Annotated in this window: 31 protein-coding genes and 1 pseudogene (1 of these 32 running past the window's edge); 4 read left to right on the top strand and 28 right to left on the bottom strand. The window is 43.3% G+C overall.

The annotated features are described in order from the left end of the window. The 3 genes from QUA23_RS19165 to QUA23_RS19155 all read right to left on the bottom strand — a co-directional run. Positions 1–67, bottom strand: the beginning of a protein-coding gene (locus tag QUA23_RS19165; protein WP_333078358.1) for a hypothetical protein. It extends 161 nt beyond the left edge of the window; only the first 67 of its 228 coding nucleotides appear in the window; it begins with the start codon at positions 65–67; its stop codon lies off the left edge, out of view. Further along, positions 64–399 carry an HNH endonuclease gene (locus QUA23_RS19160; protein ID WP_333078360.1) on the bottom strand — a complete coding sequence of 112 codons (336 nt, stop codon included), beginning with the start codon at positions 397–399 and terminating at the stop codon, positions 64–66. The genes QUA23_RS19165 and QUA23_RS19160 overlap by 4 nt, the downstream gene beginning before the upstream one ends. Before the next feature lie 102 nt (positions 400–501). Then, the gene (locus QUA23_RS19155) at positions 502–6,237 is read right to left on the bottom strand and encodes an alpha-2-macroglobulin (RefSeq protein WP_333078362.1); all 5,736 of its coding nucleotides are present in this window, start codon (positions 6,235–6,237) and stop codon (positions 502–504) included. A gap of 552 nt (positions 6,238–6,789) precedes the next feature. Between QUA23_RS19155 and pbpC the strand changes: the two genes are divergently transcribed. After that, positions 6,790–9,123, top strand: a complete 2,334-nt coding sequence (gene pbpC, locus QUA23_RS19150) for a penicillin-binding protein 1C (protein WP_333078363.1) — start codon at positions 6,790–6,792, stop codon at positions 9,121–9,123. Positions 9,124–9,294: 171 nt separating this feature from the next. Continuing rightward, a complete protein-coding gene (locus QUA23_RS19145; RefSeq protein ID WP_333078364.1) occupies positions 9,295–9,879 on the top strand; it encodes a hypothetical protein in 585 nt (194 codons plus the stop codon). A 624-nt stretch (positions 9,880–10,503) separates the two neighbouring features. Here QUA23_RS19145 and QUA23_RS19140 read toward each other — a convergent pair. The 3 genes from QUA23_RS19140 to QUA23_RS19130 form a co-directional block, all read right to left on the bottom strand. Next, positions 10,504–10,986 (bottom strand): Hsp20/alpha crystallin family protein, encoded by a 483-nt coding sequence (locus QUA23_RS19140; RefSeq protein WP_333078365.1) that lies wholly within the window; start codon positions 10,984–10,986, stop codon positions 10,504–10,506. 101 nt (positions 10,987–11,087) lie between these two features. After that, positions 11,088–11,384, bottom strand: coding sequence for a hypothetical protein (locus QUA23_RS19135; RefSeq protein WP_333078367.1), 297 nt, complete (start codon positions 11,382–11,384; stop codon positions 11,088–11,090). 66 nt (positions 11,385–11,450) lie between these two features. Further along, entirely contained in the window at positions 11,451–11,801 is a 351-nt protein-coding gene (locus tag QUA23_RS19130; RefSeq protein WP_333078368.1) for a hypothetical protein, read from the bottom strand. A 63-nt stretch (positions 11,802–11,864) separates the two neighbouring features. Between QUA23_RS19130 and QUA23_RS19125 the strand changes: the two genes are divergently transcribed. Further along, on the top strand, positions 11,865–12,302 hold the full coding sequence (locus QUA23_RS19125; protein WP_333078370.1) for a hypothetical protein: 438 nt from the start codon (positions 11,865–11,867) through the stop codon (positions 12,300–12,302). A gap of 127 nt (positions 12,303–12,429) precedes the next feature. Here the strand turns inward: QUA23_RS19125 and QUA23_RS19120 are convergent, their stop codons facing one another. From QUA23_RS19120 to QUA23_RS19015, 22 genes are all read right to left on the bottom strand, one after another. Then, positions 12,430–14,361, bottom strand: a complete 1,932-nt coding sequence (locus QUA23_RS19120) for a hypothetical protein (RefSeq protein ID WP_333078372.1) — start codon at positions 14,359–14,361, stop codon at positions 12,430–12,432. After that, on the bottom strand, positions 14,339–19,471 hold the full coding sequence (locus QUA23_RS19115) for an AAA domain-containing protein (RefSeq protein WP_333078373.1): 5,133 nt from the start codon (positions 19,469–19,471) through the stop codon (positions 14,339–14,341). Before QUA23_RS19115 ends, QUA23_RS19120 begins: the two co-directional genes overlap by 23 nt. Before the next feature lie 520 nt (positions 19,472–19,991). Further along, positions 19,992–21,059 (bottom strand): GIY-YIG nuclease family protein, encoded by a 1,068-nt coding sequence (locus tag QUA23_RS19110; protein ID WP_333078374.1) that lies wholly within the window; start codon positions 21,057–21,059, stop codon positions 19,992–19,994. A gap of 37 nt (positions 21,060–21,096) precedes the next feature. After that, positions 21,097–21,801 (bottom strand): tyrosine-type recombinase/integrase, encoded by a 705-nt coding sequence (locus QUA23_RS19105; protein WP_333110460.1) that lies wholly within the window; start codon positions 21,799–21,801, stop codon positions 21,097–21,099. Positions 21,802–22,016: 215 nt separating this feature from the next. Beyond that, the gene (locus QUA23_RS19100) at positions 22,017–22,358 is read right to left on the bottom strand and encodes a hypothetical protein (RefSeq protein WP_333078948.1); all 342 of its coding nucleotides are present in this window, start codon (positions 22,356–22,358) and stop codon (positions 22,017–22,019) included. Between the two features lie 80 nt (positions 22,359–22,438). Beyond that, positions 22,439–22,669 (bottom strand): hypothetical protein, encoded by a 231-nt coding sequence (locus QUA23_RS19095; RefSeq protein ID WP_333078947.1) that lies wholly within the window; start codon positions 22,667–22,669, stop codon positions 22,439–22,441. 10 nt (positions 22,670–22,679) lie between these two features. Then, positions 22,680–25,601, bottom strand: coding sequence for a CHAT domain-containing protein (locus QUA23_RS19090; protein WP_333078946.1), 2,922 nt, complete (start codon positions 25,599–25,601; stop codon positions 22,680–22,682). A gap of 2 nt (positions 25,602–25,603) precedes the next feature. Then, positions 25,604–26,818: a hypothetical protein gene (locus tag QUA23_RS19085; protein ID WP_333078945.1), complete on the bottom strand. Its 1,215-nt coding sequence runs from the start codon at positions 26,816–26,818 to the stop codon at positions 25,604–25,606. Beyond that, positions 26,815–27,735 carry a MoxR family ATPase gene (locus QUA23_RS19080; RefSeq protein WP_333078944.1) on the bottom strand — a complete coding sequence of 307 codons (921 nt, stop codon included), beginning with the start codon at positions 27,733–27,735 and terminating at the stop codon, positions 26,815–26,817. The genes QUA23_RS19085 and QUA23_RS19080 overlap by 4 nt, the downstream gene beginning before the upstream one ends. Continuing rightward, positions 27,720–28,712, bottom strand: a complete 993-nt coding sequence (locus tag QUA23_RS19075; RefSeq protein WP_333078943.1) for a hypothetical protein — start codon at positions 28,710–28,712, stop codon at positions 27,720–27,722. Before QUA23_RS19075 ends, QUA23_RS19080 begins: the two co-directional genes overlap by 16 nt. A 122-nt stretch (positions 28,713–28,834) precedes the next feature. Next, positions 28,835–29,914, bottom strand: a complete 1,080-nt coding sequence (locus tag QUA23_RS19070; RefSeq protein WP_333078942.1) for a hypothetical protein — start codon at positions 29,912–29,914, stop codon at positions 28,835–28,837. A gap of 3 nt (positions 29,915–29,917) precedes the next feature. Next, complete coding sequence (locus tag QUA23_RS19065) at positions 29,918–32,344, bottom strand: serine protease (RefSeq protein ID WP_333078941.1); 2,427 nt, start codon at positions 32,342–32,344, stop codon at positions 29,918–29,920. A 57-nt stretch (positions 32,345–32,401) separates the two neighbouring features. Then, entirely contained in the window at positions 32,402–34,954 is a 2,553-nt protein-coding gene (locus QUA23_RS19060; protein ID WP_333078939.1) for a CHAT domain-containing tetratricopeptide repeat protein, read from the bottom strand. A gap of 163 nt (positions 34,955–35,117) precedes the next feature. Continuing rightward, complete coding sequence (locus QUA23_RS19055; protein WP_333078938.1) at positions 35,118–38,054, bottom strand: CHAT domain-containing tetratricopeptide repeat protein; 2,937 nt, start codon at positions 38,052–38,054, stop codon at positions 35,118–35,120. Between the two features lie 26 nt (positions 38,055–38,080). Then, positions 38,081–41,221 carry a CHAT domain-containing tetratricopeptide repeat protein gene (locus QUA23_RS19050; protein WP_333078937.1) on the bottom strand — a complete coding sequence of 1,047 codons (3,141 nt, stop codon included), beginning with the start codon at positions 41,219–41,221 and terminating at the stop codon, positions 38,081–38,083. Further along, positions 41,218–44,445: a CHAT domain-containing protein gene (locus QUA23_RS19045; protein ID WP_333078936.1), complete on the bottom strand. Its 3,228-nt coding sequence runs from the start codon at positions 44,443–44,445 to the stop codon at positions 41,218–41,220. Before QUA23_RS19045 ends, QUA23_RS19050 begins: the two co-directional genes overlap by 4 nt. A gap of 2 nt (positions 44,446–44,447) precedes the next feature. Continuing rightward, positions 44,448–45,995, bottom strand: coding sequence for a CHAT domain-containing protein (locus QUA23_RS19040; RefSeq protein ID WP_333078935.1), 1,548 nt, complete (start codon positions 45,993–45,995; stop codon positions 44,448–44,450). Beyond that, a complete protein-coding gene (locus tag QUA23_RS19035; RefSeq protein ID WP_333078934.1) occupies positions 45,967–47,346 on the bottom strand; it encodes a tetratricopeptide repeat protein in 1,380 nt (459 codons plus the stop codon). The genes QUA23_RS19040 and QUA23_RS19035 overlap by 29 nt, the downstream gene beginning before the upstream one ends. Positions 47,347–47,642: 296 nt before the next feature. Further along, positions 47,643–48,056 (bottom strand): hypothetical protein, encoded by a 414-nt coding sequence (locus tag QUA23_RS19030; RefSeq protein ID WP_333078933.1) that lies wholly within the window; start codon positions 48,054–48,056, stop codon positions 47,643–47,645. Positions 48,057–48,964: 908 nt separating this feature from the next. Next, positions 48,965–52,249 carry an RNaseH domain-containing protein gene (locus QUA23_RS19025; RefSeq protein WP_333078932.1) on the bottom strand — a complete coding sequence of 1,095 codons (3,285 nt, stop codon included), beginning with the start codon at positions 52,247–52,249 and terminating at the stop codon, positions 48,965–48,967. Between the two features lie 2 nt (positions 52,250–52,251). Next, positions 52,252–55,665, bottom strand: coding sequence for a pPIWI_RE_Z domain-containing protein (locus QUA23_RS19020; RefSeq protein WP_333078931.1), 3,414 nt, complete (start codon positions 55,663–55,665; stop codon positions 52,252–52,254). After that, a complete protein-coding gene (locus QUA23_RS19015) occupies positions 55,655–57,163 on the bottom strand; it encodes a restriction endonuclease-related protein (protein WP_333078930.1) in 1,509 nt (502 codons plus the stop codon). Before QUA23_RS19015 ends, QUA23_RS19020 begins: the two co-directional genes overlap by 11 nt. 241 nt (positions 57,164–57,404) lie before the next feature. On the opposite strand from QUA23_RS19015, the pseudogene QUA23_RS19010 reads away from it, so the two are divergent. Beyond that, positions 57,405–57,590, top strand: a pseudogene (locus QUA23_RS19010) (DUF790 family protein); the annotation flags it as partial. Positions 57,591–57,671: the final 81 nt, after the last annotated feature.

The raw sequence follows: 57,671 nt of genomic DNA, 5'->3' as shown, positions 1-57,671 counted from the left end.
GCAAAAAATGCGGGAGTCTTATAGCTCCCTCAAACCCCCACATTATGATAAATTGTCCCGTACTCATGAACGATCACACTCCGCCATCTCCCAGTTCATTGCATCATCGGGGAACAGCGACAACTGCCCCGGCGATACGTTGGACTGACCGCGGTTGTGATACGAAAGGTGGCACGCGGTACACAGGGCGATTAAGTTTTCCGGGCGGTTGTCCTCCGGTATCCGGTTGCGGTGGTGCACTGCTAAAGTCAAGGCACAGCGTTCGGATTTAGTTAAGCCGCTTTGTTTGCCGGGTCTGAGGCACTGTTGGCGGCACTTAGCGCAGCGCCAAAGAGCGCTTTCTTTCACGGAGAGCGCAATCTGTTGCCAATTGTCGGGATACCTCTTTGGTTTAGCCATAGCGGTAAAAGCTCATCTTTCTAAAATATGGCGATCGCTTTTGTTGCCATTACTTAGAATACCGCCTCATCCGGGCATAAAAGCGATCGCGCAACGGCTGATTTACTTGTCCGACACAATCAAGGTAGAGGAAGCCGATCGCCCAAATTCTTCGGGAGCGTATTGTAAATGAGCTTCCGCACCCGGCCAGAGATAGGTTCCGGGGGTGACAGAACGGACGAGGTAGTGGAGGCTGTAGGCTCCGGGTTCGAGGCGATCGCTATAGGTGACAACGCGATCGCGATACATCGTTTTATACCCAATTTGCCAGCTATCACCTTGAGCTTCTACCGCCTTTGTAGAAGTTTGGAAACTGTTATCAATTGCCTCTAAACCAGCAGGTAGCTGGTCAGTAATTACCACATGATCTACAGGATGATCTGCGATAATTTTCAAACCGATATCAAACACTTGTCCAACTCCCAAAGTCAGCGGTTGAGGAATAGAAAGTTGCTGTTTTCCTAACACTTTGTCTTCCCCAGCAGGTCGGATTTCTCGCAATACTCGCAACCCATTTAAACGTCCCGGTTGATTACCCTGCAAACGATAACCATAATTGACGAGATAGTGCAGCGTACCTTGACCAGATTTTTGAATAATTAAATCACCATTTCGCGGCAACTGATCTGTTGCTATAGTGATAAACTGACTGGGATTGCGGTAGCCGTCAAACTGAATCGAATCTAACTGTTTACCAGCCAGTTTTACAGTAGCACTAAACTTAGGCGGTGTCGGCTGAGTCTTGCTGTAGTCAGCTAAAGCTGCGAGTGCTTCTGCGTTGTCATAAGTGCTTTGCCAAGTGCCATGTCGCCGCAGATTTAGGAGACTTTGCAATAAGCGATCGATATCTTCTGCCTTGCTTTTTTGAGCGATAAATAGTCGCAAGGCTTGAGATTGAATAGCGGTAGGAGATGCTATCCAGCTTACATTTTGAGGCAGATTAACCCTAGCTGTACGACCAGTGATATAGATGTTTTTTTGCAACTCGTTAGTCAGCACTTTAGACTCATCTTGCCAGTCTTTGAACTGCGATAGATAACGGGCTAGCTCAATTTGAGTGACTAGATTATATTCACTTCGCTGCTGATAGATATCTGCGAGAAAGTCATTGCGTTTTTCGCCTAATTCTGCTAAGGCAATCAGAGATGATAACCTTACCTGATTCTTGCAAATTTGCTTTTGACAAAACTCATATTGTCCGGGGTCAGCAAGAGTTTTCTTCAAGTAGTCTGTCAGGCGAGACAGCATCCCAGCATTGACTGTATTGGCAAAAGCCTTAGATGCAGAGGCTATCGCATTCGCTGCATAGGGAGCCACAAACGGGTCAGATTGTTCTTGTCCGGGATAGGAAGCAAAACCGCCATCGGGACGCTGAAGTTTTTGCAGTCGTTCAAGTGCCCTCGCAGCTTCTTTACTAGGATTAAAACCTTTCAAACTCTGAGCGTATTGTTGAGCAAGAGTTTGCAAATTGGCTGCAATTAATAACTGACTAGCGGCAGGTTCCAAAAATGGTAATTGTTCATCCTGCAAAACCTGCTTCGCCGGTGCCACAATTTCCGGTATCAATGTACTAGCTAGAGAAATCTCCAAACCGCCGACATCAGACACAACATTTTTATCAATCTTCAGCGAAATTTTTACCTGATTTGCAGTTGTTCCCGTTTCTACAACGTTGTCTGTAAGTTCTAAAGGTTTTACCTCTAAAGGCACTTCAAACGCATCCACGTTGCCATTTAATTGTGTAGCAAATTGAACTTTAGCATCACCAGCACTACCCGCCAAAATGGGAAAACGGTAAGCACGAGTACCCGACTCAGCCTGAGTTTTTAGATTTGCCGCTGCTGGATTATTGCCTTCAAATTTTACGGCACCGGCTACTTGACCGTTAATTGTCAGATTGCCTTTTTGCTGAGTATTGTTAGTCACAGATAAGCCAGCTTTAATGCGATCGTCTGGACGCGCAAACTGCGGTAAAATCGGATTAGAAATTAGAGATTTAGTCGAGATAAATGTTGCCTCCCCATTGCCGAAATCTAAATTGCCGTCAGTAGCAACAGCCATCACTCGCCAAGTTGTCAAATCATCAGGGAGTTTGAATTTCACACTCGCTTTCCCATTAGCATCTGTAATAACAGAGCCATTGTAATAAGCCAAAGCTTGAAAATCTTTGCGGACGCGAGTATTTGCTGCACCTGTTGAAAAGCCACCGCCATAACCCCAACCTTTTGCTAATGGCGAGGTCATATTTTCTAATACTACATTCGGTCGATTATCACTGAAGCGGGTAGAAATAGATTGCTCCGCATAGACAGTTTTCACCAAATCGGGCGGGCGATATCCAGTTAGTTGCAGCACGGCTTCATTGACAGCCATAACTGTGAATTGTCCCTTGATTGGTTTCCCCTGATTGTCCTGCAATTGCAATTGTACCGTTTCCTCTGCACCGGGTTGTAATTCTGTTTGTTGGGGAGTGACTTGGACTTTCAAATATTTAGCGTCCAAACTGGTTTGAAAAGGAGCAAAGCCAATTTTTACCAGATTTTCCAGACTTCCGGGTTCCAACTCTTTTAAACTCTTGCCTTGGCGGACTAGCACAACTTCTACCGCTGCATTTGGCAACATTGGTGGCGTTACTTGGAACTGGATTTGAGGAGCACCGCCCTTAACTTGAGTGACAGTTTGGTAGAGAGTTTTATCGCGGACAACTGCAAAGTATAACTCTGCTTCTGGATAAGGCGATTGAATTAAAGCTGTTGCCGTTTCACCTGGTTGATAGTTTTTCTTATCGAGTTTGACTTCCAGGCGATTATTATCGTATCTGTTACCCCAGCTTACGAGGTTTTCGCCTGTTGCCCAAATCTGCAAATCAGTGGCAGTTACTTCATTATTGCCATCAGCAAAATTAGCCTGAATGCGGTAAGAACCAGATTCAGGAGGATTGAGGGATACTGTTTGAGGATTGCTGCCAGATTGTACCTCTGTTTTTGCTACTGTTTTGTATTCGATTTGATTGAGAGGATTGCGACTACCTTCGACTACTTGCGTGACGCTGCTGTAGTTTATTTTTTGCAGTTCAACGCGGACTTTTTGACCTTTTAGTAGTTTTCCTGTAGGATCGGTAACGATGAGTTGAATGGGTAAAGCTTTGCCTGCATCGGCAACGAAATTAGTTTTTAAACCAATTAATCTAGCGCTTGGTAGGGCAGTAAATGTTTTAGAATCTGATACAGACAGATTCGAGACATCGGAGACTTCGATATCTACCCGATAATTCATCGGATAGGGCAAATCTTTGCCGACTGTAAATGTTTGATTGCCTTTACCGCTAGCATCTAATACTGAATTTTGTTGCAACACATCGGTGGGAACGTTCGGGCTTTCTTCAGGCCAAAACCACTGCCGCCCAAAGGCAAATTCTTCCCAACCTTTGGGGGTAAATTCTGCTTTGCGGCGAGTGACGTAATATTTGGCTTTTCCACCTTCTACTGGCGAACCAAACAGATAATTACTTTGAGTATTTGCCTCAATTTTATCGTCAATCAGTGCAATTTTTTTATTAAGGCTTAAATCTACCTTAAAACTTGGTGGTTTGAATTCAGCAATCCGAAATTGACCAGAAATTTCCGCTCCGCTTGTCCCTTTAGCTAGAATGGAATAATAGCCTAAAGGTTGATTGCTTTCGATGGGCAATTCTAGGGAAAATGTGCCGAATTCATTAGTTTTCTGAGTTCCTAAATCAGTTTCAGTACCGCTTGGAGTTTGCAGCTTAACTGTATAGCTAGCATTTTTATCTTGCTTGATAACTCCATTTTGAAGATAGTAGGCAGTTCCTGTAAACCAAGCTTTTTCCCCTGGTTGATAAAGTTGTCTGTCTGAGAAGATTGTACCGCGTGATTGCGGCTTATTACTGTTCCAAGTATCTCCCTCAATGCCGTAGCCATAAGCACCGCTATATTCTTCTGTTCTGGCAAATGCCCAGTCTTTATTTTCGCGGGCAATGACTAATAATTTTGGTGCTTTTTCAAATCCGCCCGATCGAGATTTAATACACTTCTGTAAATTCTCGCTGCTTAGTAGTAATGTACCGTTATTGTCAGTTTTACCTATTGCACAAGGGGTAGGTTGAGGGCGAGATTTTGCGTCTAATTGAGATTCATAAATCTCGACTGATGCTGCTACTGGAGAACCGTCATCGAGATGGTGTACTCGAATTAAACCTGATTCGGGAAACCACTGGGTAAATACTCCCAAATTAGTCAACTGAACCAAGCCGTAATTGACAGGTTCTCGCCATTGCTGTTTACCCTTTTCATCCGAGTAAATATTGGTGCGTGCTTGCACTCCATAGGCCAGCATTCCTGTTGCCGAACCTAGCTTTTCTCGCAAGGGAACTGTTATCTCATTTGTCTGATTTTTCTTACCTGAAATTCGGAAAGTTTGCCACTCCGAAGGATTAGAAAGTAAATCATTTCGCTCCCCGCTGGGATATGCGTCAGCATTATAAACTAAATCAGTGGGTTGAACGACTTTATAAGCTGCTTTGTACTGGGATTCTGGCAAATTTACTGTGGAAATATTCAGTTGTAAGTCTTTACCTGCGGGAAAAATATTTAACCCTGTTGGTGTCCAAATTTCGCCAGCAACATCGCCTGTTTCATACTGCAATGTGACTGGTTTACCCAAGGTTTGACCGAATTTATCTTTGAGGTTAGCACCAATAGTAACAGTATATTGTTGGGCTGGTTCTAAACTCCAAGGGTTGAGACTAATCAAGGGTTCATTGTCATAGGCTTGAACAAGTGTAGGAGATTTTTTAGGTGGGGGATTAACGGTGATATTTTCCTGCGCTGAATCGGCGATAAGACCGTTATTAAATTGTAACTGACCGCTGCCTTTTATGAACCGCCCATAAGCACCGCCAGCATCGGGCTGTCCGAAAAAGTTAATAGCTTTAAATGCCAAGGGCGAATAAGTTTCTACCTGGCTGACGAATGGTGTTTCGCTGGGTAGATTGCCGTGAAGTGGTAGCAAGCCAGAGTCAAATTGTAGGCGGTACTGAGTGGCTTTTTCTAGTGTTTGTTGGGGAACTATGGTATAATTAAAAGCGCGAACAGATGGATCGAAGTTTTCTTCTGGAGTTTGCCGTTTTTCTGATTTTCCCTCTGCTTTTTCTAACTCTACTTTAAGTGGCACAGTTTTTGTCTGTCCCTGTGGCATTAGTTTCAAATGCTCTTGCACTGAAGCTAAATCTAATTCTACATTTGATGTAAATTTCAGTGTAGGCTTTAACTCAATGGGTTGGAATTCTGAATTCTCTGGCTGAGAAGTTGGTAAATTTGACAGTTGGATGGGTTCTGTATTAAATGTCCAAGCTAAATCTTTGTCGAGGCGGTGATTTTTTAAATCGGTTAAACCTGCTTTGATGGCGATTTGAATGCGAGTAGCTTTGGGTAATGCTTGTTCGGGTTGAAATCCGACCATGCGCGGGGTTAAAAAACGAAATTTACCGGGGATAGCAGGTTGAATTTCAAATAGTTTTAGTTGACTTTGCTGTTCGGAATTATCAAGGCTTTCAACTGGAATTAATGCCTCTTTAAACCGAATGCGAATTTGGTTGAGAGGTTCAGCTTTTCTAGTAGGACTAATTTCTTCAATCCAGTCTACCAGTTGCGGAGCAATTAGGGGAGAAACTGAGGGAAGCGGCTCAATTTTTGAGAATTTATTCGTGACTCCACAGGTTGTTATTGCCAGCGCGAGCGTGAAGACAAGTATCGCACCGATCCATTTTTTTAATTTCATAATTGATATCTCTTTTACGGATACTTGATCTACAGTTGACGCGATCGAGTTTCCAGATAAATTTATTAATTTTTTAACTCAACCACAGCCAGGAGTCTAGCCTTTTTCACAAAAATGAGGTAGACGAGATTCTCTGAATATCGGGACTTTCAAGCCTTATTACATTAGTCCTGGACGCAATTGTCACAATTGGTAAGGTGCGTCAGTTCCCGAAACTCTGAATCATCGTTCAAAAAATGCACCTGACGCACCCTACAGTTTAACTTTCGTATGCCAGTTACGTAAGCCCTGTACAGACCTCATGTACCTGAGAAAGGCTATATCAATCATTAAAGCTAACAATTTTATAAGGGTAAGGATTTTGTATTGTTTCTTAATGAGGTGGTAACCCGGTAGTTTCTGGAAACAAGTATCTTGAGGTTGTAGTCTTTTGTGAATCCGGTAGATGCGTTTATAGATCGGAAATATAGCTTTTATTACTTATTAACGATGGCACATCATGTTACTGAGAAAGGCTATAGATTAAACCTTTGTTAGCTGAGGGATTAATTGATGAGTATATTGAGGCTGTGGCTGATTAAAATTATCCAAAAAGTTTGGCCCAAAAATAGAAACCCGAAATTTCGTCTATTTTTGGTGTTAGTATTAATTGGCCTAATCGTGCGATCGCATCCTTATCTTGCACCCATCCGTACTGCTGACATCGCCCAGGATCAGTCGGCGATCGAATTTAGCGATCGTAACGGGCTCCTCCTAGGCACTATTCTCACTCGCGACCAAGAACATACCGTCGCAGTACCCTTAAATCAAGTTTCTTCTCACTTTGTGCGAGCAATTATCGCCGCTGAGGACAGCCGATTTTATCAACATGGTGCTATGGATGTGAGAGCAATCGCGCGATCGCTCCTCGAAGCTGCACAAGCCAAACACGTAGTCAGCGGTGCTTCCACCATCACCATGCAGTTAGCACGGATGCTAGAGCCTGCTCCTCGCACATTGCCTCACAAAGTAAGAGAAATTTGGCTATCTTGGCGTATTTTTGCCGGCATGAATAGAGATGAAGTTCTCGAATCTTACATCAACAGATTACCCATGAGCGGCAATATTTACGGTGTAGAAGCCGCTTCTCGCACCTATTTTGGCATTTCCGCCGCCGATCTCAATCTTGCTCAAGCCAGCCTTTTAGCAGCCATTCCTAACGATCCAAATAATCTCAATCCTTACTACCGTTGGCAATCGTTAAAAAAACGGCAAACTTATGTACTCGATCGCATGGTCAAGGACAAATATATCACGCGCTCGCAGGCAGAACGAGCCTTAACTGAAGAAATTTTACTCGTACCAGTCAAGCAGGGAATTATTGCCGCACCTCATTTTTTATTCTGGCTATCCAATCAATTACCTAAGCAGCATCCGTCTCATATTCGTACCACTATCGATCGTTCTTTACAGCAGTTTGTTGAGGGACAAGTGCAGCAAGTTGTCAACACTTTATCTCCCCATAATGTCCACAATGCCGCAGCTTTAGTCATCAATAATCATACTGGGCAAATTTTAGCTTATGTCGGTTCTCCTGATTATTTTAATCAAACAGAAATAGGTCGGAATGACGGAGTGCAAGCCTTACGTCAGCCTGGTTCTACTCTTAAACCTTTCTTGTATGAATTAGCCTTAGAAAAACGTGCCATTAGAGCCAATACGATTTTGGCAGATGTACCGACTTATTATGCCATTCCTGGTGCCAAACTTTATAGCCCTACTAATTATAACGATCGCACCTTTTTAGGTCCAGTGAGGGTGCGAATTGCCTTAGCAAATTCCCTCAATATTCCAGCAGTAAGGGTATTAGAAAAGGTGGGAGTTCCTAGCTTCCTCAATCGGCTACATGAACTGGGTTTTGAGCATTTAAATCAACCTCCAGAATACTATGGCTTGGGGTTAGTTTTAGGTAGTGGTGAAGTCAGTTTGTTTGAGTTGGCTAGGGCTTATGTTACGTTGGCGAGACAAGGACAATTAACGCCTATTTTAACTACATTAAAAAATCCCGATACAATTCCTAATTCTCAACCTTTAATCGAGCGAAAAGCAGCGGCTTTAATTATTAATATGCTAAGCGATACTCACGCCCGCGCTCAAGAATTTGGGGTGGATTCGGTGTTAGCTTTACCCTTTTCTACGGCGGTGAAAACGGGAACTTCTTCGGATTTTCGGGATACTTGGACGGTGGGTTTTACTACTGATTATACTGTTGCTACTTGGGTCGGAAATTTTAATGGCGATCGCATGAAAAAAGTCTCTGGAGTTATGGGTGCTGCACCCCTCTGGAATCACATTATGCTACACTTACACGAACATCAAGAACCTGCGGCTTTTCCGACCTTGAAAGGGTTAGTACAGCGCCCTATTTGTGCTATTTCTGGGTGGCGACCTAACCCTGATTGTCCGTCAGTTGTGCAAGAATATTTTTCTCCTGAAGATATTAGTAAGTACGAAACTGAGTCAGGGAGTTTAAAGTTATCTGAAGAGTATAACGGCTGGTTAGCAAAGCAGAGTAAATCTAGTTTGACTAACAGTAATTTCAAAATAGTCTTTCCTCAAAATAATGATTATTTTGTGATGAATTATAATGAGAATGCACGGCTAGAGTTTAAATTATCAGGAGTCAATAATACCCCTATCGAGTGGTCGTTGAATGGTAAGAAGCTAGCCACGCAGTCGTCTAATTCGCTATTCTGGCATTTGAAACCTGGAGAGTGGAATTTGCAAGCTAAATCAGGTAAAATGGTTGACACCGTGAGGTTTAATGTGCAGGTTGCCAACAATAAATCCCTGCGGAGTGGCTTTTCGTTTGTTGGCAATTCAACCTCTTTACCGACTGGCAAATAGAATTAAAAGGAGACTTTTACTTTAGTAGTTCGCAAAATAATCCTACCCAGTCGTTCGCTAAACTAGCCTAGTTGTAGGAGCGCTTGCATTTCTGCTCAGTTAATCCCTTGTCAATTGGCTAATTTTAGCTGAATCTGATTCGGATAGCCTATTGAATCGAAGAAACCAACGATGAAAAAGTTAATACCCTTACTATTGGGTGCCGTATTCCTGTGCAACACTGTTGCTTGTCATTCGTCAAGCGAGCAGATAGCCAACACTTCTGCTCCGGCTAATCAAAGCCCAAATCCTGTATCTAAGCTCTTCAGCTCTACGTCGGGCAAGCTTAAAAATCAGCCAGCGCGCGTCCCTGCTGGAACCAGTTTTGATACCATTCTCCAACAAGATTTGTCCGCGGGTAAAAACCGCGACAACGAGCGTTTTACTCTGCGAATCAAAGGAGGCAATAAAACTCTTAAAGATGCCGTGATTCAGGGACATCTGGAAGATGTCGTCAAAGCAGCTCAAGGCAAAAAATTGAGTTTGCATCTAGTTTTTGATGACATTCAACTCGCAGATGGCTCAGCTTATCCCATTGATGTTACTGAGCGTGAATACTCAGGTACAAACAAAAACCAAAGGCAAGTTTGTTCAGAATGCTGGCATTATTTTAGCTGGAGCAGCGGCCTGTCATTTCCTCGGCAATCAAGCGAAATTCAAGCATGGTGCTGTAGCTGGGGGTGCAGCAACAGCGGCTTATGTCAAGTCTTGTCCTAGTGGTGAAGTTGTCCTTAAGAAAGGAACCAATGTTAAGCTGAAACTTAAAACGCCTCTCGATACTAGCCCATAAGAAATTGTGCTTTTTTAGACTGCATGGATGCAGAAAACGGAGGCAATTGAGTATTAATCGAAGGATCTCGCTCGTACAGAATAATTTACCTCCGTTGAAGGTAACAGTAGAACAGATTTTACAGGAGTTGCTAGATACGTGAGTTCAGCACTATCAAACCTTCGCGTTCCTGGCAGCAGCGTTTTTCCCAAGAATTTCTGATGACCGTAAAAGCGCCCCGTGGTCGCTCCGTACTCCAAGCGTCTTTACTCGCCACAGAAGTGGGTGGAACGGAGGACTAAGGGATTTCAATGCCCCTGAGCTCCCAATTGGGTATTCTGCTCGTCGTCTTCTCTCCTGCATTTACTGGAAGCCTGCCTTATAAGCGTTGCTGAATTCACTGCGGGTTCAGGACAGTTGTAGGTAGCTTTTCGCTCGGCTTTCCCAAATAAAGAATACCGAGAGCAATGGTAGCTCCCGGTATCAGCTTTTCCAGTTCCGTTGTTGTTAAGTAAATCCAATTAGGCTCAATTTGGAGAAATTTGCCTCACTCGATTAAGCACAGCAGATCGTTATTGGTTAGCCTGTTCCAAAGCTGGATTCGTTGAAGCTCCAGCAATTTCGGCTAAATTAATCTTGACGACTTTATTGCGAGCTTCAGTCACTTTGGGCAGTGTTAGCGTTAGAATGCCATCTTTGCATTCAGCTTGCACAGAGTCGTTTTGAATGGGTGCGGGCAAGGGAAGCACCCGGTGGAATTTGCCATAGCGGAATTCAGAGCGGACGTACCCAGGTTTCTCGTCTGTGTTTTCGTAGCGGCGTTCGCCAGAGATGGAAATTGCTTCCGGAGTCACTTGAACGTCAATGTCTTTGGGGTCAATTCCAGGCAGTTGCGCTTTTAATACGAAGTTGTCCCCAGCATCAGCCAATTCCAGAGCGGGCATCCAAGTGGCTTCTGAGTTATCTCTCGTTGTTGCCAGTTGGTCAAAAACTTTATCGAGTTGCTGACGGATGGTTTCAATTTCCGTGAAGGGTTGCCAAGAGCGCATCAACATAATCTGTCACCTCAAAGATTGGTAAAGCTCTATAAGTTTGTTTTGGTTGAAGCTCATTGCTTACAGTTATTATGATGCCGCTTTATAAGTGGGAGGAATAGTCAGGAGAACCCAACCCAGTTGGTCGTATTTGCCAGAGTAATTGGTATTGAAGAAAACCGTACAAAACTATTCCTAGAAACCGTAAATGCTGTGGCCACGCCATGAGCTTGCCTTGCCCGTTCTGCTGGCGTGTGAGCGTCGGAGGAAGTATCGCTGGTGTTAACCGTACCAAAAGCACGGTGCGGGTGATGTGTAGCAGTGTAAGGAGGTGTACAGCGGGCAATTGCGGCTTTTCCATAGCCATTGCTGTATGAGGGCGATCGGATAATCCCAGTCTTAAAAACCCGATTGCCCAAGAGGTTATGTGTTGCTAGTTCAACAAGTAGTAAGAGCTCAAAGCGTTTCTCTAAACTGTGTAAGACTCAATGGCTGTACTTGAGAGCGATGGCTACGCCTTCTACGCACTTATCTAATTCGTTGACATCTGGGTTTTGACTCACATCATCTTCCATCTCGATCGCCTTTCGCATCCAACTCAACATCACGCTCGCACTTTGGGCTTCGTTTCGTACAAACCCCGCAACACGACCTTGATTGGGACACGCGAAATAATTAGTTAGTTTGCCTATGCAATAGGGGCTCGGGTTGCGTGCATAGAAAGTGTAGCGACCGCACTCTTCGATATTGGGGGCATGGGGGGCGTGTTGGGTTTGGTTCGGTTTCTCCCAAAATTGGGGTATTGGTGGCGATCGGCAACAAGTTTGGTAATACATTGGTCAGGGTGACAATAGAACTTGCCAGGCCTGACACTCCCCTTATTTCCGAATATGTTAACCGTGGATAAAAACTTGAAAACTTTGTCGGTTTTCCTACCGATTATAGCACTGGGCATGGCTGCCACACCTGCACGCGCAGGCCGAATTGAAGGAGCATCTGTTTCCTGTTGGTTGCTTCGCCAAGACAAGGTAGAACTTAAACAAACTTGTATCTATGAGTCGGTTTCTTGGGCTGGAGGCGGAGGAAGGACTTTGCGTTGGGAAGATGGCGGGCAAACAAAAATGACGTGGGGATTACAAGGGCGCGGAGAAAGACCTTGTGCCGAGGATAGCATGAGCATAGATGGTGTCTGCGGTGTGGTATATTTCCGCCATCCCACCACCTTACAACGGATTTCTGAAGAAGAAAGCTACAAGCGCGCCATAAACCGCCAACTGGCCGTGACCTGTGTCCAAGTACCAGATAAATCAATCTGCTGGCTATTTAAAGGAAATTAATTACAAACAGAAAGGTGTGAGTGTTAAAGTTACATTCGCAGAAGTACCAAAAATAGATGAAATCTCAATAGCAGCAGCTTTCATTTTTAGTGTCGGGCAGCAACTAATAATAAATGCTGTACCTGTTTCAACCTTGTTTACTTCTATATTTTTTACTAGATGCTTTTTTACCTGATGCTTTTTGAGGGCGATCGGGTTCTCTAACAACATATTTTAAAATAAAATCATCAGGCTTTACTAACGCCGAGTCTGCAATGTTCAGGCGACGGAATTGCGACCAATGTTCATTTAATAGCTTCAAAGCTTGGTGGCGATTTAAGGCGGAGATCGCACCCATAACTTGACGCAAACTCGACTGCAATAACTCAAGATTAGGGTCTGCCTCGGAAAATTGACTCACCATTGAAATTCCTGTTGCCAAATAAGGTGAATCCGGGGATATCTTTTTCGCTCTTAACCCCTGACGAACCACATTTAGCCATACCGGATAAAGTTCTAACCAATTAGCGAGTTGCAATTCGTTTAATGCCATTTCTTCCATTCCCAACGCTCCCCAAGTGCAAAGCGATGTTTCAGCTAAATTAGCATTCCGATTTTTTACCGCTAACTCCCATAATTTTCGAGCATAATCCTTAAACCGAACTGCTAGAAAATCATAAGCTTCCTCTACTTTATCAGTAGCCGTAACCTTATAAACCGTCTCACCGCGTGGTAGCTTATCGCCCCGATAAGATAGCCAATTGTGAGAACCGCACAAGTGAACTTCCCGATCTACAACAACTTCCTTCGCATGAGAATTTCCCAGCCAAAATACCTGCACTGCTGACAAACCTTCCCGCGTTTTAATTTCTCTTAGCTTTTGCTCAACTTGTGGCGGTATGGGTCTGGTTTCATTCTCTTGTCTCCGAGAAATACCGTGACCAATTAAAACCCATACTCCCCTATTAGCTAAATTTTGGAGTAATTGGATAAACTCATTATCTACTACTTCCTGGCTTACCCAAGGAGAATAAATTAAGACTTGATGACTCCCTCCTCTCAAAGTTTCTAAAAAAGATTGCCGAATTTGAATATCTCGCAGTAAAATTACCTGGTCTTTTTCCTGACTTCCCTTCGGCGGAACTTGTTTTCCAGTTTCCCTCAATTCTTTAACAGTTTCAATCGCCTGCTGTTCAATCTTCTTAATTCTGTCTTCAACTTCTTTATTTCGTTGATTGAGGAGCTGTTCACGCTCCGCAGCAATCGTTTCATCACTCAAATATAACAAAGTTTGTAAAGAAACTTTTCCTTCACTTTGGAAAATGTCAAGTAAATCAGAGGCATAGTGTAAAATTTGTTTTCCTCGTCTCACTTGCAACTTAATGGCATCTTCAAGCGCATCAAAAATAACAAAAATTGAAACAGATTGCCAGATAGTTTGGCTCTCCTTGGTGAAAAGAGCAGCAGTAATGATTTTCCCATCTTCAGGAACGTGCAAGCCTAAACCAGAACCCTGAATAATTCGTTGGAGTTCCTCAAGTCCTAACTCAGACATTTCTTGACACCGATTTTCCAGGGTGATAAAATCACCAAATTTGGGTAGGTCAATTTCTACTGCCTCTACAGGGGAAAATACAAAAAATAGATTTCCTTGCAAGGGGTCAGCGATCGCATAAATCTGCTTTGTTTGTGGTGGTTGCGGCACAGAACCTTCCAGATAAAATTGCCGACCTTGAGGGGTTAGAATAATTTTGGCATCCGATGTCCAAGCTAAAGTTTCTAAACTCCGTAGAGTCTTAGCAGTATTTTGCACAAATACGGGATCAAGACCTAATGCTGCTGCTAATTCATTTTCAGTGGGTATCAATTCACTCTCCATACCAGCGCGGAGAATAAATTCTTCCAGAATGTTAAATTTGCGGGGTTCGCTAATAGTAACTTCTACTGATATTTGCTCTAAAGGATAGCGGAATTGACGACCAGCCAGCACTGATATGCCAGCCGGACTTTGCTTTTCTATTTGTTGAACAAAATCCTGTAATTGGGGGTCAATTGGTTTAGGAGAGGATACTAGAAACATCAATCAGTCCTCCATTTCTGCGTACAATATTTGCTACTTCTGAATACATACTTCCAACTTGACCTTTGTGCTGTGTAAAAAGTGAATGGCATCCCACAACTACCAGCAATTCTTGAGCGCGGGAAAAGGCGACGTTTACCCGTTCTGGCTTTTTAGCAAAACCAATATCTCCATTAGGGTTGTTCCTCACCATGCTGACAATAACAATCTGCCGTTCCATACCCTGAAATCTGTCAACAGTCCCCGTTCTAATTGAAAGTGAAGGAAATTGGCGGTCACTAAGCATTTCTTCAATTCGCCTCAATTGAGCACCATAAAAAGTAATGATACCAATTTCTTTTTTGGGTTGTCCTTCGGCAACTTTTAGGCTCCAAACATCCTCCATTTGCTCGCAGAGAATGTCAATCGCATCGATTTCCTTAAGATTATACCTTGACGTTCCATCGACCTGCTCTTCAAAACTATGTTCTTGCGGCATTTTTACCCAGAGCAGGTGATGTTGTTCTCGGATGATGTCGCCAGCTAAATTGTGCGCCCGCTCCTTCTCAGGCTGAATAATGCCACAACGCAGGCTATGATCGTAAAATTGATTAATCGCTCCCATAATGTAGGGGTGCATCCGATACTGAATAGTTAACCGTCGCTTGATGCTTTCTGGTGCAGCTTCAAATTGTTTCTTAAATAAAGATTCTTCCAGAAACCTGATATCCTCTGGTTCGCTTCCCATTTCTGTTGCGATTTCTTCTAAACTATTTTCATGTAGCATAGGAGGTAATTGGCGGTAATCACCAATCAATACTAATTTTTTACCTTTGAGTGCAGGTATCAGAATTTCTGGAGGCGTACATTTGCTCACTTCGTCAATGATGACTACATCGAAATTAGTAAATTCTTTGAAACCGTAACCTGCTACTTGGCTGCAAGTAATACCGATGACGTTGGCATTGTCGATGTAAACTTGCCTCAATTCACTCTGATCTTGTTCGGAGGGGTTACGGAGTTTGGCTATCCAATCATGAGTTAGGTTCTCATAGCCTTTGAGCTGGGATTCTTCTTGGATTAGTTGTTGATGCCAAGTCTCGAATTGCGTTTTTACTATGCGTAAGAAGTTCAAATCAAATAATCCGTTAACAGGAATTGGCGGTTTAAGGCGATCGGGGATACTTTGCCATGCTAACTCCCACCATTTTCGTTCAGAATTTAAAGTTGGTGGTAGTTGTTGGGATTGTTGCAGTTGAACTTCCATGTGCTCAAGTTGCTTTTGACATTCTCGAAGCTGATTTAAGGCTTTACTAACCGCCTGTTGTAAGCTTGCTTGAATGCTTGTGAGAGTCTCTTTTGTTTCTTGTACTCCTAATAATGGATCGAGTGAGGAAATTAATTGTTCAAGCTGACTAATCTGATTTTCCCACAACAGGGCTATATTCGAGTTAGACCACTGAGTTACATTGCGTAAGCTATTATGGGGAATTGCTGGCAATTTGAGGAACTCATTCAATAGCTGTTTATATCTTTCTAATTTAGCTTCTGATTCACGCTCAAGAGCCTCTAATCCCTTTTTAGCAGTTCTTATTGCCTGTTGTTGTTGGGCTGCCTCTTGCTGAGGTTTTTTAAGCTGTTCTTTAAAATTTTGAAGTTGTTTTTCAGTTTCCGGTTGCTGCTGCTCCAGCCATTGAGATGCACTGACAGTAATGCCATCAATCAGCTCGGCTGCAATAGTATTTAATTCCACATCAAAGTTAGAAACTTGGACTTCACTTGGTTTGGCAATTAAATTAGCAATTTTCGAGCGACACCTATCCAGGTTAGAACGCCAAGGCTGAGGTTTTGCAGGGACACTAGCCAGCAACTCAGGGGGGAATTTAATCAGGTTATCTGTAAATTTTCGGTTCTCTTTGACACATTTTTTTAATTCCTCATACACGCTCTCATAAGCTGTAGATTCCCAGTTTTTTAAGGCTTTTAAAACAGAGTTCTTTCGGTTGTGTTCTAATTCCTGTTGTTGGTTCAGCCAGTTTCGCGCACTAACAGCAATACCGCTGATAACTTCTTTGGCTACAACGTCCAGTGGAGGCTCAACAAGAGAATTTTGCTTGGCTTCACTTTTGCTTAAATTAGCAAGTTTTGACTTGCACCTATCAAGATGCGATCGCCAAGGCGCAGGAGTAGCATTTACAAATGACAGCACATCTAGCGGTAGTTGAATCAGATTATCTGTAAAAGCTCGATTAGTTTCTACACATTGCTTCATCGCTACATAAACGCTATCATAAGCGGTGGATTTCCACTGGTATATTTTAGTTCTGAGTGCAACAATTCTTGATTGTCGGTTTTCCCAACTATTGAGGCTTTGTTGTAGGTTTTTCTGGTTGGTAAGACTTTGCTGATAGTTTGTTTCCAAAAGTTGAACGGCGGCTGACTTCTCACGGAACACTTGTGCAGCTTGATCGGCTTCTCTAAGGGATGACATCGCATCTCGGAAATGAGACAATGACATTTGAATTTGTGGAAGACCTTGATTCTTTAACCAAGCCGCTAAACGAAAATGATTAAGCCGTAAATCGTGAGGAATTTGAAGATTCATTTTTGCAGCGAGAGTAACCGCTCTTTCAACTTTTACCTTGAAGCTTTCTTCAGAAAGATACCCCAATGTAAGGTCTTTGGTACTGTCGCAGAGTTTTAGAGCTGCTGTCAATAAATTACTGACTGCTACATCTTCCCAATTAATTGAAGAGTGAGATATTAGCAATTCCAAACCAGGAAGGAGATATTCAACAATTTCGCGCTGTTTAGCTTCCGCTTTTTGATAGACACCTTCCTGCGTTCTACAGGTTTCCTCTAGCTCTACCTTATACCATCGCAACTCCTCTTGAATTTCTTGTAAGTTTTCCTCTTCTCGCAAATAACCATAAAATTGCTCCGAGCTTACTAATAATTCCCTGAAAAATTTTATATTTTCTCGCTGTTTTACTAAGCGCTGCTCGCAATCATCAGCCGTGTTTCTCAACCAATTACCAATCACTTTATCTTCCAGGAATGGCAACCCTTCCTCTTCAACTCGCTCGGCACGACCTTTTCGCAAAGCGCGGATAACAGGACTATGAATTAAGCGACTCAACGCATTATCAACAGCTAAATTCGCTTGAGAAGCAATTAAAGTCCTCCCACCCCGCAGCGCAACTTGATAGGATATTTCAGCGATGACTGTTGTTTTTCCTGTTCCTGGTGGCCCTTGGATTAGCACTAAATCGGGTGCAGATAACACAGCTTCTACTGCTGCAACTTGGTCATCATTTGCCCCAGATAGTAATAAATCCTCTGGCTTCAGTTTAACAGTTGTTTGCAAGGGCCTTGCCTTAGAAGCATCAAAGAAAAATTCTCCTACATAGGGATTTTGAGCTATTCCCATTTGCAAATCATCTAAAGCTTTTTTCTGTCGCTTAATTTGAGTTAAATCTCCGGCCGCCTCGAAAGATAAAAAGCCTTTTTGTGGCAATTGATAGCGCCCTTCTCCTATTTTTTCTACTAACTGAGAATCAAGCCTAACTCGGATAAATCCTTTTTTTCTATCAATTTCTTCAATAGCTCCTAATAGAATTGTATTCCACCTTGCAGGCTGAATGGCAGATTCCTGCTTTGACGTGTTATCATCTTTTGTGTTATCATCTTTCTCACGATTCTCTTCAACTCGAACTACAAGTTTTACATCCTCATTTCTAGCCTTAGCTGCTCTGGCCCAAAAGTCATCTTGTTTGAGATTGGTGCCTGATGATTTGTCGAGTTGCGCTAAAGAGGCAGTTATCTCAAAAGTGATTTTGCGGGTAGCAGAGCCGTAGTTATGACCCGAAAAAGGTACGAAAAATTCTCGCGTCTTAGCTATCCGCTCTTCAATCTTTAAAAACGCTTTCCAAGTTTTTAACTGTTCTTCTGTTGGCACGCAATCCCCGCAAAAAGGAACTGCTTTCATACGATCGAAAGCTGAATTTGGCACTCCTATTCGAGACTGGTGATTGAGGTGCAAACGCAGGGAGAAAAGAACGGAAAAACCGTCAGTACGTCCCCGTTCTGGGGAAAATAAACGAGCGGAAAGTAAGCGCAAGCCATCGGATCTCCCTTCTGTGACAAGAGCTAATAAACTTAAAGTTTTTTGCCGTTTTTCAAGGATTGCTGGTAATTTTGCTGCTTCGATATCTGTGGCGATCGCCAGTTCCCATTTTTCTTCTCCCGGTTCTTCTCCCGGCCCTTTCCGGCGGACATAGAACCCCCTGGGTTCGTCTCCTAAAATGTCAGATAGCAAGTCTGCGGCGCGATCGCGACGATTGCTAAATTCAGGATATTTTAAGAGAGCATCTTTACCTTCTATCTCACGGATTAGGTAATCGATCGCCTGATTCCCTAAAAACCGATATCCCCAATTTTCCTCATTATTTTGATTGAGAGCTGTTGTGGCAATCTGTGGTGAGAAAGGGGAGTGATTATTACTTATTTGAGGTGCTGTAACAATTGCAGAGATTTCTATCGAGACGTTGTGGCTAGATGCTTGCAAAACAATAGAGCCACATAGGTTAGTTCCGGCTGGAATATCTTTGGAATTGACGATAATATTTAGTTTCTGCAAGCCGCAACAAAGGTAAGGCTGCTGTACTTGTAACCAAGGCTGGGAGCAGGAAATTGTGCAGTCGCTGCCAAGTTGGAGTTGTTCGGTTCGTTCCAAGTGTCGGTCGGTTTGGATTTCCCCAAAGTAGACGGCGGCGGGAATGTCCCAGCTTACTCCTAGCCACTGGACGTGGGGAGCGGTTCCTAGACATCTTACTCTATCTAAAACTGGCGCGGTATTTACTGCGGCTGCGATCGCAACTTCTCCCGTATTGCCACCGACAGTCCGCTGAACGGTCAAGTTTTCCAGTTTCACTCCGGGAACTGTGATTTTTAAGGCAGGTTCGTCAGTGGCAAAAATGACGCTGTTTTCTCCCTCCCCCCGAAGCAATATCGCTCGTTCAATGGTAAATGGCCCCTTATATTCCCCTGCTGTCAAAGCGATCTCGTGTCCATCTTTAACCATTTGCAGCAATTCGCCAAAGTTGTCGGGGTTAGCGGAGAAAGTAGGCATAGATGCTTATTTATGGGGAGGGATCGGAGAAAGTGTTGATTTTTGGGCTTCTGAGGTAAACTACAGTTTAACGCTGTTTAGTTACGGATAAGCTGTTCCATACTTCAATATGCTTCACTTAAGGGTGACAGTCTGACTGATGATGCGAAATTTTGAGCCTTAACTCAATAGTATTGAGGCAAAGCGTTTCGCTCCATTCATATTGACGATAGCGGAGCCTAATATCGATAAAAAACTCGATATTGTTACGGAGTATAGCTTTAACCATATCCCCGCGTGCAAACCAAAATAATTTTTATGTCGCGGAGCGTCCAAGAAAACTACATTAGTTATCAAGTTGCGAGAAACCCGAACAGGTTTTATTAATAAGGTAGACTGGAACTTGATTCGCTATCTTGAAGGCTTAGACGCTTGCAAAGTAGCTCCAAATCTTGTAGCGATTGCTAACTTTATCTAGTTTGATGAACCTGCCACAAGTCCTTATAGTTCTGTGACGATGCGTAACTGCTGTGGGGTTTAGTCAGAGGCGATTGCACAAGCTGAGAACATCCACCTCAACATCACTAAGCACTTTAGGTTCCATCCCATACAAATCATTCAGCACGGCTTTGACATCAGGAAATACAAAATACTCTGTCAGCGTGCCGATGCGGTAATTGAACGCTTTGTATCTGTGTTTGAAGTACAACTCCATATTGCCGCGGCGTTCCCACAGTCCCAGCAAGCTGACGGCGACATCCGAGTAATGCGCTTTCACATCCCGCTGCACTTCCGCGATGCGTTCCTCAATTGATCGAGTTGTCACCCCAATTTTATAGAAGCAGTGCCCGTCCGCTTTTACCTCCAGAAAATAGAGCGCGTTCACCAGAATTCGACGAAGCTGCGCTCGATAAATCAGCAAATCAGCCCGCCGTTCTTCCAAGCAGGATAATCCCGCAGCTTCGGCAATCTCTACAGAGCTTTCTAACTTCATTAACTCTGATAGCAGCAAGGGTTCTTGGACTTTGTTGAACAACGCCAGGGGAAGCGCACCCACTGGGATTTTACCCAAGTCGGTAAACTGATAAGAGCGAGATCCCTCTGATTCCAACAATCCTTTCAACTGCCACCGAAAGTTTACCAAGTCTTTCGGAATCAGACAATTAGCAGCACCGTACTCTTTCCACAGCACCTTCAATTGTTCCAATTCATCACCCCTAAGCTGTATGTTGAAATTATCGTATAGAGGCAGCGAGGGAAATGCTTTGGTTTTAATCCGCTGCGAAACTGGTTTACAAGTTTCCCCGGTATGGGCAAAGTGATGTTCTTTCACCGAACCCTTTTTTGCTGTCAATCCGCCACCGCAGTAGAGACAAGCGAGGTTAGTTTTTCCGCGCACAACCTCATCAATGCTCGTCAGTTCGCCACTGAGAGCAACACCAAATTTTAGCCACATTGTCAACAATTCTCCTTTGAGCCGGTTTTGGAGATGCACCCGCTCCACACAATCGAGAATTGTAACAAATCCAGGGGTTAGGGCTTCTGCCGGGGGAAAGAAAGCGATCGGCACTCGATGCTCTTGATGCGTGACTTTAATGCTTGCATCCAAAATCTAAAATCTAAAATCTAAAATCTAAAATTGCTCGTCACCAATCGGGAATTTCTTCAGGCTCCGAGTCTGATAGGCCTTGTGACAGTTGCTCTCTTGGTAACGGCACAGCAGACAATTCATCCTCTACAGGGGAAAATGTACCTTTCCCCGTGTAGGACAGCATGGAAAGACTGGCGATCGCTCCTTTGACTTGATCCGGCTTCACCTCTAAGTAGTGCTGCAACTGTTCGAGGTTACTGTGACCGCTGATTTCTTGAATAATCCGCAGTGGAATTCCGGCGTTGCTCATCTGAGTCAGGGCGGTGCGACGGAAGCTGTGGGTGGAGGCTCCCTCGATGCCAACCCGCTCGAACGCTTCTCTCAAAATCTGATCCGCTGAGTTGGTGTGCAGATGCTTCCAATGATGGGACGGGTGGCGGCCGGGGAATAAATAAGTCTGGCCGGCGTGAGAACGCCAAGATATTAGGAGACTTCGCAAGTCTTCAATGACCGGAATCGTTCTGGTTTGAAGTTTTCCTTTGGTGTTGGCTTTGCGGAAGTTAATTGTAGAACGGACGGTGCCAGAGTTTGTGTAGATATCCTTGACCATCAGGGAACAAGCTTCGGCAATCCGACAAGCGGTATAGAGACAGACGCCGAAGAGCGTGCGATCGCGAGCGGTTTGCAAACCTTTGTTGAACAAAAGCTCGATTTCCTGTTGCGTGAGTATTTTGGCTTGGCCGTGCCGTTCTATCTTCATGCAGGCGTGTATACTCGACCCGATACCAGAAAGTTTGCCGCAGTTACTGCATTGCTGCATCGGTCTGACTAATTTCTTAACGTGGCGGTTGGAGAAAATCGTTACAGCATAACGCTTCAGTAAAATTTGTGGAAAATTTGTTGTGTCGCTTTGCGCGATCGAATTCGATTTTTACTCTCGGTACGATCGCACAGACGGGTTAAGGCGCTATTCTTTCATTTCTTGGGTGGAGGGGGTGACTTCTCTGGTGGGATACTCTCTCGAACTGTATTTTCGATCGCATCCTTAGCCTCTTTACCCGTGAGGGGAGTATTGCGACCACCTGCTGCTCGAAGGCTGTCTAATTCTTCAATAGGTAGGGCAAAAATGGCATCTAGGATGTGAGGATGGGTGTCGCACCAAAGCGCGATCGCATTGGAAATTTCTTCCACATCATCAGGGAGAGTTGCCACCAATTGGGCAAAATCAGTACGGTCTTCTGCTGTGAATAGTTCGGGTTGGTTTTGGGCGATGTAGATAAAATCTAGGATAGTTTCTTCGTAAGGGGACAGTGCCATTTTTTCACTCCTATTGACCTATAGCACAGAATACAGCCCAGTGGAAAGGCTCTCTAAATGGTTGGGCATCATCTGGGAATCTACGAAGTTAACGACGCAGAATCATCAGCTAGGGCAAAAAAGGCATCTAGGATGTGAGGATGGATGTCGAACCAAAGCGCGATCGCATTGGAAATTTCTTCCACATCCTCTGGGAGTGTTGCTACCAATTTGGCAAAAGCAGTACGGTCTTCTGCTGTGAATAGTTCGGGTTGGTTTTGGGCGATGTAGATAAAATCTAGGATAGTTTGTTCGTAAAGGGACAGTGCCATTTTTTCACTCCTATTGACCTATAGCACAGAATGCAGCCCAGTGGAAAGGGTCTTGAAAGGGTTTTTGGTCATCTTGAAGCTTGTGCAGCATTTTATTGAAATTCTGCCGCATTGTAGGATCGAGTGGAAGCGAATTAGCTGTTATCCAGAATTTTAATTCAGCCTTTGTGATATTTTGGAGCCAGAGTTGGGCTTGGTTGAGGGCCACAGCTAATGTAGAAGCTGTTTGTAGATTTTGATAAAACTTAATCATCAAAAAAGCTGTGGATATGTCGCTGGGTGCCCAGAGACTGCCTACTACGCTTGCACTACCTGCCAATAAAAAAGCACTGGGAAAACCAATACACTCGTCACTAGCGCTTGTCCAATCGGTTAGGGCTGTTTCAGAAGCAGAAAGAGTTACTAGACGACATTGGCTCAGATCGAGGGTAAAAATTTCTGCTAGAGTAACAGATTCATCAGCAAAGAAAAGACGAGATTGTAGGGGTGAATTAGTGTTAAAATCGCTGTGACCAGAGAAATGCAAGCAATGAACAGAGTGGAGTGTTGGATTATTCAATACATCCTTTGTTGCAGCAGCTTTAGCTAAAACATCTGCATGGGGGAAGTATTGCTTGATCGTTTCTACTTCAATATCAGTGTAAGTTAGGTCACCGTTAGGATTTTGAATAGCAAAGAAGTGGTTAAAATCAGGACGTTGCCTAGTTTGAATCAATTGTAATAGCTGGCAACTGGGTACATAGCGCACGCCACCGGGAAAACGGTCGAGTAAACATGACCCATCAGCAAGTGGAAGAGCATGAAGAGGGATGCAGTGGAGAAAGCGATGAGGAATCAAAATTAATTGGTCGCAAGTGGTAGGCAAGTAGTTCAGTATCTCATCGAGATGTAGTATCTGAGCCAAGTCCTGAAGTAGTAGCGAGAGTTGTTCTCGCCACTGTTGTTTATTTTCTTGGTAATCTTGAAAATATTCATGAGCCCAGTTACTTAAGCCTGAACCATTCTCTGCTGAAGATTGCCAAATTATCGGATATGCAGATTCTTTTTTAATGATGATATAAACTTTAAAATAATTTTCACTAATCTGCCACTGAATAATTACAGTGTTTTTGTTGATAAGAAAACTTTTGATATGATTTAGATAACGATTGTATTCTTGGTGTTGCTGTTGAATTTCAGAGTTAATTTTGGTCAGAAAATTTTGACAAAAACCTAAATTAGTGAAGAAAAGCTTCTCTAGCTTGTCCAAATAAGTTTTGTAATTGAGTTGGTTGATGGCAAGGGTTTTTTCGTGTTCTTCTAAATCCTTCAAATATCCAAAATACTCAAACTCTATCTCCTTAAAATTGGTCAGTAAGTCTATCAGTTGCGATCGCTCATTTAGTTGTTGAGAAATCTGATTAAAGCTTTGCCGATAACCTTCCAGAGAATTGCAGACTTGCTTCACCTGACTCACGCACCAAAAGTATTGGTTATAAACATAGAGAATTTTATGACGACACCACAGAAGATGAAGCAAAATTTCAGCTACTCTATCCATGTGACTTGGATTCATATCCTGGCATTTGAACCAAACCAGTATGTGAAGTTTTTGAGCTGAATCAGACTGGTTGTTTTCATACTCAAAAATCGTATTTCCTAATAAACTACCCGTACCAACTAATTTAGTTATATCTGCTGCTTCTGGGAGTAATTGAGCAACGCAAGCATCTGCTAAAGCTTGATAGTTATCTTCTTGTGTTTCTGATGGTTGACCAAACAGCAATAGTGTTTGTCCCAAAGAAGCCTGAATATTTTGTAATATAAGGTTGTGAGGATTGAGAGAATTTAATTGTGTGATATTCAAAGTATCTTGAGAAAATAAAGTTAAATCGAGCGCATAAGTATCGTGTAAGCGAAAAGGACAGAGCAATCCCTGAAGCTCGCATCCGCCCGGTTGAGGAGGAACTTGGAAGTGTAAACTCGGTTCGTTATTTTCTAATAAGGTTAAGTATTCGGCTCCCAAAAAATCTTCGGCTTCTGGAAAATAGCGCTCGCCTTCATAACAGATCAATTGTTGTCGTAGAGTTTGTAATTCTGGAATGTTTAGTGCATTTCCCAAATTGACTAATTGTTCCCACAACTGGGAGGCTGCTGCTACGGTTGGTTCTAGTCCCTGATTGATGCTATTGCGGAGGTGGAAGGCATAGAGGGTGAGACTAGAATTACCTTGTCCAAAAGTAGAAATATAAACTCGTTCTAGAAGCGGTACATTGACTCCATGAATCTCAATGTATCGCTTAGGCATTGGCAATCTTCTGAATAATTCTTCAGCAATGATTTGGTCGCCACAAGTTAGCCTTTCTATTCCACGAGCGTAAGTAATCAATAGTGGAGCGAATTTAGCCAGTGGTTCCGCAAAAGTTTCTACTAATGAGGATAGGCGAAATAATTCTTTATAGTTTTTATCTTGCAACCTCAAATTAATCGCCTTTAATAGTTCGCGACTAAGTTGATTGGGTTTAGTATAAGCAAGGGCTGTCCAACGCTGTGCCTGTGCTAAATTGTTTGTATGAGGGTTGTCCCCAGTAAACTGTTGTGTTACATAGCTGGTCAAAAAATCTGCCAATTCTTCTAATCTTGGCTTATCTTTATTAAATTCCTCATTATCCTTGAGTTCTGCTAACAACAAATTGCGAACCGCAATATCCATTTCGTAAAGCTCATACCCTACCTCACGACACAAACGAGATAGAAGTACGCGAGCCACTGCTGTCCAAGGTGCTTGAGGTACGAAGCGCAGCCAAATTTGGTAAAGTAAGTCCGGCGTGATTACCAGTGGAAATGCGACATGACAAGCTAAGTCGAAATGTGCGCGATCGAATTGTTGGAGAAATCCTACAACTCGCTCGACGGCAATATCATAATCTGTTGTACTTGCTTCACTCATCATTATTACACAATCCCCCGCTCGGGACGCTCCCAATAAATATAACGTCCTCGCAAAGTATTAATAGCTGCGTTTAATCCCTCACGACTCATTTCAAACATTGGCACAAAACTGGCAATTTCGCCAGCAGTGGTATCTTGCCAGCTATCGTTCGGCATGGGATTCAACCAAGCATAATAACGTACTGACTGAGCGAGCTGTTTTAGGAATTTTACCGTGTATTCCACTCGATCTTCATTAAGGTTTCCCCGTGCCGCTCCTGCATCGCTGACAATTAATACCCCTGTTCTGCTATCCATTGATTCTAAAATGTCTGTAACTAGCTGATATTTGAGCCGATTGGGGTCAGTATACAAATATTTTTCAGGATAATTATAGAAGTAATAAACGTCAATTCTGGTGAGGTTTCCCCCCTGTTTTGCTTTATCTATTAATTCACGGGATAAATGATGAAAAGGCACCATCGAACCGCCTTGGTCAACGAGTAACACGAGTTCAGCTCGGTTTTTATAGCTTGGCATCATTACCGGTTCCAGTAAAACCCCTTCCCGACAGATTTTTTCTACCGTACCCTCTACATCCAATTCTTCTAGCGTACCTTCTCGCACTCGACGGCGGAGAAAACGCCAACTTTGTTTTATCTGTCGGGGGGTAACAGGCAAGTATTCATCGGCTGAATTTTGGCGGTAGTAGCTCATTTCTAAGCTGTTAGACCCACTTTGCCGGATAGCTTGAATCACCTGTTCTGGTTCGTTTATGTCTAGAGGAATTTCAGGAGGCGAAGTAGGTTGAGATACAGGTTGTTCAGATTGTTCTAAAGGAGTTATAGGTGAAGACTGTTCTGATGTTTCAGGAACTGCTGAAGGTGTAGAAGAAGTGACAGTTTCTTCAGATTCTTTTGATGAGGTTTGAGGTTGAGATTGCTGGGATGTTTTTCGTTCCGTTGATGGCAATTCAGTAGAGGTGGATTGAGGGATTTCCACAGATTCCTTTATTACCTCATTGAGCAGTCGTTTCAACAACCGAGCTTCTCCTTCCGATTTTGTCCACAGGGTGCAGCAAAGTCGTTCTAGGGAATTGCGATCGCCGATACCAAAACCAGCTTGGAGCGATCGCAATGCCAACATATACTCTTCCACACCCAGAGGAAGACCCCACTTTCGCAACTCCTTAAAAAGAATTAGCAAAACATTCAGTAAAGGCACTTCAGTGGGATTCATTTTTTATCCTCCCCTGGCTTGCGTAAGTAGTTACGATAATCTTTCCAATACTTCAGCAAAGCTCCAGCAAAAGGAAGTTCTCCATTCAGCTCCGCTAATGCTTGGTCTTCAGGATATTGTCGCAGGATAGTAAACCAATCAATTAACTCACTGGTACTCACCTTTTTACCCGTTCTGCTGCTGTCTTCTTCCATCTGTATTCGGAGTTTGTCAAAGCGGCTAACCGCTGCTGCGATGACTCCCGATGACGAATTTGGAAAGTGAGCATTAAGAATTTTCACCAAGTCAGACTGAGAAGGAAATTCAATATAGTGGAACAAGCAACGCCGTAAAAAGGCATCGGGTAAATCTTTCTCGTCGTTACTGGTAATAAATATAATTGGTGGCTGGTTTGCCTTAATTTCCTCTCCTGTTTCCTGAATAGTAAACTTCCCCTCATCTAACTCCTGTAGTAAATCGTTGGGAAAGTCAATATCGGCTTTATCAATCTCATCGATCAGCAGTACAGTCCGCTGCTTGTTTTGAAAAGCACGACCCAAAGGACCAGATTTAATGTACTCACCGATCTTTTTTACTTTAGACCGTTGTTCGTCATCAAATCGTGCCAATTGAGCATCGTGAAGGCGACCCACTGCATCGTAGGTGTACAGTCCATCTTTTGCCCTAGTCGTAGACTTGATATACCAGGCTTCATAAGGTAATCCTAACTCGCGAGCGACTGCCTCTGCCAGTCTAGTTTTACCGCCTCCAGGCTCGCCTTTCAGCAATAGAGGACGTTTCTGCAAAAAGATAGTAAGGTTGACCGCTTCAATTAATTTTTTTGAAGGGTAGTAAGGCTGAATTCCATAACGTTTGCGCTCTTCTGGAGAAGGTTGCTTTGTACCCGTATAGACGCGAGGAATCACTGAATCAACCATTGCGCTAATCCTCCTTCCCAACTACAACCGCAGTAATAACAAATTCTTTGATAAACAAGTTCTGGAACACCGCCTTGAGACTCGTTTAGCAATGTCTCAACTGATAAATGATCGGGTACGACTTCTGCGGCTATTGCCATTCGCAGCCATTGAGAAATCTTCCCCTGTAAAAATTTTGTTGTTGGCGGCAAGTGTAGGGGAACTGTGGGGTATTCCTGGTGACAAACTTGCCAAGCTAAAGGCATTCCCGATTGACAGACTTTTCCTTTACTATCCACTAAAAACATGACCAAGTAAGTTTCCTTTAAATTAACTATATCTAAGATAGGTTGCCAAAATTGTTCGATTAATTCAGGCAGAAACCCGATACAAGTACGGTGAACTTCAGTAAAGATAAAAACTAAATGCTGACTTTGCAAACATTCACTAACCAAAGGTATCACTTTGTCTGGCGACAAGTAACTTACCTGGTTGGAACTTGTCAAGGAAGCAGCAACTGCATTCCATAAATCGGAAACATCACCCATACCAGCCAGTTTAATCTTTATGCGCCGACCGTTCCGCAACTCTGATAATTGAGAGAGCCGATGAACTAAAGTTTCTTGTCCGCATTTTTCGTCTCCATGAACCAGAAATGCCGCTGCTCTCTTAAGCGATTGCTGTAATCTTAGAGCGTTTGTTACCTCCTCTTGCTGTTCTTCAAAGTCTATTTCTAGAAGGGAGTTAAAGAGTCTTTGGTCACGCCGATATGTTGGGGAATACTGTACTTGAGGCTGATTGCTACATGACTGTATCTTAGAATATAAGTCATTCAGTCTGCTTTGACGCTCGTCATCTTTATAACGGGATGCCAAAGCTTTCAAAAAAATAGGGAATACCCAGCCATATCGCTGATGTTTACTTTCAAGTAAAAGTGGTAAATTGAGGTTAAATAAAGATGATGGACTAGCGTCTTTGCCTTTTAGTTTAAAAGTCAAAAAATGAAACTCTTCTCGCACTCTACAAAATGAACGGAGGCTGTCGTAACTCTCAAATTCGTCGCAGATCAAAAAGACCTCCTCGCATAGGTCGCACAGTTCATAAGGTAATCCTTCCACAGTCAATCTCCTGAAAGATTATACTCCTCAAGCAATTGCTGAGAGACCTCCAATGCACCCTGATAATCTTGAACCAACTTGCTAAGTTCTTGCTCAGTCCGCACACCGAGATAATCTTGCAACTCAGGCAGTAATTCTTCCATCCCAAAGGCTTCGTTCGCTCTTTGTGGTGCTAACTTGGCATCTACTTCAACTTGAGCCGCAGCAATAATTTCTCTGATTTCTGGTAATAAGAACCCCCGTTGCTTGCGAGCTAATACCCGAACCTGAGTCACCGTAGAACGCCAGTCAATTGAAAGCTTGCGACGCTCTTGATCGTTAGCAGGTTCAGCATCCAGGATTTGTTCTTTGACAGCTTCCAAGAGTTCCCACCAGGGTTCATCACGAGCTATTTCCTGTCCGCGCCGCTTTAATGCCAGGACTTGAATAACGGCATAAGAAAGACGCGAAAGCGAACTCCCACTAATATCTGTCAGGTGTCCGTTTGCGTCGATTTTCAGTGAAGTCTGCAAAATTTCATTGCTGTGGGAGCCAACTACAACATGATAGCCCGCCTTCAAATCTCGGAGGTTGAGGTCAATCGTGGAGGAAAAAATCTCATGTTGAGAGCCTTCACGTAGTAGGTAACTCACCAATTGACCAACAATTTTGCTCACTTTAACAGCTACAGCCCAATCTGGTCGAAGTAACGATACTTGAGCGACTAAACCAGTTTGTTCGAGTTGAGCCATTAAATTCTGTAAGGGTTTATCCTTCCATACCGTATATTTCAAGTTGATACGCAACCAGTCAGTAGGGCGGGCAGGCAACCAGTCAGTTAAATTGATACCGAGACCCAAGCGACAAGGCTCATTTTTTTGCACAGAGTAGATTTTGTGCAGGCTTTGGGTCGAGGAACTTGGCTGAAAGGAGCTTTCGACTGACGAACTAAAAGTGACAAATTCAGGCTCAGTTAGCAAACCAGCTTTGTAAAATGCCTGGGAATCGTGCAGCTTAACCAGAAAGTAGCTGTTGTCCAACTCCAGGTTGAATCGGGGGTTAGGTTGGTTGGGATAAAAAAGTTGACTAGCACCTGTTGCCATAGTTCACTCCTTGTGCGTTTTTTGTGCTTTCATGATTTCTTCGTACAATTGAAGACGATTCTGCTTCATATCGGATAATATATCACTTATTAGAGTAGCTTCCCGCAGAGCTTCATTTTTCTTTTCCCCATTATGCAGCGCTATTACCTGCCAGTTGTTGATTTTTAGCACGGGCGATCCAGACGTTCCTCGATCGGTAGGAGCATTATAGAGAATGCAGTTAGTATCTGGAGCAATCTTTACAAAATATCCACTACTTCCCTGCTTAGGCTCACCTTTTGGATGTTGAATAACAAATAGTTTGGTTTGAACTGTAAGCGGAGCATTTTGATTTGTTTCTAACTTCAAAAAGCCTCTTGACTCTAAAGAGGAATCTTCATCCTTTAATCGCAGCAAAGCATAGTCCAAATCTCGATTGTAATGTTCCAACTTTTTTACGCCATATTCAGTTCCTTGACCGGGTAATATATTGTCAAAAAATAGCAAGGTATTGGCAAGTTGTGCTTGAAGATCGGACTCGCTAATCCAATTTTCTCTGGAACTTCTGGCTTCGATAACGTGCCAACAGGTAAAAGCTAATTCAGGAGTGACTAACCAAGCTGTACCTGTAGGAACTGTAGGAACTTTATCTATGCATCCATTAATAATTTTCGGCACGCTTATCCGGGCAACTGAAGCAGCACAAGTTAATATTTTTTCATATTCGGAAATAAAAACCATTGACTCACCTTGGGGATTAGCTTCTTGTGCCAAGCGATCTGTCGGTGAACTTTCAGAATGGGCAATATCAGGTTTCTTTGTAAAAGGTACAATTTTGGAGTTGTTATTAGAATCTGAAAGAACACTATTAAGTTCCTGTGCTAGTTTATTTAATATTTGATGACGACTATCTGCTGAGTCTATTCGATTTGCTAGTAGACGTACCAAGATAACTAGCGCATTTTCCTTAGTATCATCGCGACGTTTCTCACATAGGTAGCCGATCACCTCTTCAACCAGTTTAGATGGGCTGCCTTGCTGCCAAGAGTTTCGCCAAGGGTTGAGTGGAGCGTTTCCCTTAAAGAATTTTCGCAATGTTCCAGCGTCGTCAAACTGGTCGCAATCTAACAACGCTTCATATAATCGAGCGTAGATTTCAGGAGGAATCCCAGGCATATTACTTTTTAAAGCATTATTCCCATAATAATGTAGTTTTTTTGGCAAAGCAAGCGCCGATTTACGCTTCGGCTCCCCAGGCTGCTTAGCAGACGGAGGTTCGCTAGCAACGGGTTCAATAGCAATACTTTCCTGAACTGTAGCTTTTAGACGTTGCAGGCGCTCGCGCCCCATCCCCAGATAGTCCCGATCTACTTGTATTTGCCGTTGCAACTTATTGCCGACGTACTGCAAAAACTCTTGACAAAAACTCAACTTAGTGGATGGAAGTTTTTCTAGCTTTTCCAAGTAAGTTCTGTAATTGATGTAGTTGATGGCGATCGTCTTTTCGTGTTCTGCCAAATCATCGAGGTAGTTTGTATAATCTAGTTCCAACTGTTGTAACTTAGCGTGCAAGTTTAGTAGATGCGAGCGCCTATTTTCTTTTTCAGAAACTTGACTATAGTTGCTTCTATACTGCTCAAAAATACCATAAAGTTTCTTGGCTTGAATTACGCACCAGTGAGACTGTTGATAGACATAAAGAATTTTATGACGACACCACAGCAGATGAAGTAGGGTTTCAGCGACTCTATCCATGTGGTTGGAACTCATATCGTGGCATTTTAACCAAACTAGGATATGAAGTTTATTGGCTGGGTTCGTTAATCCACTTTCATACTCAAAAATTGGATTGCCCAACAAACTGCCTGTATCGACTAAATGGATTGAATGTTTTCCTGGACATAATTGAGCTACGCAAGCATCTGCTAAAACTTGATAATTATCTTTTTGTGCGTCTTTGGGTTGACCAAACAGCAATAGTGTTTTTCCCAAAGAAGCCTGAATATTTTGTAATATCAGGTTTTGGGGATTGAGATAATTTAATTGTGCTAGAGTCAAAGTATCTTGAGAACATAGGGTCAGATCGATCGCATAAGTATCGTGCAAGCGAAAAGGGCAGAGCAATCCCTGAAGTTCTAATCCGCCTGCTTGAGGAAGGACTTGGAAGTATAGGCTGGGTTCGTTATTTTCTAATAAGGTTAAGTATTCGGCTCCCCAAAAATCTTCGGCTTCTGGGAAATAGCGATTGCCTTCATAACATATCAGTTTTTGTCGTAAAATTTGTAGTTCTCGAATGTGGAGGGCATTTCCCAAATCGACTAACTGTTCCCATAACCGAGGTGCTGCTGATACGGTTGGCTGTAGTCCCTGATTGATGCTATTGCGGAGGTGGAAGGCATAGAGGGTGAGACTGGGACATTGCAGTGCCATATTCTGAGGTATTTCGTTCATGATTTGGGCAGCTTGGGCTGGAAATATCGGGTCTGTGCTTCTATTGATATTGTTTCATTACTGACCGATCGCACAAAATGCTGCCCAATGAAACGGGTCTTCAAAGGGTTTTTGGTCATCTTGCAACTTGTACAGCCTTTTATTGAGATTTTGCCACATTGTGGGGTCAAGTGGAAGGGAATTAGCTGTTATCCAGGCTTTTAATTGAGTCTTTGTGATATCCCTCAGCCAGAGTTGAGCTTGATTGAGAGCAAGTGCGACGGACTGAACGGCTTGCAGATTCTGATAAAACTTAATCATCAAAAAAGCAGTCGATAAGTCATTTACCACCCAAAGACTACTCACAACATTGGAAGTACCTGCATATAGGAAGCCACCACCAATACTGCCGTATTCATCACTGAGGTTAGAGAAATCTGTCATACCTGTTTCACAAGCAGACAGAGTAATCAAACAACATGGAGGTAGTGTGAGAGTATAGATATCTCTGAGAGTCAAGCATTTATTGAGAGAAATTTTTGTCCTACTATTTTCTTCGGTTAAATACAATCCATCATCTAACTCTTCTGAAGCAGCAGACACATAACAACCTGCAAAGAATAGGGCAGAACTCTTGAGGGTAAAATGAGGATTAAAAAAAGCATGAGCGGAAAAATGAATATAGTTAGCAGATGCTAATTTATGGCTAGATAACTCTTGATAAAAAGCTGTTTTTGTCGCTTTTGACTTAGCGAGAACTTTAGTTTTCTGAAAAGAGCAGCAGATAGCTTGGACTTCCAAATTAGCATACGACAAATCTTCTGTGGGGTTTTGCATGGCAAAAAGGTGAGGTAGGAGCTTATCTGATGTAGGTTTGTGGCGTAGCTGATTTTTAGTCATGTGCAATAGCTGACAGCTAGGAGCGTAGCGCACACCTCGACTAAATTTATCTAAAAGACATTGGTTTATCTGATCGGCGAAAGGTAAGGCGTGGAGGGGTAACAGATGTAAAAACCAATGCGGAATCAGAATAAGTTGATCGCAGCCTTTTGGAAGGAGAGAGAGGATTTCATCAAAATGGAGAATTGAAGCAAGGCTGTGAAGGGAATTATCTAACAGTTTTTTCCACTTCTTTCCGCCCTCTCCATCATCTTCGTAGTCGTCAAGATACCTATTACCCCAATCAATTAAAGCTTGCAAAACTGCTTTACGCTCTGCTGAAGGAGGTTGCCAAACAATAGGATGTTGCGTTTGCCTGCTGATTATAAAGACAATTAAGGTTTCAGAGGTAATGTACCACTCAATAATGCTAGTGCGATCGTCAGGTAAGATATTTAGGATCTGGGGAAAGTGAATGAACTCAAAATCTGAATAGCTGTCTTTTTGAGCGATAAACTCACTTAAGTTACGATTTTTGCTACGTTCTACATATTCAATAGCTCGATCGGGGTAACCTAATTCTAAACATACTTCCACCATAGCTTGGTAAAGTAAGTTCCATTCTTCAGCAAATTTTTGTTTGACTTCTTGCCCGGCTTCTTCTTCAGATAAAATTTTAATTGAATTGGATTCAAGAGTATTGATAGCAGTCGTTAAAGTAGTGTAATCTTTGAGGACAATTAGGCCGCGCAGAAATTCAACTGTTTCGATGGCAGCAGCAAAAGTGGTGTAGGCAGAATCAAATTTTTGATGATTTTTGTAAGCAATACCGAGATTGTATAGAGTCTTAGCATGATCTAAAGGAAACGAATCTTTAGTATAGACCGTTAAAGCATTTTTATAGCATTCATCTTGCTTTTTTATATTTTCCATTGCCTTACCAAAAATGCGCTTTCCGTAAGCAACTCCTAGATTACTTTGAGTCATAGCCCATTGCTCTGGATCTGATTTATAAGTGTAAACCAGCAAAGCCTTTTTGTGATAAGAGATCGCTTTTTCCAGATTCTCTGCTTTTTCTTCTAGAAGGCGTTCCTGATAAATATTACCCAGACTGTCTTGAATTGCAGCCCAATCTTTTGGGTAAGCAGCACGGGTGTATACCTGCAAAGCATTTTTATAATGCTGGATTGCCCGCTCCCAATTATTGTCCCTTTCACCTAAAATGCGATCGCTGTAGGCATTCCCTAAACTATATTGGATACTTGCCCACCTTTCAGGAAAAGTCTTCTGAGTATGAATACTTAATGCTCGTTTATGACATCTAATTGCCCGTTCTAGATTTTCTTCCTTTTCCCCTACAATACGGCTACAATAAGCATTGCCCAGATTGTTTTGGGTTTCCGCCCAATCAGAAGGCAAATCCTTACGAGTGCGAACTTGCAAAGCCTTTTTGAAACACGCTATTCCTTGCTCTAAATTATGCGCCTTATCTCCCAGAATCTGAGTACAATAGGCAACTCCTAGATTGTGTTGAGTCACAGCCCAATATTCCGGATAATACTCACGAGTAAAAACGGTACTAATTACTTTATAACCAGCAATAGCGATTTCTATATTATTGGATTCAAAAAAACCAGAAAAACTGCGTATTAAAATACATAAATTACCAATATTTTTTGCAAGATTAGGGCGTTCTTCTGGTTCTAACTGTGTTAATATTTTTTCCCAATATTTAATTGGGTCAGGCAACATATTCTCTAGTTTATCTAAGTTTTTCTTTAGTATTGGGTATACAACCTTTGGATCGGCATCACTTTCACAAACAGCTTGTAATACCAATTGCAAAAAATCAATAACCGAAAAAGAACTTTTTGATGACATAAGCTACCTCAGCGATGTATATATTTATAGTTAATTACTGACCAATAGCGCAAAAGGCTGCCCAGTGGCGAGGATTTTCAAATGGTTTGGCATTATCATCTAACTGATGCAACCTCCGACGTATATTCATTTTTAGAGTGGCCTCAAAAAATTCCTCATTTGTTTTCAGCCAAGCTTCCAATCCAGTTTTATTAATACCCAGTAGCCAGCGCTGAGCTTCGTTAAGGGCGATAGCAGCCACCACTCCCTGCTGAAAAAGTTGGTAGAACTTCACCATTAACAAGGCGGTTGACAAATCGCCTACTGACCAAAGAGAGACAATTACACTTTTCACTCCAGCAGCGATCAAACAACGAGATAGCCCCACTACTCCATCTCCAGTAATTTTACCCTGTCCGGTACTGCAAGCACTCAGCACAACCAGTTCGGCGTTTAGTTTCATGTCGTAGATTTCCCCAGCAGTGAGGAAGCCATTGTCACCATCACCAGGAGCCAGAGCGATTGCTCCTGGCATACCTAACTGTTTGATATCGCTTAATAACCCATGAGTGGCTAGATGAATCAATCGTGCTTTGAGCATCTGTCGCACAATCTCTACCTTAGTTGCTTGATGACCTGTCAGCGCTTGAGTATTGAAGAATGATGCGATCGCTTTCGCTTCTGTTTCGGCTCCTGGTAAACGCTCTAAGCATTGAGGTGGTTGCGAGAGAGGGATGATTGGCATTATTGGATTGCCGACTATAAGAGCATCGACTAAATTGTCAGCAGCTTGTCCCTTTTTCTGCTGACAGCTCGACTCCAACACCAGAATGGATGGAGCCGTTAGAATCGCGTGTTGTTCGATTAAATAAATACCTGTGGCATCTTGCAGTGCTGTGAAGGGAACAAGAAATAAGGCTTCCTGGGGAATGAAGATTACAGGATCATTGGGTTCAGTGGGAAGAAAGTCAGCAATCGGCTCAATTAGGTATTGATGCAGTTGCCGTAAAGGCGGAGAAATATTTGTAGCTAATGAGATAGCGTCAAAGCTATTACCTGTTGCACCATCGCGCAGCCTTTCCTCGATACCAAGGGATTGACGGGCTTGCAGAACTAGATTTAACAAAACTGAGCGAAATGGGATAGTAGAGGAGATATTTAGTGACTGTTCCAGCGGTTTTAAGTTAACTGAGCGAAAGATAATTTCACCACTGGGGCGGATGACCCAAATATAGAGTTCTTGCTCGAAAACAAGCGAATATTCAACGAGAGTTGCATTTTCTGCCTGAGCAATTTTTTGGATTTGAGTAATCGATGGGGTGGGCGCTGTAGTTGAGATTTGCTGTGTTCTTGTGGATAACCGTTGATCCAATAACTCTACAAAAGCCCGTGTGCGCCCCCGCTCGGCAATTTCCAGAGCAGTTAATGGTTGATTTTGTGCAACTAAAACGTTTTGCAGCAGGCGGTAAGCAGCGGTCTGCGTATCAAAAATTGACACTTTATTGAGATCATTGCTACCCAAGTCTGTCCGTATAGATTCCCAGATTTCTATTGCCTTATGTAGGCTGATCTCCGCTTTGGCTAATTGACTAGATTCCCAAAAGACCACTCCTAGATTGTTTAGAGATGCACCCTCTTCAAAGCGAGCGCCGATTTCTCGTGCGATGACCAATTGCTGCTCGTAATTCTGAATGGCTTGCTGGTATTGCCCTAAAGCGTAGTAAGTTAAGCCCAAATGACCCAGACAACTAGCTTCTCCACGGCGATCTCTTATCTCCCTAGCAATAGCTAGGGAATTTTCGTGATTCTCAATAGCCTGTTTGTATTGATGGTGGAAGTAGTACACGTTGCCCAGATTGCCCAGACAAGCAGCTTCCCCCGAACGATAGCCTATCTGGCGTGCAAGGGCTAACGACTGCTCATACTTACTAATAGCTTCTTGGTATTGGCTTTGGGCGTAGTAAGTCAAGCCCAGATTTCCCAGAGAAGTTACTTCTCCAAGGCGATCGCCTATTTCTCGCACGATAAGCAGTTGCTGTTCGTAATTCCTAATTGCCCGTCCATACTGCCCTAGAGAACGATAAGTCAAGCCCAAATTTCCAAGGGCACTGGCTTCCCCAAGGCGATCGCCGACCGCTCGTGAAATAGTTAGATTCTGCTCGTGATAATCAATCGCCTGCTGGTATTTTCCCACACAGTGGTAAACCAAACCCAGATTGCCCAGGGTTTTAGCTTCCCCACGACGATCGTCTATTTCTCGTTTAATCACTAATGATTCTTCATACTTTTCGATAGTCTGTTGGTACTTCCCCTCGGAAAAGTAAGCACTGCCCAGATTATTTAGAGAATTGGCTTCCCCAAGGCGATCGTCTATATTTCTTGCAATGACCAGTGACTCGCCATACATTTCAATAGCCTGCTGGTACTTTCCTAAAGAATCATAAGCCGTGCCTAAACTGTTCAGGGCAGTGATTTCCCAACTGGAATTATGTACCTCCCGTGCAATTCCTAGGAACTGTCTGTGACTTTCAAGAGCTTCTTGGTATTTTCCTTGAAAATTGTAAGTGTTGCCTAAATTATTCAGTACAGTCGCTTCTACTTGCCAATTGCCTATTTCTCGTGCAGCTAGTAGGGATTGTTCGTAATATTCAATAGCCTGTTGGTATTTCCATTTGGATTCGTAAGCTCTACCCAAGTTGTTTAGAGAGTAGGCTTCTCCTTCGCGATCGCCTATCTCCCGCGCAAGAGTCATATCTTGCTCGTGGTATTCAATAGCTTGCTCGTAATTTCTATGGAAGTAGAAAGTATTACCCAGATTGCCCAGACATTGGGATTCTCTCTGGCGATTCCCAAGCCTTTGATAAAGTGTTAAGGCTTGTTGCCAGCAGTGTAAGGCATTTTGAAATTGATATGCCTGAAAGTGCTGAATCCCTTGTTCAAAAAGTTTTTCTGCTTCAGACTCAGCAGGAGTTAACGATGATATATTGTTCATAGTGTCAGCCACTTATTCATTCATAATTACTGTCCTATCGCGCAAAATGCCGCCCAATGAAACGGCTCTTGAAAGGGTTTTTGGTCATCTTGCAACTTGTGCAGCCTTTTATTGAGATTCTGCCGCATTGCGGGGTCTAGCGGTAGCGAATTAGCTGTGATCCAGGCTTTTAATTCAGCTTTTGTGATATCTCTCAGCCAGAGTTGAGCTTGATTGAGAGCAACTACAACTGAATGAACGCTTTGCAGATTTTGGTAAAACTTAATCATTAAAAAAGCGGTAGATAGGTCGTTCACCATCCAAAGACTGCTAACTACGCTGGGACTACCAGCATACAAAAAGCCATTGGGCAAACCAATGTACTCATCGCTAAGGCTAGTAAAATCTATAAACCCCGTTTCGCAAGCAGAGAGTGTCACTAGACGACATTGCCCTAAGTCTAGTTGTAAGATTTCCCCCAAAGTCAGCGGTGCATCCGTTAACTTTAACCCAGACTCCAGTGGATTGTCCAAATCAAAATAGCCGTGACAAGAGAAGTGAATGCAGTGAGATTTTTTAAGAGAACTTTCCAGCACTGATACTTTAGTTGCTGCTGTTTGCTTCAAAACGTCAGCCGTTTCAAAATAACCTCTAATTGCAGCTATCTCCACATTTGTATAACTAAGGTCGTTTGTCGGATTTTGTACTGCAAACAGACGAGTAAAATCGTTGCGCTGTCGCGCCTGAGCCAGTTGCAGCAATTGACAACTGGGAGCGTAACGTATCCCTTTAGAAAAGCAATCCAGCAGGCAAGATTGTCCCCTTACTGGTAAGGCGTGAAGTGGAAATAGATGCAATGCCTGATGAGGAACCAAGATCAATTCATCGCAATTATGGGGCAACTTAGTTAGAATGTCATCGAAACGCAAAATCTCAGCCAGTTTTTGAAGGCGACTTTGGAGTTGAATACGCCACCACTGACTATTTTGCCGATTGTAAAGCCGCAAATAAGCTCTCGCCCACTTCTCTAACCGCTCCATAGCGATCGCATCGTAGGACAAAACAATCGGTTGGATACTGTGGCAGGTGATAATAAATGTTTGAAATCCCTCACTGGTGAAGTACCACTGGATAATCGCGGTAGTCTCCCCAAGCGTTTGCCTAAACGGTTCAAGCTTAAACCCAGCACCAATGGGAAAATAACTATCCTGTAGTGCTTTCTGTTGCTGTCTCAAATGCTGGAGTCGCTGTACCAAAACAGTTGGTTCATCGGCAGTCCCAGTTTGCAGACGAGATTGACTGCTGGCAATCTCCTGCTGAAGCTGCTGGAGTTGAGTAGCAATTTGTGAAGGAAATAGGCTATTAAAGTCGCGACTAAAGATTAGTTCTACTAAATTGCGAGTTTTGCTGCATTCTACATATTCTAGGGCTTTGTCGTTGTAACCCAATCGTAAGCAAACCTCTACGGTGCGGCGGTAAAGGTCATTCCACGATTCAGCTAGTTTAGTTTTATCGATTTCTCTGCCTACACCAGAGAAAATTTCGCCCCGCAGAAACTCTACTGTATCGATCGCAGCTACAAAAGTATCAAGAGCTTGCGGAAGTTGCTGGGCATCCTGATAGGCAACTCCCAAATTGAATTGCGTCACCAAATAGTCTTGAGGAAAAGCTTCACGGGTATGAATTTCCAACGCCTTTGCAAGATGGTCAATAGCTAGATGTAAATTTTCTAATTCTTCTCCACGAAGCCGATTTAAGTAAGCAATTCCCAAACCATTTTGAACCATTGCCCAGTCTTTAGGAAAAGCTTCGCGGGTGTAGACTTTCAAAGCCTCTGAGAAATATAAGCTCGCTTCTTCGATGTTTTCAGCTTTGTCCCCATAAATCCGATTTCGATATGCTTCCCCCAGATTGTTCTGAACCATTGCCCACTGTTCGGGCAAAGTTTCACGAGTATAAACTCGCAACGCTTCTCTGTAGCAGCGGACAGCCTTATCTAAATTGTCATCCCGTTCGTTCTGACAACGATAATAAGCAATTCCCAAATTATTTTGGGTTTCTGCCCAAGCAAAGGGAGATGCTTCGAGAGTACGAATTTCTAGTGCTGCTTGATAACAACGGATAGCTGTCTCTAAGTTTTCCTCCTGTTCTCCTCGAATGCGATCGCTGTAAATCAATCCCAAGTTATTCTGAGTATCCGCCCAGTGTTGGGGATATTCTTCTCGCGTGCGTACTTCAAGGGCGACTTGATAACAAGCGATCGCTACCTCTAAGTTTTCTGCTTTCTCACCCCAAATGCGCTCCCAATAAGCAATTCCTAGATTATTTTGCGTCGCAGCCCATTGTTCTGGAAAATCTCTACGAGTACGCACTTCCAACGCTGACTTGCCGCATCGAATAGCTACCTCTAAATTATCGGTTTTTTCTCCCTCAATTCGGTTGCGGTAAGCATCTCCCAAGTTGCTTTGAATGTTTGCCCATTTTTGAGGGAAATCTTGCCGAGTATAAACTTCTAACGCAGCCTCATAATACTGAATTGCCCTCTCTAAGTTGCCGGCTCTATTTCCGCAAATTCGATAGTAGCAAGCATTACCCAAATTTCCTTGATTCATTGCCCAATACTCAGGTAAAACATCGCGAGTAAAAACTCGATCGAGCGCTTCATACCCTACCAGAGCAATTTCTTGGTTGACAGCTCGATTGCCTAGTGAAAACTGCGATATAAAGCTACTGAAATTTCCAATAACTGGGGCAATTTCCAAACCTTTCTCAATGTCTGATAGAGTAGTTTCTGCCCATTCTCGTAGAACCCCTACAAATTTATCGTCCAGTTTGTCTACATTCTCTTGCAGACTTTGATACAAGGTTTGTGAGTCACCGTCGGCAGTTGCCTGCAATACCTGCATCAGTAAGGCAAATCGAGCATCGTCATCGTGATTTGAAGTCAAATCTAATGCGGAGGAGCCCATTACTCCAGTTAGTTGATGAGCCAGATCGCTTAAAAAATCGGCTGCATTTTGCTCGCCGTTCTCTTTCAAAACCTCAATCACCTGAGCGATCGCCTGTAACAATTCCCTATCGATTAAATCTGGGTGGGCTTTCAAAATTTGCGATTCCTCGCCACTAGGACAATTTAGCAGCGATTGAATGAGATTCAGATAAGCGTCTTGACGTTGTTTGTTTATCATTGACCTATAGCACAGAAAGCTGCCCAGTGAAAGGGTAATTCAAAAGGTTGATCGTTGTCAGACATTTTATTTAGCTTACGGCGCAGACTCATGCTGAGAGTTGCATCTAGGTGAAATTGATTTTCTACACTCCATACTAGCAGTTCTTTTTTGGTAATATCTTTAAGCCAGAGTTGAGCTTGATTGAGCGCCAAACCCACAGCCAAACCTTTTTGTAGGTTCTGATAAAACCGAATCATCAAAAAAGCAGTCGATAAGTCATTCACCCTCCAAAGAGAACTAACAACACTAGAAGCACCTGCATAAACGAAACCACTGGGCAAACCAATATATTCGTCGCTAGTATTCCGAAAATCAATCAATCCGGTTTCGCAAGCAGATAGAGTGACGAGGCGACATTGTTCTAGATTTAGAGTGAAAATGCTATCTAAAGTTAGACACTTACTGAGGTCAAATACACCACCATTTGTGAAACTGAGATAGTTTTCTGCATCGGATTGTGTGGGTGTAGAATTTAGCTCGGCATTGGCTAGAATAAGGGCTGATTTGCGAGGTTCGCTTACGTTAAAGTAGCCGTGACAGCTAAAGTGAGCGCAGTGAACAGCACTAAGAGAAGTCTTATCAATAGCTTCTTTAGTTGCTATTTTCTGTTTGAGGAGATTACTCGTGTTGAAATAGCTTTGGATGCTTTCGACTTCAATATCAGCATAAGAAAGGTCGCCTGTTGGGTTTTGGACGGCAAATAGATGAGTAAATTCGGGGCGTTGTCGGTTTTGGGCGAGTTGCAGTAGTTGACAGCTAGGGGCATAGCTGACTCCTTCAGGAAATCTGTCAAAAAGACTAGAGTCCCCCGCCATTGGCAAAGCATGAAGTGGCAGCAAATGCAAGTAGCGATGGGGGATTAGAATTAATCGCTCGCACTCTATTGGAATTTGCTTAATAATTTCATCAATGTGCAGAATTTTTGCCAATAGATGTAGGCGGGTAGTTAGACGGCGCTGCCAGTGAGATTTTTTGTTAGTATAGGCTTGCAGATAGCTGTTTGCCCAATTTGCTAATTTGTTCAGGTTGATCAAATCGGGTGATAAAACAATAGGTTCTTGAGTATGTTTGGTAATGATAAAAACAAGTAGCTTATCGGCTGTAATATAAAACTCAACAATTGCAGTGCGATCGCTCAAAGTCGAGCGAAACGGGTCAAACTGAAAACCAGAACCTATGGGCAGGTATCGATCTTGCAATTCGTTGCGCTGCTGTCGAAGCTGTTGGAGGTGTTGGGCTAATGCAGTTGGATCTTCTGCTGTGGCATTTTGAAGTTCGTACTGACCGCTGGCGATTTCGTTTTGAAGTCGATCTAATTTAGCGACTACTTTTGCTCGGAAAATAGTGTGGCGATCGCGGGTGAGGATAAGTTCGACTAAGTTGCGAGTTTTGCTGCGTTCAACGTATTCTATTGCTTCAGTAGACTTGTCTAGCTTTAAGCAAGTTTCTACCATAAAGCTATAAAGGTTATTCCAATCTTCAGCTAACTTCTGTTTATCTTCTTCTCTATTAGAACCATACAGAATTTCATTTCGCAGAGATTCAATGCTATTAATAGCAGCGAAAAATGTCTTGTAAGCTTTAACCCACTGACCCTCTTCTCGGTAGGCGATACCTAGACAAAATTGCGTGTTTATGCAATCTTGGGGAAAAGCCTCGTAAGTGCGTACTTTTAATGCTTCGCGAAAACAAAGAATTGCTAATTTCAAGTTTTCTTGTTTTGTATCTTTGCTTCGGCTGGAGTGGTGGTAGGCTAAATAGTAAACAAGCCCCTGATTCTGCTGGCTGTCTGCCCAGTATTGGGGAAAAACGTTGCAGTTGAGTACCTCCAAAGCAGATAAAGAATAGCAAATTGCCGTTTGTAAGTTTTCTTCCTTATCTCCTTTGATTCGGTAAGTGTAAGCTAAACTTAAACTATTTTGACTTCTTGCCCATACTTCGGGGAAATCAGAGCGGTTAAATACTTCCAAGGCGGCAGAAAAATAACTAATGGCTTTTTCCCGATTTGTTGGTATATCTCCTTGAAGACTATAAAGGTAGACAGCGCCGATGCTGTTTTTAATCTTTGCCCACTCTTGAGGAAATTTATCGCGTTTAATAGTCTTCAAAGCAGATGATAAGTAATGGATTGCTTTTTCTAAATTATCAGCTTTGTCTCCTCGGATACGGTGAGCGTAAGCATTACCAAGATTAATTTGAGTTGTTCCCCAATCTTCAGGAAACCCTTCATAACTGTAGACTTTTAAAGCAGCTAAACCAAATTCAATTGATTTTTCCAAATTATCAGCTTTTTCTCCTAAAATGCGATTTCGATATGCCTCACTTAAATTGATTTGGATATTTGCCCATTCCAGGGGGGATTCGGTTTCTATATGTATGGTTAAAGCCTTATTAAAACATTCAATTCCTAATTCTATATTTTTACTTTTTTTTTCTTTAATACGTTCGATATAAGCAGTACCTAAACTGTTTTTTGTCAAAGCCCATGCTTGGGAAGATTCGTTCTTATTTGGAACCGTTAAGGCTGCTAGGTAATGGTGAATTGCTAATTCTAGATTTTCTGGCTTGTTACCTCGAATGCGTTCGCAGTAACTATTACCAAGATTATACTGAGTAGTTGCCCAATTTGCTAAAGATTTTGTATTCCAAAAAATTTCAGATGCTATCTGATAGCCTGCTATAACAATCTCTATATTTTCTGCTCGCACTCCTAGCGGAAATCCAACTAAAAAATTACTAAATAGTAAAATATCTTCAGCTAATTCATGGGCTGTATTAAAATCTAATTTTTGTAAAATGGAGTTTGTCCATAATTCTAATAAAATTACAAAACTATTATTCAACTTATCTATATTATTTTGAAGCAATAAGTATAAAACTTGCTGAGGGGGACTAATATAACGAACTGACAATAAAACCTCCTTAATTAAGGCTAAATAAGCTGATTTTTCTGACAAATACTGCATTAAGTTAATTAATTTAGTTGCAATATTTATTAACAACTCAGCATGATTTACATTCCCTAATTTTTTGAAAATTTCCGCTTCTTGCTCCAGCTTTTGTATCAATCCAGCATCAATTAAGTGTGAATTTGCTCTCAAAATTGTCTCCGCTATATCGGCAGGACTAACGAGTAACTGGTCAATCAATTTTAAATAGGCTGCTTGGCGTTGTTCATTCATAATTACTGCCCAATCGGACAAAATGCTGCCCAATAAAAAGGAGACTGAAACGGCTCTCGATTCTGCCGGAACCGTCGTGCCAGCGAAATCTTCAGTGTTGGATTCAAGGGCAACTGTTGTTCCTCCATCCACTGTTGTAACTCATCGCCAGTAGCATCTCGCAACCAGCGTTGAGCCTGATTAAGTGCCACTGCGACAGATGACCCCTGTTGCAAATTTTGGTAAAACTTGGCTACCAAGAAAGCCGTAGATATATCGCTAATCGTCCACAGCGAACTGACGACGCTGGGACTTCCTGCATACAAAAATCCGCTGGGCAAACCGATGTACTCATCGCTGAGAGAAGTCGGATCGGTCAAACCTGTCTCGCAAGCAGAAAGCGTCACCAAACGGCACTGGCTCAGATTTAGTCCAAAAATTTCCCCCAGCGTCAGGCAGCGTTCCAACTCAAGCTCGTTCAGATCGACACCTGCCAGCACCAGGGCAGAGCGTAGAGGCGATTCTAGGTCAAAAATGCCGTGACAGGCAAAGTGGACGCAGTGAGCAGCTTGCAGACATCGATCGGAGATCGCCTCCTTCCGCGCCTCTGCTTTCACCAAAATCTCCGCATGGGGATGAAAAGTCTGTCGAATAATTGCCATCTCAATATCGCTGTATGCTAAATCCAGGGTAGGGTTTTGCACCCCAAATAGATGGCTGAAATTCGTGCATTTCCAGTTTGGGGTTAACTGCAATAGCTGACAACTAGGAGCATAACGCACGCCGCCGAGAAACCTGTCTATCAAGCAGGGAGTATGAGAAGATTGCGTCTCAGTTGTAAAGAGCAAATTCCCATCTCCCACAGGCAAGGCATGAAGTGGAAACAGATGCAAAAATCGGTGGGGGATGAGAATAAGTTGAGAACAGTCTGAGGGGATAAGAGAAAGGAGATAGTCTAGGTTTAGGATGGTAGCAAGTTGTTGAAGTTTCTCGGTTAGAGCGAGTTGCCACTGCTCCTTATTATCGTAGTAGGTCGTGAGATAAATGCTAATCCACGTCATCAGTGCTTGATAGTCTTGGGCGGACGATCGCCAGACCAAAGGTGTTTGACTGTGCGGCGCAACAATAAAGGCAAGGAATGTATCCTCGGCAATATACCACTCAATCAGCGCCGTTTGGGAATTGGGGAGCAAATCTCGTACTTGCTGAAAGGTGACGGGTTCAACTCTTTGAGTCAGACTGAAAGTATCGTCGTGGGGTTGGATATCTTGCCGAATTAGTTCGTCTAGTTCTTGTTGGAGTTGGTTCAGGTAGGTGCGAGAATCTTGGGAGGCAGATAGAGCGGGTAACGTTTCCAGATTGGCTATCTGACCGACTTCCGATCGCATCTCAATCCGGCGTTGTTCTGCGACAATTTCTCGCCGCAACCGAGCCAATTCCTCAATGACTGTTTGCGGAATGTTACCTTTGGGGTAGATATCGCGTGCAGCTAGAAGTTCGACTAAATTGCGGGCTTTGCTGCGTTCGACATATTGCAAAGCGCTATCGCTCCGATCGGTATTGATGCACACTTGCACCATCTTGGCATAAACATCGATCGATCGCTGCCGATAAAATTTCCTGCCTGCGTTTGTCGGTATTTGCCCAACTGCGGCTTTGTTCTACAGCGTCAATAGCAGCACTATAGCCCGCGATCGCTTCCGTCCATCGATTCGCCCCAAACGCCAAATTGCCCAAATTGCGCCCTGCTGTCAAACACTCAACCGGAAAATCACTGGGTTGATAGACTTCCAAAACTTGCCCAAAGCAATGAATCGCTTCATTAACTTTACCCAAATCTCGATAAGCTGCCCCCAGATTATTTTGAGTCATTGCCCAGTCTTTTGGAGATGCTTCTGGAGTGCGAACTCGGACTGCTTGTTGGAAATAATGGATGGCTTGCTCTAGGTTTTCGGTTATATTACCCTCGGAGTTACAGAGGTAGGCGATGCCTAAATTGTTGCAGGCAAGCGCCCAACCCAAAGGAAAAGACTCTTCGGTGTAAAAAGTTAAAGCTTGCTCGTAACACCGTATCGCTTTTGGCAAGTCTTGGGTGTAGTGTTCGCGAACGCCGTAAAGGTAAGCATTTCCCAAATTGTTCTGAACCATCGCCCAATCTTGAGGCGCGGTTTCTGGGGTAAACACCTGTAAGGCGTACTGGAAGCATTGTATTGCTTGAGCCAGATTTTCTTCCAAATCACCTAAGATGCGGTTGCGATAGGCATTTCCCAAATTGTTTTGAGCGGTTGCCCAATCTAGAGGAAATTCCTCTAAAGTAAAGACTTGCAAAGTACCTTGGAAAGCCGCGATCGCCACTTCCAAATTTTCAGCGGGGTCGCCTAGAATACGATTGCGGTAAGCTTCACCTAAATTGTTTTGAGTAATTGCCCAGCTAGTCGGAAAAGCCTCTGGAGTGCGGACTTGCAGCGCCCTGCGAAAGTAAGCGATCGCCATCTCTAAGTTTTCAGCGCGATCGCCATGAATGCGGTAAAGGTAGGCGTTACCGAGGTTATTTTGGGCAATGCCCCAATCGCGGGGAAATTCTTTGCGAGTAAAGACATTACCAGCTATTTCGTGTCTGGTAATAATAATCTCAAGGTGGCTGGCTTTGTCACCTAGCGGAAACTGCCTGAGCAAGATACAAAAGCTAACGATTACTTCTGTAATAGCCCTAGCAATCTCTGGATCTGCTTGAGGCAAGGTTGACAATGCCCAAGCTTGCAGGATGTGCGCCAAAAACTCATCCAGTTTATCCAGATTGGCTTGCAGCAGGGAGTAGACAATCTGGGGGTTGCGATCACTTTGAGCAACAGTTTTGAGAATCAACTGGAGGAAGTCGAGATATGCTTCGGGATTAGAGGTATAGGGGAGTTTAGGGTTCATTACTGACCTATCGCACAAACTGCTGCCCAATAAAAAAAAGATTGAAACGGCTGTAGAATCTGCTGAAACTTTCGTTGCACCGAATGGAGGGAGGGAAATCTGGTTAAAGCACCCAGGACGCGTCTAGATGATGAAGCAGGCTCTCAAGCTCTTAAAATTTCGCTATTGGTATCATCTGATTCTTTTTCACAATGCTCAGCAATAAAAGATTGATTACCAATCGCCAACAGCTAGAATGACGTAAATACGTCTATCTCACCTTGACAAGGCTAGGTTAAAAGATAACATAATCGCCCCTATCCCTCAACCTCCTTCAATCCATCCTCCAACAGCATCCGCACAATATCCACTTTCTTGCGCCCTGTCTTTGCTGCCAACATCGACAGTTTACGGTGCAGAATTTCGGACATATCCACAGTAAACCTGACCGTTGCTTCTTTATCGGGTGCTTGCAGTTTACTCATTAAACTAGGCTCCTTTGATTGAATAGGTACGGGGCCTGGTGCTGATGCTGCCGGCAGCGGTGGTTGGGTCATTGGCAGTAAAGCGAACGGTGGTGTTGCGGGCAATGCAGTTTCTGGTTTTAGCGATGCTGTGGGCGTTGGTGCTGGTGGTACAACTTCTGGTGTTGGTGGTGATGCAGCTTCCTGTGTACCGAAGACAAATTCTTCCATCGCGCTGGCAAGTGGTTTGCGTTTCTTGGTGCTCATGTCAACGCTCCCATGCATCAGCGGTGAGAGCCAAATCATATCTCAGTTCACCAACGCTGCTGAAAAATTTAAGCAGAATTAGATTTTTGAGAATGTTTTATCGTACGATAGCTAAAATACCATAATAATTTAGATTATTGACAATGCAACTTATGTATCTTGAATGTATCATCCTATTCTCCTGAGTTTAATTCGAGCGAATTATGGTGGTCATAACTGAAAGCTTTTTTACGTCAGTTCTTGTCAACCACTACTATGATGGTGGATGTTTTACTTTCTACTGCGCTTGAAGGAGTGAATACTAAGCACTTCAAAAACGAGTTTACAAGCTGCTACTGTACTTAATAAATCTGGAATAAACCGAACTTACCCCCTGCGGGGGTAGTTCTGGGGGCTGTATTCTTTGTCCCGTCTCGGTTTTAGCGACTTGACTGCCGACAAACCGTAGTCATGTATTTAAGATTTTCTTAATATTTAGGTCCAGAGTATTGTTCTCTGATGAATTTAAGCAAAAACCCTGCCACATAAGGGTTGTAAGAGATTGTAGTCATGTAAAAGACTTGGACGCTCCGGGCAAGTCTCATCTCGCAATCGTTTCAGACGGAACTTACCCCTTGTGCGGGGTAAGTTCCGTGGAAACCATCAATCTCGTCAGTTGCGATCGGCGAATTCGGACTAACCAAATCTTGACTGAAGAGGGAAAACTTAGGGGAATTACGGTGATTGTTTAACAAAAAATTGAGTAAAACTTTTCACTGCTTATGCTACCAACTGATTTATTAAGTCACCGTCAAAACAGAGAATCAATTATTCCTCTCCGCCTAATTATTGATGCTAAAAACAATGATATATAATGTCAGTCAAAATCTATCAATTGGTCTGCGGTTCGCCCATTGCGTAAGTCCTGTCTAAGTCATTTGTTCTAGGTCAGATTCCTCTTCCATCTCTTCATCCTCGACGATCGCAAATTCGCTGATGTAATCTCGCACGACACGCTCGAAGAACAGGGGAGCAGGTAAACTCGACCAGTCGCTGTAGTGACCGAAACTATAGCGCAGAGATTCTACAAGGGAAGCAAGGCGATCGGGATTGTCATTTTCTTGTCGCAAGGTAACAACAATCTCAAGGGGATTAGGAGTTGGCAATTGTCCGATATAAGGTGAACGGCTTCCGATTTTGTGAACCTCTAATCCAGCTTTATTTAAAACTATTTCAAGCGAACCATCCTCTTTTTTGCTTTTGAAAACTGTACTAATTTGTGTCGAGCAATAGCAACTTTGACCGCGCGATTCTTTATGGAGTGTTTTACGTCCTACAGACAGGTAAGCAACACAACCAGTTTGATTAATTTCGCTGTTTTGATTAGTTGGATTTAGCCGAAATAACTTCATTGCACTGGAGGCAGATGGAATTTCAAAATTTGAAGTTAATTCTTCTTTTGTTCGCGGATCTTCCCGAAAAGTTTCCGCAAAATCTCTTACTTTTTTATCGATAATTCCAGGGGCAATATCTTGGCGAATCCGAATTATCCGCGCGCCTTTCCATTCTTGCTCCATATGTTCGTGCAAGGGGCTTCCCGACTTGGTTTCAAAATTAATCTGATTTGCATTCATTTTAGAATCGGCAAGCCAAGACCAAAGTTTCACGCAGTTGGAAGAATCGATCGTAACTAATGGTTGATTTCCCTCCTCTACAGAATGGGAAATAATCTGCTTGACAAATTCCATGAAACGATTCCGACGCACATCTTCTTTGTCAGCCAGTTTCACGGGGGAGATTTGGGAAATGAAGGCGATCGCATCAGAAAACTTGCTCCAAGGACTGATTTGTAAATTATTAGCCTTCTCATAAGCACAGCACAGTTCGCACTCGCCTGTCTCCACGTTGAGACGCATAGCAACTGGTAAAAATGTCTTCTCAATAGAGCCGCGAGTGCGACCTTTCTGTTTGCGGACGATCGTAATCCCAATAATTTCTTTTGGTCTGGCTTCTTGAGGAGTATCTTTTAGCCATTTGTCAACCTTTTCTTTGACATCATCAATGCGACCAGAATGAGCAGAAAGTAAGTCTTTTAGAGCAGCTTGCACTCGATGGGAAAAATTATCGAGGTTGAGAATATTTTTCTCCTTAGTTTTTTCAATTGGTAGCAGAAACTGCACGCAAGAACCGGCGATTTTAGCCAGTGCTTGACGGGATGATGGTTTATTCACCGAATCGTCATGTTTATTGTTTGGATACCATTCCGGCGCCATTACGAGGCAAAAAGTGCGCTGTTTGCGTAAAGCCAGTTGTTGGACGATCGAGTCCCAGGCTTTTATGCGGTTTTGTGATCGCTCTTTCGGTTTCAAATTTGCACCTGACAATGACTCTTTCGGCCCGTGAGTGTTTGCTGGCAAACGATTAGCAATGAGTTCGATCGCACCACCCCAGAGAACGCGAATCATTGCTTGCAGCAGTTTTATTTCGGTTTGGCATTGTTCTTCGTAAAAGACAACAAGCAACAGTCTTTCGTTAGGATATAGCCGACGCATAGCTTCCTGGTTTGCCTGAATCATCGCCTTGAGTTCTTTTAATTGACAAACCAATTTAAGGGTCTTTCTGCCTTTTGCAATATTATCTAAATTGGTATCAAGGTGTTTAGTGAGCAAGCTGTTTAACTCATTGTCCTCAAAGCTTTCTAGATATTTGGGAGTCAAATCATAGCAGTCGTCTTTTTCGAGAACTTCTAAAGCAGCACCTAACAGAGTAGGCAAATTAATCATGCGTGAAGCTGCATCATCTAATTTGTGGCTTTCACCTCTCTTAAATTTTACAGGAGAGTAATTATCAAAAGCTTTAAAACCGATAGGTTCAAGAATTTTGGCGATCGCCTCAAAAGCTTCTAATTTATCAATCTCCGGTACACCAGCATCAATCTCGTGTTTTCCTTCTTGCAGTCCGTTGCGGTAAGTTAACATTACTTGACAGCGTTCTGTTGAAGCTTGACTCAAAGCAATTTGGGAACCATCAATATTTTGACCGTTAGGGGTTTTCAGCGGGAGTTTTAGCTTGCCACGCAATGCTTCAAAATCTTTATCGATCGCCCAAAACCACTTTTTCTTTTTGTCCTGCTGATTTTTCTCCTGTTTTTCCGACTGGGAAAGCACTGTGTAGCTAAAAGCGCGATCGCTGTAGTTTTGAGAAAAGACAAAACCGCTAATATCTGCTGAGTTATAACGTGCAGGTTTTAACTGACCCACCCAGCGGCGTTTGGAAACATCTATCTTCAATAAAGGCTGGTGCAAAGAAGGATAGGTTACAACTTCTAAGCGTACCACCAGACTGAATGTTCCTGTAGTGTCGGGTAGAGTAATGGGATCGGTAATCAATTCTGCAATCCCAGTTGTGAGGCTACCACTGCTGGAAATAACCCGCTTCATTGTTCCTAGCCCCTGAAAAATCTCTTTTCCCGCGATCGCACGAGCTGCATAATCGACTAACGCACGATAATCATCATTCTTTCCCTGAGTTGTTCCTGTTGCTGTTGACCACTTCCAAGGTAAAACATGAGACTTTAACACAGTAATTTTTAGCAACTCCTGTTTCTCATGGAAATCTTCCAAACGGTCGATAACTTCCAATAGCCCCTCTTCTTTTTTAGCAAAAGGTTTGATAAAATTTATCATCCACTCGTTAATAATGGGGCGTAACGCTTTCTGGATTTCTTGAGAATTTTCGCAATTTAAGTAAGCAAATGGTTCAGGCTCATTTACACTTTGAGGATTCAACGAATAGTTACTCAAACCTACATTTGACTGAAGCCGTGCGGCACTGTCAAGTCCTACTTCTAACAAACCTCGCAGCGAGGCATAAGGGAGATTTTTGATTGTTGAATCACCCTTGCAAATAGCTTTTTGGATGGTCGAAAGCTCATGCAAAGCAGCTTTTGTCCAACCTAGCGTCAATCCTTTGACTGTTACTGGCTCGATGTTATCTGGCACGGTAAAAGCTAGGGGAATCTCTTTCAGACTTTTGGGCTTGCCGAGAGGAATGTAAAGGGTATCTGAAAGCACAGTCGCTTCAGTTTCTTCGTCATCATCGGATTCGATTTCGTCAAAAATTTCGTCGTTCATGGTTGCATCTCCAATAATAGTAGTTTCCTTTGCTTCGCCGTCATCATCGAATTCAATTTTGTCAAAAATTTCGTCGTTCATGGTTACATCTCCAATAAAGGTGAAAAATCATCAAAATCGTCTTCTTCCTCTGTCAAACCTTCTGAATTCCGTAAACTTGGCGGGTAAACTACGCCATCAATGCGCCGCAAGGGATCAAGAAATGCCCAGTAAAGTTCTTGATATATTTCTCGAATCACTGGATCGGGATGCTTGAGGCATTCTTCTAAAATAATTCGCATCTGAACTAGCATACTGTCCCGCCCGGAGTCAGGTTCATTTTTAGTAGATTTAATAGCCCAAGCTGCATCGACAAAGTAAACTTGTACCGGACACCCATTTCGCATCCCGCGCCCGATAGTTTGCAAAATTCCCACCATCTGATTTGCCGTAAACGGTTTAAATAAATCTTCACCCAAACGGCTAGCCATGAGAGGTTCGCGCAACAGCAGGTTCGCCGTTTTCCAGAGGTGTTTTCTCGACTGTTTCCAAGTATTAGAAATTGCTGGCAAGTTTTCTGCTTCAGTAAAAACTCGACTGTTAAATTCTTGGGTAGCTTTTCCGGCTAGGCTGTACAAAAGTTGTGTATCGTCAGTCGTGGGGTGGGGACGGGTGAGGAAATAAATTGTACCAATGGCTGCATCGAGTTTCCTGGGGCCTTTGGTGAAAACAATATTTACGCCTCTACCGATCGCCAACATCGGAAAAATGATAATATCGCAAGTTTCATCATCTCCTAAAGCCTCGCACTGAGCCGTGGTAACAAAATCTGTGGGTTGCTCTCCGTTGTTGAGAAACTTAACAACTGCTTTGGTTCGTTTGCCGATTTCTGGATGGTAATCGTTGATAAATTTCTTAACGTTCCGAGCTTGTTCGTAGCTGTTAACAATTAAGGCTGCTTTGCGGTAAATACCCTTTTGCAGGTCAAATTTGCGGATAGATTTGTAAATTTCAGATTTCTTGTTTCCTCCTTGCACAAGCCATTCTACCATTTTTTCTAAATTGCGATCGCGCAGTTCGCCTGCACCGCTATATCGGAGAGGTTCATCGCCCCGTTCGCGATCTGGCAGCCATTTGAAGCGGTAAATGCTCTTTTTTGGATCGTGTTCTGTTTGGCGCGGTTGCAGCAGATAATCCGGCCCCGAGTTAATGTGATAAGCAGGACTTGCTTCGAGAAATGAGGTAGCGGAAGTCATTAAAACTGCCGGCCCTGTAAGTTCGCCATCTGCTTCAAATAACTGATGAAAACGGTGCATTAACATCCGAGGCGCGCCCACAAAAATGATATAAGACAGTTCTACATTGCGGGCTTGAATTCGAGTAGTTGGTGCCGATTTGAAACTGTATTTCACGCCCGAAAAAGACCCCAAAATATTCTCAGGAATCAGTGTTCGCAGTTCCGGCGTTGCCGTTGATTCGACAATCGGTTCCCGAATCAGTCCTTCTGCTACCATTGTTCTCGTTTCCGGTACGATCCGCTGATAGCCTAAAATCACGAAAGTGACGCAAACAAGTAAGGTAATTGTATCCTGAGCTTCGCCTGATGCAGTGCCATCCTTAAAACACAAAGGCAAAAACAATTCGGCAATTTCTTTGACAATTTTGTCGCGCCGTTCGATCAGATTCTCTGCTAAATAGCGGCGAAAATAACGAATCTGAGTTTCCCACTGCTGTTTGAGGCTGTCGCAGTTTATTCCCAGCCTTTGAGCGCACAGATCCAGGTTGAGCCGATCGTGCGGTTCAATGCCAGTGCGATCGTAAAAAGCATGGTAAGCAGCCGTTTCCCAGAATTCTTTCAAGGCTCGACTTTTGCTAAATCCCTGTTTGACTTCCTCTTCGTCAAGGCGATCGCGTTTAGAAGTTTTCTCATAGCCATCCAACAAATCGCTGACTATTCTCAGAACGGTTAATAACTGATTCTCATAGCGTTTGCCGACTCGCGATGAGGGCATATTTTGAACTGCAGTAATTAACGATGTGTTGTGATTGCCAAATTCTGCTAGGTCGCGGCTATAAAGTTCTACATCTCGATCGAACAATCGATAATTTTCGCCACGAGCAAAACGATTGTGAATTTGTTCTTGAATGGCTAAATGGATAGATTCTTTCGCCCCAGAAAGTTTTAAAGTTGCAGCACCGTAAGCATCCAGATTTGATTGCACCATATCTGCTTCGTCAAAAACTACGACATCGAAGGTCCGGGCAATTAATTCAAAATAACGAATGCGATCGCGAATAGCATGAGGTGGAACTTCAGTATCCATTGAGAGAACGTGGCCGACCCAAATATCAGCATCTAGCAAATCCCGGGGTGCTTTGTGGCGGCCGCACATCGTCCAAACCGGACAAAGGTACTTTTTCATTTGCCCTTTTTTGCCACCGCTTTGTAAAATTTCATTGCAGGGTGCTTTACCAAATTCCCACATCGAAGTATCAGCATTTGAAAACGCAGGCAAGACGCAATTTAAGCCAAAAGTTTCTGCCTGTTCCAAACTATAGGCAAAGCCGCCATTTCCCCCTGATGCTGCGATCGCCTCGGCAATATTGTCAGCGTGTCGGCGGCGAGTTCCATCGCTTTGACCGACTAGCATTCCCACTTTAATTTCATGAAATGCTAGTTCTGCCATGTACTGTCTGGCAACTTCAATAGAGGGAAACACAAACATCGCTTTATAACCCCGTTTTCCCAACCACACCGCTATTAATACGAGCAAAGTTGTTTTGCCCGATCCAGGCAGTCCAATTAAGTGCTTGATGCCTTCTAATTCGATGACTGTTTCTTCCCGCAAACCCTTACCACTTTCTGGCACCTTAAGTGCAAAATGTTCAAACCGTTGTACCCAGCTACCCCGTCTTTTTTCTGGGTGTTTTGCTTCGCGTTCATCCATCTCAACTGCTAACTCGTACAGTTCCGCAAGGGGAATGCGGATTTTTGCTTTCGGCAAGCGAGCGAGGGAATGGGTGCGGCGCGGTGCAAGCGGGGCTGCGATCGGCCCAATTGGCACCCTCGCGGCTGTTGTTTCTTCACCTAAAGCAACGGCCATTTGCTGGCGGGGATCGGCAAAGGTGGCGCTGTAAAATTGGTGTGCTAAAGGCTGGCCCAGAATTTGACGCGCTTTGGCAATTAAAGGGTCTTCTAGGGGATCTGTGCGTTCAAAGTGAAGTGTTTCTAAGTTAATTTTATAGGTTCCTTGAGTTTTGTTGCGGTAGTGGCGATCGTTATAAATAGCAACTGCGTGTTTCACTGACTGTTCTGTCACGTAAGCCAGCGACATCAGGCGCATATTGAAAATGGCTTGGCGGGCTTTTGCCAACGCGGGTGCATTGATGATACTAGCCATTCCCGATATCGTTAAAGGGGCATATTCTAGGGAATTAGTCTCGATAAATTCTGCCATCAAGACACACAGCCAGCAAATGCGATCTATTCCCGTCCAGAAATCCGGTTTAATTCTCATATTTGATTTTCTTTAACAACTCAATGACTTGTGAAACAGACAGAATTGCCAGAGTAGCAGCATCGCCTTTTTTATCGAGCACTGACTGGAAAGTAGAGAGGTAATCTGGCCGCTCCTCAATTAATTGGTCGCTGACGGCAATGATGCGGCGGCGGTAGTGAACCAGCCCGCCGATGCTGCGATTGAGGCGCAAGGCAAGAGAGACAGGACTGGTGTATGATTTAGCATCAATACCAATATTGCGACGGTTAATTCCGATATCGCACTGGTCTGATTCTGGGTAAAGTTCGGCATCGAGTCCGTTTTTTATGGCTGCATCAAAAATTGCTAATTCGTCGATCGCCGGCCCAGTCCAATAGGTTAAAATTTGCGGCTGGGCGATGAGCAAGCGGTCTTGGTTTGGGTCTAATTTCTCCGAAACTTTTGCTTTTGAGGAGTTGTGACCGAGGCATTGGCGAATCGGACATCGCCCATCGGGAAAAAGTTCTTTATTGGGATAGAGGCGCATCAGCGTACCGCAATACGCGCAGCGATGAGCGTGTCCGTCAATTAACCAGACATCCGGCACGCTATCAAAAAAGGTGTCAACAATCATTCCCTGTAAAGGGGTTAAATCGTTGTCACGTAAGTAGTCTAAGAGTTGGTGTTCTCCGATGAGCGATCGGCGGCCAAATAGCGATCGCAAAGCCGTATAAGCTTTGTGCTGGTGGCGAATCCCCAATCGTTCAGTTGCCTCGCGCAACCGTTGGTACAGGCGGTGTTCGATGATATTATCTTCGCCAAAAGTACCTTTACTGTTGGCAATTACTGCACAATCTGGGGTTGGCACTCGCAAGTCTGGATCGATGAGAATTACTTGACCAGAGTCAAAATCGGCGTGACAAAAAATATCTAATTCCCACTGATCGAGGGGATATCTAGCACGTTCCAAAACGGTATGCACGCAAGCCGCGCGATCGCTTTGTCCGGATTCGATATATAGCCTGCCCAACTTGCACATAGCCCGATAAAGTTCCGATGGCATAGTATCGTCTTGGCGAACGATGTCTCGATTGAGAATTCTTGTGTACTGTCGCAGAATTCCCTGGGCCAGCAATATAACAGTATCTTCAGCCAGATCGATCGTGCTGGCGTGTCCTGTGGGTAATGGCAATGTCGTTGTTTGCATTTGTGGCAACCAGGTTGGGTCTTGACCATCAGCCTCGGCAAGAATTTGTTGCTCCAAAGTTGCGTCCGGGAATGAGGGTAAAACTTGAGCGATCGCCGCCAGTGTCCAGCCCCGCTTCAGCAGCAGCGCCACTGCCAATCCCTCCAAAATCTGGCGAAATCTAAATTCTTGCCCTTTGGGTTGCGACAAGAGCTGCTTCGATCTCCACAGCCGGACAGTCCGAACCGCAGGCGGTTCCACAGACAACCCAAGCTGCTCAATTTGGCGCTTAAGTTCCTTGGCGATCGCCTCAGCAGTTCCCTGCCACTGACGAATATCCTCAAAGTCCATGACTGTACAGCACCTAGCGTTTTACATTTTATATGTTTACACTAAACGATGTAAATTAAAATGTCAACAAGTTTTTCCGGCCTATAGCGACAAACCGGTTAAAAATGGGTTATTTGCCCTGAAAGCTTCCCACAGCAAAGATTCCAAAAGCGGTATAACTAAACAAAACCCCTCATTAGCGTTAATCAGTGTTAATCAGCGGTTAAAAATAAAAAACTATTAACAAAAGCTACCCACTGATTTATTAAGCCACCGCCAAAACGGAGAATCAATTATTCCTCTCAGCCTAAAGATAGATGCTAAAAATTTAGAAGCAGCTACCAAAACAATAAACCGCTTTCAAGAGTTGATCGGCAAAAGCCAAGGCGAACTCGACGGACGCTTGCTAGAGTTAGAAGGCGACAGCCTGGATTATCGCACCTGCTGAAAGGCATTACTCACAAGTTAAGCTAAAACCAAAGTTGTCAATGAGTAATTTTACTCATTTTTTACCTGTTGACCCAATTAA

The organism is Microcoleus sp. Pol1C5 (assembly GCF_036701115.1).
In the GTDB taxonomy this organism is placed as follows: domain Bacteria; phylum Cyanobacteriota; class Cyanobacteriia; order Cyanobacteriales; family Microcoleaceae; genus Microcoleus.
The sequence above is the reverse complement of the archived record's forward strand: the minus strand, read 5'-3'. Positions and strand labels throughout refer to the sequence as shown.

What these genes read in the sequence shown, in the direction of transcription:
- QUA23_RS19105 (WP_333110460.1), bottom strand. Translation starts at nt 21,801, where the DNA reads ATGAAGATAGAACGGCACGGCCAAGCCAAAATACTCACGCAACAGGAA.
- QUA23_RS19070 (WP_333078942.1), bottom strand. Translation starts at nt 29,914, where the DNA reads ATGGCAACAGGTGCTAGTCAACTTTTTTATCCCAACCAACCTAACCCC.
- QUA23_RS19085 (WP_333078945.1), bottom strand. Translation starts at nt 26,818, where the DNA reads ATGAATCCCACTGAAGTGCCTTTACTGAATGTTTTGCTAATTCTTTTT.
- QUA23_RS19090 (WP_333078946.1), bottom strand. Translation starts at nt 25,601, where the DNA reads ATGATGAGTGAAGCAAGTACAACAGATTATGATATTGCCGTCGAGCGA.
- QUA23_RS19140 (WP_333078365.1), bottom strand. Translation starts at nt 10,986, where the DNA reads ATGTTGATGCGCTCTTGGCAACCCTTCACGGAAATTGAAACCATCCGT.
- QUA23_RS19120 (WP_333078372.1), bottom strand. Translation starts at nt 14,361, where the DNA reads ATGTTTCTAGTATCCTCTCCTAAACCAATTGACCCCCAATTACAGGAT.
- QUA23_RS19160 (WP_333078360.1), bottom strand. Translation starts at nt 399, where the DNA reads ATGGCTAAACCAAAGAGGTATCCCGACAATTGGCAACAGATTGCGCTC.
- QUA23_RS19015 (WP_333078930.1), bottom strand. Translation starts at nt 57,163, where the DNA reads ATGGACTTTGAGGATATTCGTCAGTGGCAGGGAACTGCTGAGGCGATC.
- QUA23_RS19035 (WP_333078934.1), bottom strand. Translation starts at nt 47,346, where the DNA reads ATGAACCCTAAACTCCCCTATACCTCTAATCCCGAAGCATATCTCGAC.
- QUA23_RS19145 (WP_333078364.1), top strand. Translation starts at nt 9,295, where the DNA reads ATGAAAAAGTTAATACCCTTACTATTGGGTGCCGTATTCCTGTGCAAC.
- pbpC (WP_333078363.1), top strand. Translation starts at nt 6,790, where the DNA reads ATGAGTATATTGAGGCTGTGGCTGATTAAAATTATCCAAAAAGTTTGG.
- QUA23_RS19115 (WP_333078373.1), bottom strand. Translation starts at nt 19,471, where the DNA reads ATGCCTACTTTCTCCGCTAACCCCGACAACTTTGGCGAATTGCTGCAA.
- QUA23_RS19055 (WP_333078938.1), bottom strand. Translation starts at nt 38,054, where the DNA reads ATGAACAATATATCATCGTTAACTCCTGCTGAGTCTGAAGCAGAAAAA.
- QUA23_RS19045 (WP_333078936.1), bottom strand. Translation starts at nt 44,445, where the DNA reads ATGAATGAACAACGCCAAGCAGCCTATTTAAAATTGATTGACCAGTTA.
- QUA23_RS19155 (WP_333078362.1), bottom strand. Translation starts at nt 6,237, where the DNA reads ATGAAATTAAAAAAATGGATCGGTGCGATACTTGTCTTCACGCTCGCG.
- QUA23_RS19030 (WP_333078933.1), bottom strand. Translation starts at nt 48,056, where the DNA reads ATGAGCACCAAGAAACGCAAACCACTTGCCAGCGCGATGGAAGAATTT.
- QUA23_RS19095 (WP_333078947.1), bottom strand. Translation starts at nt 22,669, where the DNA reads ATGGCACTGTCCCTTTACGAACAAACTATCCTAGATTTTATCTACATC.
- QUA23_RS19020 (WP_333078931.1), bottom strand. Translation starts at nt 55,665, where the DNA reads ATGAGAATTAAACCGGATTTCTGGACGGGAATAGATCGCATTTGCTGG.
- QUA23_RS19060 (WP_333078939.1), bottom strand. Translation starts at nt 34,954, where the DNA reads ATGTTGCCTGACCCAATTAAATATTGGGAAAAAATATTAACACAGTTA.
- QUA23_RS19065 (WP_333078941.1), bottom strand. Translation starts at nt 32,344, where the DNA reads ATGAACGAAATACCTCAGAATATGGCACTGCAATGTCCCAGTCTCACC.
- QUA23_RS19130 (WP_333078368.1), bottom strand. Translation starts at nt 11,801, where the DNA reads ATGTATTACCAAACTTGTTGCCGATCGCCACCAATACCCCAATTTTGG.
- QUA23_RS19025 (WP_333078932.1), bottom strand. Translation starts at nt 52,249, where the DNA reads ATGAACGACGAAATTTTTGACAAAATTGAATTCGATGATGACGGCGAA.
- QUA23_RS19050 (WP_333078937.1), bottom strand. Translation starts at nt 41,221, where the DNA reads ATGATAAACAAACAACGTCAAGACGCTTATCTGAATCTCATTCAATCG.
- QUA23_RS19100 (WP_333078948.1), bottom strand. Translation starts at nt 22,358, where the DNA reads ATGGCACTGTCCCCTTACGAAGAAACTATCCTAGATTTTATCTACATC.
- QUA23_RS19080 (WP_333078944.1), bottom strand. Translation starts at nt 27,735, where the DNA reads ATGGTTGATTCAGTGATTCCTCGCGTCTATACGGGTACAAAGCAACCT.